Genomic DNA, 57671 nt, shown 5'->3' on the forward strand with positions numbered 1-57671 from the left:
GACGCGGTGGCGCAGCGCAAGGGGCGGCGGTTCGGCACTGCCGTTGCCTGGGCACCGCCAGGCGCCGATGCCGCGTCGTTCAACAATCCCGCCTATGCCGAAGTCGTGGAGCGCGAATGCAGCGTGATCGTCGCCGAGAACGAGATGAAGTGGCAGGCGCTGCGCCCCTCGCCCACCGAATATCGCTTCGAGCGGTTCGACGCGATGGTCGCCTGGGCGCGCAGCAAGAAGCTCGACGTGCGCGGCCACACCTTGCTGTGGGCGCGGCCGAAATGGTTTCCGAACTGGCTCAACGATTACAATTTCGGATCGTCACCCAAGGCAGCGGCGGAGAAGATCCTGACCGACCACATCCAGACGGTGATGCGCCGCTACAAGGACTCGATCTCCAGCTGGGACGTCGTCAACGAGGCGGTCGATCCCGAGACGTCTGGGCTGGTCGAAACCTCGCTGTCGAAGGCGATGGGCGGCGTCGAGCCGGTGCTCGACCTCGCCTTCCACACCGCGCGCGCGGAGATGCCGAACGCCGAGCTGGTCTATAACGACTATATGAGCTGGGAGCCGGGCAACGAGAAGCACCGTGCCGGCGTGCTCAGGCTGCTCGAGGGATTCCGCAAGCGCAACGTGCCGGTCGATGCGCTGGGCATCCAGAGCCATATCGAGATGTTCACGCTCGATCCCGCCACCGGGCTTGGCCCGCGTCAGGAACGCGAATGGCGCAAGTTCATCGATGAGGCGGTGGGCATGGGCTATCGACTCGTCATCACCGAGCTGGACGTCAAGGACAACGCCCTGCCAGGCGATCCGGCGCTGCGCGATGCGGGCGTCGTGGCGTATCTTCGCGCCTATATGGAGCTGATGCTGTCCTACCCGCAGCTACGCGATGTGCTCGCCTGGGGCATGGTCGACAAGTATAGCTGGCTGCAGGGGTTCGCCCCGCGCAAGGACGGGCTGCCGCAGCGCTGTTGTCCCTATGACAGCAGCTTTCGCTCCAAGCCCATGCGACATGAGCTCGAGCGGCTGTTTGGCGAGGCCACTGCAATCGCCTGACGGGCGGCGCGGCTGCGCCGCGCCCATCGGCGAACGACCAGAAAGAGCTGCGCAGCGCGATGCTGCGCAGCTCTTTTTTTGGGTCGGACGCACCTATTTCCAGCAGACAAAAGAATGCCGCCGCCCCGGGGAGAGGCGACGGCGGGGAGGTTGGGAAGATTGACCCTTAGAAGTTGAAGCGGATCATGCCGGTGACACGGCGATCGTTGACATACCAGCCGCGCGGGACGAGCCGGATATCGCCATTCTGATCGGTCACCGCCGCACTCGTTTTGGTGATCGAGTTGGTCAGGTTCACCCCCTGGATGCCGATCTTCAGCTGGTCGCTGACCGAGATCGTGATCGACGCGTCGAGCTGCCCGTAATCCTCCTGGAAGATCGGATCGAACGGCGTGATCACGTCGCGCAGCGTCAGCAGATATTGCGAACGCCAGCTATAGGATGCACGCGCCGACACCGGCCCGATATCGATGAACGGGGTGATGTTGAACTGGTGCTCCGACAGCCCCTGAAGCGGGAAGTTCGAGCCGGTGATCGTCGGCTGACGGCCCGCCGCCACGTCCGGGTCGGTTTCCGACAAGGTGCTCTGCGGCACACCCTCGCTCGCGACGTAGGTGTAGTTGGCCTGAAGGCCGAGACCCTTGAGCGGGCCGGGCAGGAAGTCGAACACCTGTTGATAGGCGATCTCGAAGCCCTTGATCTTGCCAACATCCGGCGAGTTGATCGGAGTGGTCACGACCGCCTCGAACGTCTCGCCATTGTTACTAAAGGTACGACGCACGGTGCTGTTGGTCAGCACATTGCGCAGTTCCTTGTAGAACAGCGACGCCGTCAACTGGCCGACCCGCGAGAAATACCATTCCGCAGTAATGTCGAAGCTGTCGGCTTCGGTCGGCAGCAATTCCGGATTGCCAGCGTTGAACGTCCCCTGGATCTGCACCTGACCCGGAGCAATCACGCCATCGGAACCATAGGATCCGGTGCCTGGCGCGACAGGGGTGATCACGACGGGGATCTGATTGCCGTTCGCATCAACCCGTGGCCGTGCCGTCACACCTACAGGAAAATAGTTGCGGACCAGGCCCAGCGACGGCGGCGCAACGCCCTTCGAATAGGCAGCACGGAACTGCAGACCGCCGCCGACTTCGAGCTTCAGGTTAAGGCTGGGCAGCCAATAGTCATAATCAAGGTCGAAGTTGTTAGCGACGACCGCGCCGTTCAGATAATTGGTGATCTGCGTCAGCTGAGCGGGCGACAGTGCGCACAGCGCGTTGACCGTAGCCCCTGCACCCGAAAGAACGTTATTGATCGATTCCTGACAGGTTGCGTTGGTCGGCAAATCCGTCGGGAACGGGAATTCGACAAAGCCTTCAGACTTGCGGTTGGTTGTGGTGTAGCGCACCCCGACATTGCCACTCAAATTCATGCCGTTGCCGAATTCGTTGCCGAACCGCAGCATGACGTACGCCGCCTTGTTGACCTCCTGCTGCGGGTTGATTTCACCCGGCGTAAACGGAGTACCCGCGATCGCGTTGGGACGATCTGCCAGTGAACGCCAGCCGCCGTTGATTACGCGCCCGCCTGCGCCCGTAGTGGTGGGTTCCCACTCGCGGTTGATGCGGTTCGCATAGTCGATATAGGCCAGATAGCCCGACGGCGTGGTCGTGTTGCTGTTGTAGAAGGGACGACACTGACCGTTCAGCGGATTGCTGACCGAATTGCGGAAGAAATCGCTGAAGCAGAATTGCTGATAGCCCTGAAGCGGCGCACCGCCGTTGCCGCCCTGGACATTATCGACCGGGTCGTCCAGCCACACTGGCCCGCCATTGCCCCACTGTTCGCTCAGACGCCCCCAGTTATAGGTCGAGAAACGCGCGACCTGATCGCGATCGGCATAGCGACCGCCTACACGCACGGACTTGAAGAAGCTGTCCTCCGGGAAAGACAGTTCAGCGTCGAGACGGAACGCATCGGAATTACCCGTGCTTGCCTCAATATGATCCATCGCCGAGCGATAGAAGCTATTGAAGGGCGATGCGAAGCTGTTGTTCGTGCCGGTATAATAGGCCGGATAATCAGCCGAGCCACCCGGCGCACCGGTGCACGGAAGCGTCGGGCAATTTTGCGGCCCACGGAAATCGACAATCGGCAGATTGCTTCCGTTCAGCCGGATTCCGACATCCTGATAGGATGATGTCCACAAGCCATTGTCCATGATGTCGACGAATGAGTCGACATGCTGATAATCCACGCTGACGCTGAAATTATCGGTGGCCTGATAGCGGAAGTTGAACGCGTAATCGTCGGTTACCGCGCGCTCGTCGTGATCGCGGCGGATATTGTTCGACTGCAACCCGAATGCCGGTGTGCGGATATTGCCCGCCGTATTCTGATCATCGCGCCAGCCGGTTGGTCCGGTAATGACGCCACTTTCGAACAGGCCCGAGGAATCGAAGTTGATCGACGTGCCGTCACGGGCGCGCGAGTCGCCGTTCGATTCGACGTTATCGGTCGCGATTTCGATCGTGTGCTCGGTCCACGCCTGACGCGCGTCGGACCGCAAGAACTGGAAGGTTGCCTCGGCACGACGGTCATTGCTGCGCCACTGGGCGGCCGCAGCATAGCCGAAGCGGCGACGTTCGAACTCCTGCGTGCCGATCACTGCGCCGCGCGGGAACAAGCCGCTGCCGCGTTGCGTCGCGGTGCCGAACGGGACCACGTCGGTGCGCGTGCCGTCCGAATAGATCGGGCGGACGCGGAAGCTCGACACCTGGAAACGGTCCGCGCGCGAGAAGAGCTGCGAATAGGACACACTTCCCAACAGGCCGATTTCACCGATGCCGGTATCCCAGGTGTTGCTGACCACCAGCGCGGCGGTCGGCGACGCCTGTTTGACGAAATCCGAATAGTTGAGCTCGAGCGACCCCGCGAGCACGAAGCCCTTCTTGTCGAACGGCAGGCGGGTGCGCAAGTTGACGACACCGGCGATGCCCCCCTCGACCCGATCGGCCGACGGGCTCTTGAATACGTCGACGCCGCCGAGCAGTTCGGACGGCACGTCCGCAAAGCTCAGCGCGCGGCCGTTATTGGCGGTGAACGCTTCGCGCCCGTTGAACTCGGAGCGGACATAAGTCAGGCCGCGCACGACGACGCCCGAACCTTCGACCGAAAAGTGATCGGGATCGACACCAGCCGCGAAGCGGTTGATGGAGATGCCGGGGATGCGCTGAAGCGTTTCGGTGACCGAGCGGTCGGGCAGCGCGCCGATATCCTCGGCCGTGACCGAATCGACGATCGTGTCCGACGTCCGCTTGCGCTGCTGTGCGCTTTGCAGCGATTCACGGAACCCCGTGACCACCACGGTATCCGGATCGGTCGCCTCTTCGGCCGCCGGTGTTTCCTGCGCCCACGCTGCCGTCGGCACTGCCAGCGCTGTCATCAGCGCAGCGGTCGATACTCCGAGACCCCATGCGGCGCGACCTTCGGCGCGCACATGCTTCCGCCAATTCGACATCCATCCCCTCCTCGTTCGAGAGCCTTGGCGGCCCTTCTGCCCTGCCGCGCCCCTTGAGGTAGCGCTAACATTTAATCGTCTTAAGCGAATCCACAGCTTTCGGCAAGAGATGTTGTACGCTACCACAAAGAAAATGACGCGATTGTTGCAGCGATGCTGCACGGCGATTTTCGGGGAGGAAAAGCAGCGTGGCGGAACGAATCCGGTCGATCGTGATCGTGGGCGGCGGCACTGCGGGGTGGATGACCGCTGCAGCGATGGCGCGCATTCTCGGCCCCGATTATGCGACGATCACGCTGGTCGAGTCGGACGCGATCGGCACGGTCGGGGTTGGCGAAGCGACCATCCCCCAGATCGGCACGTTCAACCGACTGCTCGGCATCGACGAGAATGATTTCGTCCGGCGGACCAAGGGCAGTTTCAAGCTGGGCATCGAGTTTGTCGACTGGGGCGGCCTTGGCCGGCGCTATTTCCACCCGTTCGGGAAATATGGGATCGACATGGAGGGCGTGTCCTTTCACGCCTATTGGCAACGCCTAGCGCATGAACCGCAATTCGCCAATGTCGATGCCTTTTCGCTGATGGCGAGCGCGGCGCGCGCCAATCGCTTCATGCCGCCGATCGATGCCGGCAACTCACCGCTGTCCGGCATCGCCTATGCCTATCATTTCGATGCCGGCCTCTATGCGCTCTATCTGCGTGAGCTCGCCGAGAAGATGGGCGTGAAGCGGATCGAGGGCCGGATCGTCGATGTCGAACGCGACGGTAAGAGCGGCCACATCGCCGCCGTCGCGCTCGAATCGGGTGAGCGGGTGGCGGGTGAGCTGTTCATCGACTGCTCGGGCTTTGGCGGACTGCTGATCGGCAAGACGCTCGGCGTCCCCTATGTCGACTGGTCGGCGCAGTTGCCGTGCAACCGCGCGGTTGCGGTGCCGTGCGCGTCGGTCCCGGGCGGGCTGACGCCGTTCACCCGATCGACCGCGCGCAAGGCCGGCTGGCAATGGCGCATCCCGCTGCAGCATCGCACGGGCAACGGCATGGTCTATTGCAGCGACTATATGAGCGATGACGAGGCGGCGGCGACGCTGCTCGGCAATCTCGATGGCGAGGCGCTGGCCGATCCGCGCTTCATCCGCTTCACCACCGGCCATCGCGAACGCTTCTGGGACGCCAATTGCGTGTCGATCGGGCTGTCTGCCGGTTTCATGGAGCCGCTGGAGTCGACCAGCATCTGGATGATCCAGACCGGGATCGCGCGGCTGTTGTCGAACTTCCCGGATGCGACCTTCGCGGAAGCCGAACGCGCGCGCTACAACCGGCTGATGGTCGAGGAGAGCGAGCTGATCCGCGACTTCCTGATCCTCCATTATTGCGCGACCGACCGCACCGATTCGCCATTCTGGGACTATTGCCGGACGATGCCGATTCCCGAACGGCTGGCGGAAAAGATCCGCGTGTTCGAAAGCTCCGGCCGCTGCTTCCGCGAGCATGAGGAGCTGTTCAACGACACCAGCTGGTTCGCGGTGATGGTGGGCCAGGGGATGCGCTGGGGCCGCCACGATCCAGTCGCCGAACTGCTGTCGCTGGCCGAAACGCGCGACCGGCTGGCGCATATCGCCGGCGCGGTCGCCAGATCGGTCGACTATATGCCGGATCATGCGGAGTATATCCGGCAGCATTGCGCGGCGTGAATCCGCAGATTGCGGGCCGCCCTCTCAATCCTCCCCTCCAGTGGGAGGATTGGTGGGGGTCGATGCCGCTTCATCAAAAAGAAGGGGCGGGAGTTGCCTCCCGCCCCTGCCCCCTCTTGATGGTCGGCCCGATCAGCCTTCCATGTCCTCAAGCTCGCGGCCCTTGGTCTCCTTCACGAAACGCTGGACCAGGAAGAAGCTGATCACCGCGCAGACCGCGTAGAAGGTGTAGGCCCCCGCCAGGCTCCATGTCGCCATCGCCGGAAAGGTCTGGGCGATCAGATAGTTGGCGAACCACTGGAAGAAGCCGGCAACCGCGAGCGCCGATCCGCGGATTTGGTTCGGGAACATCTCGCCCAGCATCACCCACATCACCGGGCCCCAGCTGACATTGAAGAAGATGACGTAGAGGTTGGCCGCGACCACCGCGATCATGCCGAGCTGCGTCGACAGCACCAGCTTGCCGCTGGCGTCGAGCGAAGCCTGGCTGAACGCGAAGACCATGACGAACAGCGTCACCGCCATGCCGGCCGAGCCGATCAGCAACAGCGGCTTGCGCCCGATCTTGTCGATCACCGCGATGGTGATGAAGCACGCCGCGATCGAGACGACGCCCGACACGATGTTGATCATCAGCGAGTCCTGCTCGGTAAAGCCGGCCAGCTGCCACAGGGTCGCACCATAATAGAAGATCACGTTGATCCCGACGAGCTGCTGGAACACCGCCAGCATGATGCCCACCCACACGATGCTGCGGATGCCGAGAAACCCGCCCTTGCCCTTCGACAAGATGTCGCTGAGGCGCGGATTATGGTCGGTCGAGAAACTCGCCTTGATCTCGCCCAGTTTCGCCGTGCCGGCGTCGGTGCCGAACAGGCTGGTCAGCACGGTCAGCGCCTCCGCATCGCGGCCCTTGGCGACGAGGTAGCGCGGGCTTTCGGGTATGAAGAACAGCGCGACCAGGAACACCGCAGCGGGGAGTGCCTGCATCAGGTACATCCAGCGCCACGCTTCGATATCCGCCCAGAACAGCGCGAGCGACGAACCCGCCGCCTGGGCGAGGTAGTAGTTCACCACGAACGCGGCGGTCAGGCCGGTGATGATCATCACCTGCTGCACCGTCGTCATGCGCCCGCGAATATTGGCCGGGGCGACTTCGGAGATGTAGGCGGGCGACAGCACGGATGCCGCACCCACGGCCATGCCGCCGACGATCCGCGCGATGACGAAGATCGTCTGGTCATGCGCAAAGCCCTGCACCAGCGCGCCGATGAGGAAGAGGATCGCGGCGAGGCGCATCACGTTGCGGCGCCCCATCTTGTCCGCCAGCGTACCGGCGAAGAAGGCACCAATGAAGCAACCGATCAGCAACGAGCCGACGGTAAAGCCCAGGCTGGTATCGTTGAGGGTGAAGGCCGACTTCAGGCCATCCTGAGTGCCGTTCACGGCGCCGCTGTCATATCCGAATAGCAATCCGCCGATCGTCGCCACTGCGACGATGGCGAAAACCAGGCCGGTATTGGCCTGCGCCCCCGATGTCTGAGTCACCCGACTCTCCTCTCCCCTGGCGCGGTCCATCCGCGCCTATGTTAGCGCTACCTAAGCGGTAAACCATGGACGGCGCAAGAGCGGAGATGCTGCGCGGCATCGGGCAATGGGTCAGCCGTGCCAGTCGAACCATTCGCCATAGGGATGACAGGTCGCGAGCACGCGCCGCGCGCCGTCGGGCCAGCAGGTCAGCGCGAGTTCGACGCGCTCGCGCCCGGGCGTCCATTCCAGGCTCAGCCAGGCGAGCGGCCGTGCAGCATGCGCGCGCGCGCCCGCAGCATGGATCGCGTCGATCACCGAATTGCGCGCGGCAGGGTCAAGATATTGCAGCACCATCGAATGGAACACGACCCGGCACACGCCATCGGCCTGAGGCCGGGCAAGCTGGTCGGGAAGCCACGCGGTCGCGTCGCCGCGCATCAGCGTGGGCGGATGCGCCCGCGCGATCCGCAGGGCGGCCTTGAGCCGCTCGATCCGGCGCGGTTGATCGGCCCAGACGAACGACAACAGGCGCTCACGCGCCGCGCGATCCTGCGCATCAAGCGGATTGAGATCGACGCCGCGGGCCGCGACCACCTCGATCGGTGCCGCCACGGGGTTGATCCCGCGCCACTGCGGCGCGATCCGCACCGGTGAATCAAGGGCGCCCGCAACCAGGTCGCCCAGCGCGTAACGGTAGCGCGCGAGGTTGAGATTGAGGCCGCAGCTCGACCCGATTTCCAGCAATTCCACCGGCATTTCGGTACGCACGCGCAGCGCCATCAGCGCCGCCGCGAAGCCGGCGGCGCGCGCCACCTCGTTGGTCTGGGTCGGGGCGTGCATCCAGCCGACGATGAACCGGTCATGCGTCGCCAGGGCCGTCCCGATCGCACGGTCGAAATCATCATGGTCGCGTTGATAGAGCGCGCTCAGGTCCGCGACATCGCCGCGTCGGGCCAACGCGTGCAGCGCAGCGTTGAATCGCATCGCCAGCGCAGCCGCCGACGGATCTGCGGGCCAGCCGTCGATCAGCGCGGCGGTCCGGGGCGCACGGTGCAACTGGCGATCGCCCGCTTCCAGGACCGAAGCCACAAAATCGGACCCGAGGCCGCGGGTGACCTGAGACTGGCGGCGCAGCTCCCCCTGGGAGCCGACGCGCGTCATCATGTTCATGTCAATTCCCCTGCCCGCGCGAACGCCGGCCTACGCTTCACTGGAACCGGGCGCCTGCCCTGTTCGATTATGCCGCCCACATGTCCGCCGACATCGATCGGGCGACGCGGTTCTGCATCGCATGCACCGGACTGCGCCCGCCATCGACGGTGAACTGCGCCGCCTGATCCGCCAGATGCGTCACCTCGTTCACCAACTCGCGCGCGGCCGTCGAGCTTTGCTCGACCATGGTGCTGGTCTGACGCGTGGACTGGTCCATCGTCCCGATCGCGGAGCTGACCTCTGTGATCGCAAAGGATTGGGCGTTGTTGTCCTGCGCGATCTGGTCGAGCAGCGAATGAACCTCGCTCACGTCGGTGGAGATATCGACCAGGGCGCTGTCGACCTTCTGCACCATTTCGACGGCGGCGACGATGTCGGTCTGGGTCGCGGTCAGCTGGTCGCGCGCGCGCCCGGCCTCTTCCTCGGCGCGCATGGCGAGCGCCGAGACAAGATCCGCGACCACGGCAAAGCCACGGCCTGCTTCGCCCGCACGCCCCGCCTCGACCGCAGCGTTCATCGCGAGGACGCGGGTCTGGAACGCGATCTTGTCGAGCCCTTCGATCACGCTGTCGATGCCCTTGGCACTGTCGGCGACGCGGCCCATCGCGGCGACCGCGCCTTCGGCCACCGATCGGCCATTGGCGACAGTGCCGATCGCGCCGTTCGCGCGCTCGACGGTCTGGCCGGCAGCGGCGGCGGTCGTCTTGAGCCGCTGGTCCATCTGGACGATCGCGGCGGAGGTTTCCTCCAGGCTAGCGGCATTCGCCTCGGTCCGGCGGGCAAGATCTTCCGACGCTTCGGCAATGCGACCCGATCCTGTATGGATCGAGGCAGTCGCCTCCATCACCGACGCGATCAGGCCGCGCAGGCTGGTCACGGCGGCGTTGAAGTTGGATTTCACTGCGGCATAATCGGCGGGGAAATCGGCGTCGATCCGTGCGGTCAGATTGCCGCCGGCCAGTTCGGACAGCTGGGACGAGACGATCTCGACCACCATCTTCTGCTCGGCTTCGGCCTTGGCGGCGGCGGCGTCGGTTGCCTGCTTGGCGATCGCGGCGTCGCGGAAGACCAGCACGGCGCGTGCCATGTCGCCCAGTTCGTCCGAACGATCGGTGCCGTCGACATCGACGTCGTTGCGACCCGACGCCAGCGTGCTCATCGTACCCGTCAGTGCGGAGATCGGCGTGGCAATGGCGCGGCTGAGCAGCCAGGCAAGACCGATGGCCAGGGCGATCAGCCCGATGCCGCCCACGATCAGGACCGTGGTCGCAGTGTCCATCGCCGCCTTTTGGGTGGCCATGCCTTCTTCGATCGCCGCCATTTCGGCATCGCGCACGTCGCGCAGCGGCGTCACGGCCGCGCTGACCAGCACCGCCTTGCCCGCTGCCTGAACTTCGGCCTGCGCGCCGACAAGGTCACCGCCATCGACGCGCTTGATCAGCCGGTCACCCCATTTGGCGCGCCAGTCGAGCGTTTCCTTGCGCGAGACCTGCACCGCCTCACGCAGCTTGGGATCGGTCAGTTCCGCCTCAAGCTCCGCCGAAGCCTTGTCGTAATCGACGCGCCCTTCGTCATAGGATTTCAGATAGGTCTTGTCCCCGGTGACAAGATAACCGCGCATCTGGCTGTTCTGCCGCAGCAATGCGGTTTCGAGCGCCAGCGCCTTGGCATATCGGCTCTGTGCCGCGCTGTTCGCGTCAGTCACCGACCGGATCATGGAGATGTTCGAGAAGAACACCGCCATCATCACCGCGGCAGATGCGCAGATGATCAGGAAAGAGAGGCCAAGCTTGCGCGGGATCTTCAGGGATTTGAGCATAAGTTCGGCTTCCGGCTCAAGTTACTGGTGTCAGGCGGGTGCCGGAACACGGAGGTCCCGGCACCCATATGGTCAGAAGGAGAAACGGACCGACGCTGCGACCGTGCGCCCATTGAGCGCGCGGGCCGTGACGATGCCGCTGGCCGGGATCGCCGGCTGATTGACATCGGTCAGGGCAAGCGTGTCGAACAGGTTAGTCCCGGTCACACCCAGCTCCACCGCATCGGTCAGTCGGAACTGCACGAAGCCATTCACCAATGTGTAGCCAGGCAGGCGCAGCTGGTTGCTGTCCTGAGCATAGCTGCCGGTGGTGCCGACAATGTTGGCACCGACGGTGAAGCGCTTGTCCTCATATTGCGCCGTGGTCTGATAGATCAGGTCGGGCTGGTGGCGCGGCGTGTTGCCGACGACTGCCGCGTTGAACTGATCCCGGGCGATCTCGGCCTTGGTCCAGGTGGCACCGGCAGTGACGCTGAACAGACCATATTGATAACCGCCCTCGAACTCGACGCCATAGGCGTCGTAGGTGCGATAGATGCGCTCGACCTGCGTCACGCCACCGGCGCTGGTGTTGATCTGCGCGGTGCGCTCGTCGGTGCTGGCCCAGAAGCCGGTGAGGTTGAGCGTCAGGTTGGCCTCGCGATACTTCACGCCGCCTTCCGCCTGCTTGACCAGGCCGTAAGCGTCGGCCTGATCGACCAGTGCGCCCGTCACCGGATCGTGCGCCGGGCTGAACAGCGGACCGGTTGCGCCAGCGCGCCCGCCGCGGCTGTACCGCGCGAACAGCGCCAGTTCCTCGGCAACGCGATAGTTGACGCCCGCCGAGTAGCTGATGAAATCATAGTCGAAATCGACCGGGGCCGGGCTGGTCAGCGGCAGGAAGCCCGAACGGCTTTCCGCGGCCGAGATCACCCCGTCGCCGTTGATGTCGAACGGGACGATCACCGGACGACCGCCACCCAGTTCGCCGCCATAGATCGACCCTTCCGCCTTGCCGCTGTTGAAGCGGATGCTGCCGCCGATCGCCACCTTGCCGATATGATAGTTCAGCGAGCCATAGGGTGCGTTGGTGTGGAAATTGACGTCGTAGCGGCGGCGATAGGCCGACGTGGCCGGCAGCGCGCTGTAGGCGAACACGCCATTCTGCGTCTGGGGCACGCCGGTCGCCGTGGTCAGGTTGACCAGCGCAGTCCGCCCTTCGCCATGCACATCGTGGATCACCGACGTGAACAGCCAGTCGGTATCCATCGCCTGACGCGACTTGTAGAAGCCCGCAGTGACCGTCAGCTTGCCGTCGCCGAGGTTCCAGACCCGGCTGGCGCGGATGTCGTTGGTCATGTTGTCCAGGCTGTTGAGCTGGAGGTTCATGAGCAGCGACGTGGCGAGCAGGCCATTGCCGTTGAGCGTCAGCGGATTGATCGCCTGCCCCGCATTCGGGCCGGTGGCAAAGCTGAGCGTCGCACCGGGGCCGGCGAAGGACGGTGCCAGCGCGGCTGCCGGGGCGATGGTCAACGGGAAGGTCTGAAGCATCTGGCCGGAAATGTCGGCGAAGCGGAAGCGTTCGGTCACCGTCCACCCGGCGACGTCGAACTGCGCCTCCAGCCCGACCGACTTGACCACCGGGTTGATGCCGTCGGTCAGGTCGAACGAACGCACCGCATTGTTGCCGTCACGGGTTACCTGAGTCGGGATGTACGGCGACAGCAGCGTATCGCGGGTGATGTCGAAATTCGGGACGTTCTCGTACTTCGGCTTGTCGTTGGTGCCGGTCACGCGCAGCGGCGCGAAATAATAAGTCGGCACCTTATCATCGAGATACTTGCCGTGCAGGCGGATATAGCCGTTCGGCAGTTCCTTGGTGATGTTGGCCTTGATCTGGCCGCCGCGATAGCCGGTATAGCCGGTCGCGCGCGGACCTTCACCCTCGCGATAGAAGCCGCCGACCTGATAGCGCAGCGTGTCGCTCAGGCGACCGCCATAGGTGAAGTCGAGACGGTACAGTTCCTCGCCGATTCCGGTCATCGCCTGGATTGAGCCGCCCTGTTCCTCACCCGACTTGGTGATGAAGTTGATGACGCCGCCCGGTGCGTTGGACGCGAAGGTCGATGCCGATCCGCCGCGGATCGCTTCGACCGCGTTCAGCGTCGCGTCGGCCCGCAGGAACATGTCCGCGCCGGTGAATGAAAAGTCGCCGAACTCAAGGATCGGCAGGCCGTCCTCCTGGAACTGCAGATATTTCGAGCCGATCGACGCGAGCGGGAGGCCGCGGATCGTGTAGCTGTTGTTGGCGACACCCGAAGACGCCTCGACACGCACGCCCGGAATATTGCGCACGATTTCGGCAACCGAGCCGGGCTCGAGCTTGTGCACCTCTTCACCGCGGATCGCACTCGTCGACGTTGCCTGGTCCAGCCGGTCGCGGCCCTTGGCGACGCCGGTTGAGAACACTTCCTTCTTGGGTCCAGCGCCCTGCGCCGCGCTCGGCTCGGACGCATCGGCATCGCGAGCGTGCGCCGGCGCGGCAAGTGCCAGCGGCGCGGCGGCAAGGAGGAGAAAATACTTCGTCATTCTGTCGTGCCCACCTTCAGTCCAGATTGCGGGTCAAAAGGCCCGCTTCACACAAGGTCGTCGGCCGCCATCAAATGACGGGCAGACGTCCAGACTATGATAGGATGGGGGGCGCCATTCGGACGGCGGCGCGCACGAATCTTTCCCGTCGCGCTAACGATGATCATCTTCTGAGCGACGTGCGGAGTTTCGCCAACGTCACACATTTCATCTTGGCCCGAACTGCGACAGGCAGCGGGCTGGGATCCATCATGATGCGCGTTTCATAAGGCGATCGCGCGCGTGTTAATCATCCTCGCCGGGGGAACGGCGGTGCAGGCGTTAGCCGACACCGCCCGATGATCACGCGCCCGGGATCAGGCGGTCGCGCCGACCTCGGCCTCGTTCCAGCGCAGCGCCTTGAGCACCGTTTCGACGATATGCGGCGCGTTCAGGCCGGCCTCGTCATATTGCAGTTCGGGCTTGTCCTGATCCTGGAAGCGATCGGGCAGACGCATCGTGCGCAGCTTCAGCCCGGCATCGATCAGCCCCTCGTCGCTGGCCATCGTCAGCACATGCGCGCCGAGCCCGCCGACGGCATTCTCCTCGATCGTCACCGCCACTTCGTGCGTGGTGAGCAGCCGCCGGATCAGCGCTTCGTCGAGCGGCTTGGCAAAGCGCAGGTCGGCGACGGTGGCCGACAGGCCCTTGGCCTCCAGCATGTCGGCGGCCTTGAGCGCTTCGGCGAGGCGGGTGCCGAGCGACAGGATCGCGATCGTCTTGCCCTCGCGCACGATGCGGCCCTTGCCGATTTCCAGCACCTGCGGTTCGGCCGGCATCTCGACGCCGACGCCATTGCCGCGCGGATAACGCACCGCGATCGGCCCGGCGTCATATTCCGCCGCAGTCCTGGTCATGTGCACCAGCTCCGCCTCATCGGCAGCGGCCATCACCACGAAATTGGGCAGCGACGCGAGATAGGTAACGTCGAAGCTGCCGGCATGGGTCGCACCATCCGCGCCAACCAGACCGGCGCGGTCGATCGCGAAGCGCACGGGCAGATTCTGGATCGCGACGTCGTGGACGACCTGATCATAGGCGCGCTGCAGGAAGGTCGAGTAGATCGCGCAGAACGGACGCATGCCCTGTGCGGCGAGGCCCGCGGCGAAGGTCACTGCATGCTGTTCGGCGATGCCGACATCGAAGCTGCGGTCGGGATGCGCCTTGGCGAACTTGTCCACGCCGGTGCCGCCCGGCATTGCCGCGGTGATCGCGCAGATACGCGGATCGGTCTCGGCCAGCTTGGCCAGCGTCTCGCCGAACACATTCTGGTAAGCTGGCGGTCCGGGAGGCGCCTTGGTCTGGGCGCCGGTGATGACGTCGAATTTCTGGACGCCGTGATATTTGTCGGCCGCCGCCTCGGCCGGGGCATAGCCCTTGCCCTTTTGCGTCACGACGTGGAGCAGCACCGGGCCTTCCTTGGCGTCGCGGATATTTTCCAGCACCGGGATGAGGTGGTCGAGATTGTGACCGTCGATCGGGCCAACATAATAAAAGCCCAGTTCCTCGAACAGCGTGCCCCCAGTCGCCATGCCGCGGGCATATTCCTCGGCCTTCGACGCTGCGCTGGTCAGGCGGCGCGAGATGCGACCGGTGATCTTCTTGGCGAGGTTGCGCAGGCCGAGATATTCGGAGCTGGACACGACGCGGGCCAGATAGGCCGACAGCCCGCCCACCGGCGGCGCGATCGACATGTCGTTATCGTTGAGGATGACGATCAGGCGATTGCCGGCCTGTTCGGCGTTGTTCATCGCCTCATAGGCCATTCCCGCGCTCATCGCGCCGTCGCCGATCACGGCGATGCCCCGCCCCGGCGTGCCCGCCAGCTTGTTGGCGACGGCAAAGCCAAGCGCCGCGGAGATCGAGGTGGAGCTGTGCGCCGCGCCGAACGGGTCATACTCGCTTTCGCTGCGCTTGGTGAAGCCGCTGAGCCCGCCACCCATGCGCAGGGTGCGGATGCGATCGCGGCGTCCGGTCAGGATCTTGTGCGGGTAGCATTGGTGGCCGACGTCCCACACCAGCCGGTCGTCGGGTGTGTTGAATACGTAGTGAATCGCGACCGTCAGCTCGACTACGCCAAGCCCGGAGCCGAGATGGCCGCCAGTGGTACCGACCGCGCTGATCGTTTCGGCGCGCAATTCATCGGCGAGCTGGCGCAACTGCGTCGGCTTGAGCTTGCGCAGGTCGTGGGGCGTGTCGACCGTGTCGAGCAGCGGCGTCGTGGGAAGTTCAGACATTCGACCGCATTTACTCCACTGCAATGAACCTGTCCAACGGCTGACACCGCTGACCGGACCGGGTCATGAGCAAAAGCTGAGGGATGCGTGAATGCGGCGGTGACGCGGCGTCAACCGCGCTCCAGCGCCTCGACCGCGGCGACGGCAGCGGCAAAGCGCGCGTCCCAGTCGCCGCGAATCGCGCGCCAGCGGACGCCAGCCTTGTCGAGCATGTCGCGGCTGAAATCGGCGAACTGCGCCCGGCTGGCATCCGCGCCATAGATCCGCGTCCCGTCATCGATCCAGGCGACATCGGGTTCGAGCAATAGGTACAGGTCCGCGCGGGGATGGTTCAGCAGCGTGTCTGGCACAGCGCCGAGCATCATCCGCGCCCAGGCGGCAGTCATCAGCGCATCGGTATCGACAAACAGAAAGCGGGTGGCCCAGCGTTTCCATGCGGCGATCATCGCGGTCTGCGCATTGCCGATCAGGGTCAGGTCGGCAGCGTCCATCTCGACGCCGTGCACCTCTGCCTGTGCGCGGCCATATTCGGGCACCCAGACGGTGCCGAAATGGCGCGCCAGCCGCTCGGCGAGCACCGACTTGCCGGTACTCTCGACGCCGTGCAGCACGATCGTGCGCGTGTAATGCGCGCGCACCGGGCCGGGGAGGAACGCGGCATGCGCCCAGGGGTCGGCGCGCACCGCGCTGCCCGACAGGCCGCCGATGCCGTCGGGATCGGCCGCCATGATCCGCCCGCCGAGCGGGACGAACAGCCCGCCAACTTCCTCGGCCATCCGCTTTCCATATCCCTCGCCCGCGAAGAGCAGATCGATCGGATCGGGATGCGCGGCGCGAACGATGTCGCGCCAGATCGGCCAGAAATCGGAGCTGTCCTCGGGCGCCTGGGGCACCAGCGCACCATGACCGACCACGTCGCAATCGGGCAGCAGCTCGCGCATCCAGGCCAGCCGCACGTCGCCCGGAATCGGGTCGTCGGGCAGCCAGCACACCAGCACGGTCAGCCGGTCGACCATCGCCCGCGCCGCGCGTGCCAACGTCAAATGTCCCGCATGCGGCGGCATGAACTTGCCGAGCAGGAAACCGCGCTTCACTGCGCGACGTCCAGCTTCGCCCGCCACGCGAACAGCCCCCATACCGCCATGCCGAGGAAGATCGCGTAGAGAATCGCGGTGGGATAGAGGCCCCGGCTCCAGAACAGCCCGACCGCGAGAATGTCGACCGCGATCCACAGCAGCCAGCTTTCGAAGCGGCGCTGCGACTGCAGGATTTGCGCCGCGACACTCATCCCCGCCACCGCCGCATCGGCATAGGGCGCGGCGGCATCGGTGAAGCGCGCCATCGCCGCGCCCCAGGCGATGCTGACCGCCGCCGTGCCGACGATCCATCCGACCCGCGCGGGATAGGCCAGCCGGCCCACCGTGACCCCGTCATCGACCCGGTCGCTACGGCTCCAGTTCCACCAGCCATAGAGCTGGATCACGAGGAAGAAGATCTGCAGCAGCGCGTCGCTGTACAGCTTCGCGTCGGCGAACACGAAGAAGTAGAGCGCAACCATCGCGATGCCGAACGGGTAGTTCCACAGGCTGCGCCGCGCTACCAGCGCGACGTTGATCAGCCCCAGCGCCGCCGCGGCGAGCTCGACCGGGTTCAACGTGGTGGCTTCAGTCGCAGTCGGCGCACTTGCCGCGCACCTCGATCACCGGGCGCACGGGCGAGAAGCCGGCGCCCTGCGCGGCGGAACGGACTGTGCGCGTGATCGTATCGTCGTCCAGATGCGTGGTGTTGCCGCACGAATCGCAGACGAGGAAGATGCAGTCGTGCAGGCAATCGGGATGCGCATTTGCGACATAGGCGTTCGCGCTTTCGACCCGCCGCGCGAGGTTCGACGACACGAACAGGTCGAGGATGCGATAGACGCTGTTCGCCGCGACCCGCCGCCCTTCCCGCTTCGACACCGCCTCGGCGATGTCATAGGCGGAGGCAGGCTTGTCGAATCCGGCGAGCACCTCGAAAATCGATGCGCGCATCGTCGTCCACTGCTCGCCCGCTTTCTCCAGCGTGGCCTGAGCGGCGGCGGTCAGGTCGGACCCGTGATGTTCGTGATGGTCGTGCGCGTGCATGGTTCGAATGTAGGCTGCCACACTGACCGGAGCAAGCGTGCGGTCAGTAGGTCGCCCGGCGATTGAGGTCATGGCCCAGCGCCAGGATCGCGACGCCGATCACCGTCCACACGATCTCCGGCCCGCCATGTTCCAGCGTCAGCGCGCCGGCCATGATACCGAGGCCGAACGCGCCGACCGCAGCCGGCATCATATAGCCATGCTTGAGGATCCCGCGGCCCAGCGCCACGATGCCGAACAGGATCGCCGCGACCAGCCCAACTTCATGGATCAGCGGATGCATCAGCGACCCCGCCGCCGAAGCGAGCGCCAGCAATACCGTTGTCGCCAGGCAATGCGCCAGACACAGGCTGGACAGCCCGATCGCCACGCGGTCGAAGCGCATGTCGACCTGTTCCCAGAATCGGGGGGCGAGCAGCTGTGCCATGCGCGCGATATAGAGCGATGCCGGAAAAGTTACAACATCACATGCGCGACGAAGACTGGCATTTGTGGTTGCCGCCGCATAGATTGAGTTCGTGTCCGAGTTCAGCCATCCCATCCGCCCGCGCGCCATCGCCAACTGGCTGACGGTCGTCGCCACGCTCATCGTCCTCATCGTCGTTGTCGGCGGGATCACCCGCCTGACCGAATCGGGTCTGTCGATCACCGAATGGAAGGTGGTTTCCGGCATCCTGCCCCCGCTCACCGAGGCGGCGTGGCTGTCGGAATTCGAGAAATACAAGCAGATCCCCGAATATCAGCAGATCAATCAGGGGATGAGCCTGGCGGCGTTCAAGTTCATCTATTTCTGGGAATATATCCACCGCCTGCTGGCGCGGGTGATCGGCTTTGCCTTTGCCGCCCCCCTGCTGTGGTTCGCGTGGAAGCGGGCGATCCCGCCGGGCTATGGCCTGCGGCTGGTCGGCCTGCTGGTGCTGGGCGGTCTGCAGGGCGTGATCGGATGGTGGATGGTCAGTTCCGGCCTCGCCGAACGGACCGATGTCAGCCATTTCCGTCTTGCCGCGCATCTGCTGCTGGCGCTGTTCATCCTTGCCGCGCTGACCTGGACGATCCTCGACCTACGCCAGCTCGCGCGCGATCCGGGCTATCGTCCGGCAAAGCTCAACGGTTTCGGCTTTGGCGTGGCCGTGATCCTGTTCATTCAGCTGCTCTACGGCGCGTTCACCGCCGGGTTGAACGCGGGCCTCGTGACCAATGAGTGGCCGCTGATGAACGGCAAGGTCTTCCCGTCCGAAGTGCTGGGGGTGCGCTCCGTCCTCGACGCTGCGATCAACGATCCGGCGATGATCCACTGGATCCACCGCTGGTGGGCATGGGTCGCGGTGGTGGCGCTGATTCTGCTCGCCCGCCGCGCCCGCGCCGCCGGAAGCCGTTCGGCATCGGTCGCGATCCACAGCGCGTTCGGCGTGCAGATCCTGCTCGGCATCGCCACGGTGATGAGCGGCGTCGACATCACGCTGGGCGTGCTGCACCAGTTTGTCGGGGCGTTGCTGGTCATCGCTACCGCATGGGGCGTTCATGTCATTGGACGGCGCGTGCGCGGCTATCGCGGATGAGTGACATCGCGCTGATCCATGCAACATTCGCCGATGCGGCAGAGGCGGAGCGGATCGGGTATGCGATGGTCGAGGCGCGGCTAGCCGCATGCGTCAACCTGCTGGGGCCGTGCCGCTCGATCTATCGCTGGCAGGGCGCGGTGGAGCGCGGTGAGGAGCATCGCGCATTGTTCAAGACCACGCCCGAGCTTGCCCGCGAACTCGTCGATGCCATCGCCGTTCAGCACAGCTATGATCTGCCGGTGATTGAAATCTGGCCGGTGGCGGCGGGCGATGCAGCTGCCGACTGGGTGCGGGTCGAGACGCGGTGATTGCCGGCTTCCTGTTGATGGCGGCGCAAGCGGCGCCTGTGTTTGCACCGCCCGTCGACCGGCCGCTGACGATAACCACTGAAACGGTGCGGAGCGAGGGTGCCGTCACCCGCCGGTTCGTTGCCCGCCGAACGATCCGCTTCGCCGCGGCGCCGGATGGCTATCGCGTGGCGGTGACGCTGGATATGGCAGCTCCCGGCGAGGAGGACAGCGATCCGGCCGGACTGCTGCGCTCCGGATTTGCGCGGCTGGCCGGGCGCACGGTGGTGCTGCACCTTGATCGTGCAGGCGCGGTGACCAGCGTCGACGACCTGCCCGCGACCTGGCGGGCGGTGGTCGATGGCATGGCTGCGCTGGCACCGACCGGATCCGATCCGGAGACCCGGCAACGCGCCGCCCGTGTCCGCGCGATCGTCGCCGCGCTTGCGGCCCAGCCCGAAGCCGCGCAGCGCCGGATGATCGCCTCGCTCGTCACACCGCTGATCGCGCCGGAGCTGGTCGCCGAGGCGGCCACCCCCGCCCCACCACGCGCGGTTCGCGTCCCGGCCACCTCCATCTATGGCAAGGCAGAGCTGGACGGGCTGCGCGCCGTGCGGACGCGTGGCGATGGCATCGAGGTGTCGGTCAGCGCCACCGGCCCAATCGCGGTAACGACGCAGGAAGGCAGCGCCAGCGCGGCGATCACGCTCGAAACGCTACGCCGGATCGAGCCGGGCACCGGGCTGGTCGTCGAGAGCCGCGAGCAGGTCGAGACGCTGGCTCCGGACGGCAGCCTGCAATCCGAACGACTAACCGTGACCCGAATTACGCGATAAGGTATTCAGATACCCGTCAGCAATCCCGCCATTTGCTTGACTTCCGCGTCCCATTTCGTCAATTGGCCGCCGTTCGCGCCGTCCTGCGCCTGTTTGGCAAGGGGCGGCGTCATTCATTTAAACCCAAGAGGTCTGGCCCCATGAAGGCGCTCATGAAGACCACCAAGTCGGTAAAGCCGGCCGAGGTGGAAAAGAAGTGGCATATCGTCGACGCCGAAGGTTTGGTCGTCGGTCGCGCTGCAGTCGTCATCGCCAACGTCCTGCGCGGCAAGCACAAGACGAGCTTCACCCCGCACGTCGATTGCGGTGACAATGTCATCGTCATCAACGCGGACAAGGTTCGTTTCACCGGCAAGAAGCTGGCGGACAAGGTGTACTACAAGCACACCGGCTATGCCGGCGGCATCAAGGAAATCACCGCGCAGAAGGTGCTCGAGGGGCGTTTCCCCGAGCGCGTTCTGGAAAAGGCGGTCGAGCGCATGATCCCGCGCGGCCCGCTGGGCCGTCAGCAGATGCGCAACCTGCGCATCTACAAGGGCGCCGAGCATCCGCACGAAGCGCAGAACCCGCAGGTCCTCGACATCGCCGGCATGAGCCGCAAGAACAAGGTGGGCGCATAATGTCCGACAATCGCCAGTCCCTTTCCGATCTGGGTGCGATCGCTGACGGCGCACCTGTTTCCGAAGCCGCCGAAGCCGGCGTTGCGACCCCCGTGGTTTCGACCGCCCCGCTGCGCCAGCAGGAAATCGACAAGCTCGGCCGCGCCTATGCGACCGGCCGCCGCAAGGACGCCGTCGCCCGCGTGTGGCTTAAGCCGGGTTCGGGCAAGATCACGATCAACGGTCGCGATCAGGAAGTTTATTTCGCGCGTCCGACGCTGCGTCTCGTCATCAACCAGCCGTTCGGCGTTGCCGAGCGTGACGGCCAGTATGACGTCGTCTGCACCGTCAAGGGCGGTGGCCTGTCGGGCCAGGCCGGCGCGGTCAAGCACGGCATCGCCCAGGCGCTGACCAAGTATGAGCCGGTGCTGCGCGCCCCGGTCAAGGCCGCCGGCTTCCTGACCCGCGACCCGCGCGCCGTCGAGCGCAAGAAGTACGGCAAGGCCAAGGCACGCCGCAGCTTCCAGTTCTCGAAGCGCTGATCGGATCTCGGCGCAGTCCGAATTTGCGAAAGGGCGGTCCCGCGGGGCCGCCCTTTTTCGTTGGCGCATGTCCGTCGATACACTGCCCCACCGCACATCTGTTGCATCGATGCATCGCAAACCGATGATATGCCGGGCTTTTGAGGTTCGTCTATTGACGTACCCATAAAGTATCATAGCCTTATCGCATCATCGCCCGGGCATTGGGTCCCGGTCGCAGAAACCGATGGGGGAAACAATGAAACCAGCTCGCACGACCCGCGCATCACTGATGTTGTCCGTGGCAGGTCTTGGCCTTTGCGCGATCACCGCGCCGGCATTCGCCAGCGACGCACCGGCGTCGAACCAGCGCCTGACGCTGCTCGATCAAGCCCAGTCGGAGCGCGAGGCACAGGGCGGTTCCGCCAGTGCAGCCAGCATGGCCAATGACCGTTACGTGTTCCAGCGCGCCGCGCAGACGATCAGCGTCGACACGATCGAACGTGAACCGCAGATCGTGATCGGCGCCCCCGGCACTCCGACCACCGCACTCGACCCGGTCAACGTCAATGGCGTCGGCCAGATGATCATCGACAATAACGACGGCACGATCGGACTGTGCACCGGCACGCTGATCAACCCGCGCACGGTGATCTTCGCGGCGCACTGCGTCAATTCGCGCGCTGCCAGCGACTATGGCGCCAACAGCGGCGGCACCGCGATCGGCTTCGGTTTTGGCAGCAACAACAATGCCACTGGTGCGAGCGCCTTTGGCGGCTGGCTCAATGGCATCGGCGGCGGCGCGGCCTATCAGACCAATCCTGGTCGCTACATGTATAATGCGAACGCGGTCGCCTATCACCCGTTGTCGCTGGAGCCCGAGGCGAACAGCTTCCTCTATGGCGACGTCGCGCTCGCCTCGCTCGACACGCCTGCGGAGGGGATCCCGACCTGGGCATTGCTGTTCTCGCCGCTGCCCCAGACGCCCGGCGGCGCGAACGGCACCGGCTATCATGTCGACATCACCGGCTATGGCCGCAACGGCACCGGAACGACCGGATCGACCGGTAGCGACTTTCGCCGTCGCGCGGCGGAAAACATGCTCGGTGCGCTCGCCTCGATCGACGATTTCGAGGGGTTCATCTTTGGCGGCGGCGGCGGACTGCCGCAGAATCTCTACTGGATCGATTTCGACGACCCCCGGCGCGGCACGGCGGGCGCCGATCCGCGCGATTTCAACGCGTGGCGGGATAATCCCCAACCCAATGAAGGCATCACCGCAAGCGGCGATTCGGGCGGCCCGCTGATCCTCGACAATCAGTATGCGCGTCAGGTGGTGATCGGCGTGCTGTCGGGCGGCTATACCCGTTTCTTCAACGGCGCCCCGGCCAACGGCTATGGCACGGCAAGCTTTTATCAGCCGCTTTATCTGTATTGGGACTGGATCGCGGCGAACAATCCCTATCGCTATGTCACCAACGTCGCGGGCAACCGCAACTGGAACGATTCGGCCAATTGGATCAGCACCGCCGATCCCAGCTATCAGATCATCGGTCCGAATGGCACGCTGGTCACCGGCGTCCCGACGACGCCGGGCGAGGCCAATGCCGGCACCGGCGGCAAGTTCGGTGAAGCGTGCATCGAAGGGCCGGCGAATGGCGGGTTCAGCGACTGCTACAACTTCGCAACTGACACCTATACCGGGACGGTGCGTCCGATCGGAACCGATGGCGGCGCCAACAATGCGGCAGACACCGCCAGCGTCGGCAGCCTGACCAATGGTGCCGCAACGGCATCGGCGAGCGCGCTGGCGCCGCAGGCGGATGCGCCGGCCGCAGTGCTGCCCGCGCCGACCATCGCCAACGGCCTGCCCGGCGCGACCGGCTTCGTGCCCAACAACAGTGATGGCGATCGTGAGAACGGCGTCATGCCGCGCTATTTCGACGTGACCTTGTCCGCTGCGGGCACAACCACGCTGAACACGGCGGTGGTGGTCGATCGCTTCACCCTCAGCGGGGTTCAGGCCGGGCTCAACATCACCTCCACCGGCTCGCTCACCTCGCTGATGGACATGACGCAGGTGATTGGCACGCTGAACGTCGACGGGACGCTGCGGACGCCGAGCGATCTGTTCATTCTGGCCGGCGGCGTGTCGGGCAATGGCCAGATCTATTCCCCGTACACCACCAGCGCGGCGGGCGTGTTCGCGCCCGGCACGGCGACCACGATCGGCACGCTGACCTTCAACGGCAATCTGGTGCTGGCGTCGGGTACGCGCTACATGGTCAATCTGGCCGGGGGGGCGTCGGACCGGATCGTCGTGCGCCGGGTCAATGGCGCGAACGGCGCCGCCGACCTCGGCGGAACGCTGTCGCTCACGTTCGACCAGACGCTTCGCGCAAATCAGAGCTTCACGATCCTGACGGCCGAGGGCGGGATCACCAACAGCTTTGCCAATCCGGCAGCGATCAGCGCGATCCTGACCCCGACGGTGACCTACTCGACCAATTCGGTCGTGCTGAGGATCACGGCCGGAACCTATGCCAGCGTCGTTCCGGCTTCGAACGTCGTCGGGTCCGCCTGGGCACGCCTGCTCGACCAGAACCGCAGCCAGCAGGCGAAGTTCGACGGTCTCTATGGTCCGCTCGACCTGCAGAATGCATCGACGATCATCAGCACGCTCGGCAGCTGGGCGCCGGCCGCGGAGACGACCGCGCAGACGCTCGGCATCGCCACCACCGACGCCAATTCGACCTTCATCCGCAACCGCCTCAATGGCCTCGATCCCGCCAACCTCGGCGGCTCGCTGGCGCATTATGGCCGTCCGGTGCAGGTCGCCGCGCTCAACCTGATGCCGACGATGGGCGCAGCCCCGGTGCGCAGCGATGCCACCGCGCCGGTGGTCCAGGAAGGCGCACTGCCCGAAACGATGAGCGGCTTCATCTCAGGCGGCTATCTCAACGGCGACGGCGCGGCGATGAGCGGGATGACCGGACGTGACAGCTATAACGGCTGGTATGTTGGCGCGGGTCTGGAAGCGTCGCTCGGCGACACCAGCCTGATCGGCTTCGCCTTCACCTACACCGATACCGATGGGACCGCGTCGTTCGGTGGCCAGAGCGCGAAGGGCGAGGCGGTGCAGGGTACGCTGTACGCCAAGAAGAGCTTTGGCAGTGTCACACTCGACGGTCAGGTCACGGCGGGCGCGCTGGGGGTCAAGACCCAGCGGGTGGCCACCTTGGTCGGCACGCCCTACACGCTGCGCGCCAGCGACAGCGCGATGATCGTCGGTGCCGAGCTTGGTCTGGGCTTCGACCTGGGCAATGATGCCGTTGAGATCGCCCCGCGCATTGCCGGGCGCACCACCTGGATCGATTTCGGCAGCGCGCAGGAATCGGGCGGCCCGATGGCGCTCGATATCGATCGCAACGACTATGAAAGCTATCAGGGTCGTGCCGGTCTGACGGTGGCGGGCAAATCTGCCGGCCTGCGTCCGTTCGTCACCGCCACCTATGTCCATGAGTTCGGCGATCGTCCGGCCAGCGTCGCGGCCAATCTGGTCGGCGGTACCGGGGCGAACGTCGCATTCGCGCTCAACGGGCAGGACAAGGACTGGGGCGAAGTGTCGGGCGGTTTGACCTTCCGCACGGGCGCGATCGATCTGTCGGTTTCGGCCGACTCGACCTTCCTGCGCTCGGACCTGTCGGCGCAGACCTATCGCGGGTCGGTCACCTTCCGCTTCTGATGGCGGCAAGGTAGTTCGCGAACATCGAGAGGGTCGCCCCTTTTGGGGGCGGCCCTTTCACATTTCAGGCCGCAAGGCCGGGGGGCATGTGTGCGGATCGGGATCGGGATCACCTTCGTCGCGGCACTGGCGGGGGCATTGCCCGCCGGAGCACAGACCCCAGCTGCCGATCCAACGCTCGAGCAGGCCTTCGAGCGAGAACTCGCCGTACACGACCTGACAGCCGCAGCCGCCAGCCTCGATCGTCTCATCGCCGCGCGGATGCCGTCCGGGGACAAACCCGTCCCCGACCCATATCTCAACCACCGCATCGGGCGCTTCCTGCTTATTTCCGGGCAGCCACGCGCCGCTCTGTCCTGGCTGGAGGCTGCCGGCCCCGCCGCCGACACGGCGAAGACGCGTGCCCAACTGGCGCTCGATCTGGCGCGCGCGCTGTTGCTGATCGGTCAGGCAGAGGCCGCGCTGCCGCTGATCGATGCCGCACTACGCGACCTCCCCGATGCGACCGCACAGGGCGCGACGCACCGCCTGCGGATCGATGCACTGCTGGCCACCGATCCGGCGGCGGCCGTAACAGCGCTGTCGGGCGCGGCCGCCATCCGCGCCGCCGACGCGGGAGCCGAGTGGGACTGGGCGCTACTCGACGCGCGTGCAGCGCTGCTCACCGGGTCTCCCGCCGCCGGGACCAAGGTGCGTCACGCATGGATGAGCGCGACGACCGCCCCCGTTGCCGCATCGGCCCCCGCTCGCGCAGCGGCGCTGATGGCGATGGTCGAGGAACGGGCGGGCAGGCGCTCCGGCGCGCTGGCGATGATCGCCGCCGCTACCCGAACCGAACCCGATGTCAGCGCCATGTCGAAGCAGCTGTCTGCCGCCCTGCCCCCATGCGGCACCGCCGTTACCCCGGCCGATCATGTCACCGTTGCACTTCACCGCGACAGTCTGAGCGGCGCCACCCGCATTTCGGCGATCGCTGCCAGCCGCCCGGGCGTGGTTCCCTATTTTCTGTCCGGGGTGAACGCCGCCGAGGTACTCCCAAGCGGCGAGCTGAACACAGCCGCGACCATTGCACGGCTGCGCTGCCGTTCCGGTCCTGCTCAGGAGGCAATCGCGTCCACCGCTGATCGGGAGCTTGCTGCAGTGTTCATGGCACAGCGCGGCCTGTTCCCGCGCTTCGGATTCAGCGGAACCGGCGAGGAGCGGCTGAATACCGCGTCGCAGGAAGTCGACGCGATGACCGCCCGCTATGGCGCAGACAGTCCATTGCTGCTGGGACCGCTCATGCGCCTCAATACCTTGAGTCAGGCGCGGCTGATGGAAGCGGGCGATATCCCGCCCACCCGCCTGGTCGATCTAAGCAACCGGCTCGACCGCGTGCTTCTGGCTGCTGGCGACACAGCAGCCTTCCTGCCGCGCGATGCGCATTACTTTGCGGCCTTCGCCCGTGCCGTGAACGCGTCTTCGCGCGAGGAATCGGCACGGATCATGGCCGATTCCTTCCGCACCTATATCGCTAAGGTCGATCCCTCCATCGCCTATGCAATCCTGACCAAGACCGCCGATAGCGTCGAGCCGGCACAGCTCGATGCCATGCGCGCGGACCTGATCGCGCGCGCCAGCAAGACCCTTCCCGCCGGCGACCCGCGGATCGCCGCCATGCGCCTGGCTCGCGTCAGCGCAGCCCGCACGGCAGAAGACGGTACGCTCGCAGCCCGCATCCGCGAAACCGGGCTGCCGCGCGACCTGTGCGCGGCCCAGCCCGTCGCGCCACGGCTGCGCAGCATCGAAATATCGGATGATGACTATCCCGCCGAGGGGCTGATCGCTGAGATGACCGGTCGCACCACGCTGGAGTTCGATCTCGATGCGTCGGGCAGTGTGCGCACGCCGCGCGCGATCATCGCGGTCCCGCCGATCCTGTTTGACGACGTCGTGGCCCGCGATATCGACGGGATAAGCTATGTTCCGGCCGAGGCGGCTGGACGCGCGACGCCATGCCGCGCGATGACAATGTCGATCCGCTGGAAAATGCCCGACCGCAGCGAGGGGGTCCCGGACGTCATCCCCCAAAACTGGATTCCGGGAAACTGAGCATGGTCAGCGCGCGTCGCCCATCTCCCTGACCCGGGTTTCCAGCGCGCCGTCGGCCACGTGCAGTTCGTTGAACGAGGGCCGCGTGTCGCGCACGCGTTCCGACAGGGTGCCCGCACCGATCAGCCGCACCGGCCCGGCGGCCGTCGCGTGGACGATGTCGAACGGATCATGGACATGGCCGGTCAGCACGCCATGGGCGCCGGCCTGCGCCAGTGCCTCCAGTGCCGCGCGCCCGCCGCGCGTATGGGACGTGCTGCGCGTGCCCGCCTCGACCAACGGGTGGTGACAGGCGACCAGAACGAGGTGATCGTCCGGTGTTTCGGCAAGCTGGGTCAGGGTACGCCCGATCGCCCGGCTGCTCACATAGCCCTTCGACCAGTTCAGCCGCAGCTGCGCACGCGCAGTCGTCTTGAGCGGGACGATCGATACGCCGCGCAGCTCCAGCGGGCGCTCGATCATGCGCTCCAGCGCCTGATAGCGGCGATAAGGGGTCACGAACCGCGCCCAGGGATTGAAATAGGGCAGATCGTGATTGCCGACTTCGACCGTGATCGGCCGGTCCAGTGCCTCCAGCCATGCCTGCGCGGCGGCAAATTCCTCCCGCCGGGCGCGCATGGTGAGATCGCCAGTGACGATCACCGCGTCGGGCCGCTCGCGCGCGACACGATCGGCAAACCAGTCGAGTGCCACCCGGTCTTCGGCCCCGAAATGAATGTCGCTGACATGAAACAGCCGGGTCATGCCCCCTCCCCCGCGGTGGCTAGAAAGCTGGGCCGGGTCATACCGGCGCGGACCACGGTCCCCGGGGCCAACGTCACCGGCTCCCCGTCGAACAAGGCCAGGACCGGGCGGCTGCTATAGGGTTCGATCTCCGCCGCGTTGCGCTGGGTCACGGCGCGGGCGGCCACCCAGTCGCCGGTCAGCCAGGTCCAGCCCAGCTCTGCAATCGCGCCCCAGTCGCGCGCGTCGATCGCATTGACCTGCAGCGCGCCGTGCGCGGGTGCCACGAAGATCGCCTGATAGCGCCGGTCCATGTCCGCGACCCCGCGAAGGCGTATGCCACGGCCAAACGTCCGCCGCCACGCATTGCGCAACGCGCCCGCCAGCCGCGACAGCCGCCCGGCCCGTGCCGCTTCGCGCGCACGACCCCAATGCGCGGCGGGACCGACGATCAGGCCGACAAAGGCGCGGTGCGGTCCGGCCTCGACAAATGGCATCGCAACGCGCCGCGATGCATGATGCGCCGCATGGACGATCTCCGCCGGGTCGGCATCCCCGTGCAACATCTTTGCGAGCATGTTCATGGTTCCGCCGGGCAGGATCAGGAATGCGCCGTCCCAGCCCGCCAGTGCGCACAGCGCGGCATTGATCGTTCCATCGCCCGCGAACAGGACCACCGTATCGACATGGGCTGCGTCGAGCGCTGCGGCATCGGGGACGGCATCGTCCGGAAAGCGGGTACGTCCGGCGAGGATCAGGCCGCGCTCTTCGAACACAGCTTCCAGCGCCATGCATTTCTCCTGCGTGGCGGAGCCGGAATGGGGGTTGGTGATGAACCACAGGCGTTGCATGCCGCGCCAACGCATGGCGCACGGATTGTTTCGCATCATGCGCAAAAAAGGGGCCGCGTCGGCGGCCCCTTTCGATAGCGGAACATTTGGATCAGCGCTGCTGATCCGTACCGCTATCACCCTCGCCCTCGTCGGCGATCTCGTCCGGCGTCGTCCCGCCCTGCGGATCCTGCTGCTCACGCGGCTGCTGGTTCTGCTGGCGATCGACGTTCTGGTTGCCCTGCTGGTTCTGCTGACCGCCCGGGGTCTGGTCCTGCTGACGCTCGTTCATGGCTCTCTCCTGGTGTTTCCCACTCGTAGGGAAAGAACCTGCGAACAGCGCATTAGGGTGCTCAGTTCATCGCATTGTTCGTCGCAAATGGAGTTAAAAAAGCCCGCCGGTGCAATGCACTAGCAACCGTCGGGACGCTGCGCCGTCGAGGCACGGGGAACACCGCATCCGGACATAATTCGACGGTGGTCACGCCAATCCCGATATGCGCCGGTACAAGCGGATATAGGCGTCTGCCATCCGCTCCACGGAGAAGCGCTCCCGCACGCGCGCGCGCACGGTGGCGCGATCGAAATCGCCGATCCGGGCGATTGCGGCGACGGCATCGTCGACCGTGTCGACCAGAAATCCGGTAACGCCGTGCTCGATCAGTTCGGGCATCGATCCGCGGCGCATGGCGATCACCGGCGTACCGCACGCCATCGCCTCGATCACCGACAGTCCGAAAGGTTCGTCGAAGTTGATGAGATGCAGCAGGGCGCGCGTATTGCCCAGCGCCGCCAGGCGCCGCTCTCCGCCGACGGGGCCGTGATAATGGACCGTCGCGCCATCGACCTGCGGCATCACCATGTCGCGATGATAGCCTTCGTCCTGGACGATGCCGTACATGTGCAGCGGGATGCCGCTGGCATGCGCCGCAGCGATCGCCTCGGCCGCGCCCTTGTCGGGATGGATTCGCCCGAAGAACAACAGGTCGTCGCCGCCCGTCGCGTTCAGCGGAAACGCGTCCATCGGAATGCCGTGATGGATCGTCGCGGCATAGCGCAGGTCTGGGTGGCGGTCGGCGTCGCTGATCGCGACATAGTGCACGCGATCCTGATAGGGCGCGTACATCGGCAGGATGCGATCCGACGAGAAGCCGTGGATCGTGGTGACGATCGGCGTCGACGTCAGGTTGGCAAAGGCGTGCGCGGGGAAATCCGCCTGGTTGTGGATGACGTCGAATGCGTCGGCGCGCTCGAAGACATGCGCCAGGTGCCGGAATTCCCACACCTTGGCGTCGATCGACGGATCCTCATTGTACGACGCCGGCACCACGCCATCGAGTGTCGCAGTCGTGACGCTGTCGCGCGTGGCGAACAGGGTTACGTCGACTCCCCGCGCGACCAGCGCCTCGGTCAGCAGGCTGGTGACCAGCTCCCACGGCCCATAGTGGCGCGGCGGCGTGCGCCAGGCGATCGGCGCGAGCATCGCGATGCGCATCAATTGTCGTCCTGCAAGTCGAAGATTGCGCCTTCATCGGGCTGAAGCATGCCGTCCATCGCGCGCGGTCCGAGCGTCGACAGCAGGCACCGCATCGGGCGGCTGTCATTCGGTCGGGGCAACGGCACCGGTGCGCCGCCAAGATTGAGCGCGATCAGCAGGCGCTCGCTCCCGCAGACACGCTCATAGGCCAGCAGGTCGCCGTCCGTGTCGAGCAACGCGATATCCCCGATCGAAAGCGCCGCATTGGCCCGGCGTAGCGCCAGCAGATCGCGATACAGCCCGAGCATCGACCCCGGCCGGTTCAGTTGCGCCGCGGCGTTGCGCGTTCGCCAGTCGGCATTGAGCGGCAGCCATGGTTCGCCGGTGCTGAAGCCCGCATTGGGGCTGTCGTCCCACGGGAACGGCGTGCGCGATCGGTCCCGCCCGATGTCGAGTTGTGGCTGGCGCAGATGCTGCGGATCGCGGATCCGGTCGGCGGGAATGTCGACCCGACCGATGCCGAGCTCGTCGCCCTGGTACAGCGTCGGTGTGCCACGCAGCGTGAGCAGCAGCATCGCCGCGACGCGCGCCTGCGCTTCGCCGATGCGCCCGGCGATGCGCGGCGCGTCATGGCTGCCGATCACCCAATTGGGCCAGCCATGCGCGGGCAGCGACGCCTCATAGTCCGCGATCAGTGTGCGCAGCTGTCCGGCGTTCCAGCCAGTCTCGATCAGCTGGAAATTGAAGGGCAGCTGTACCTGCGGCCGCTCCGCCGTGCCGTACCAGCGCGCATGCCGGGCATTGGGCAGGAAGATTTCGCCGATCAGCAGCCGCTCGCCATAGTCATCGGCGATCTCGCGCATTTCGGCCGAGATGGCATGCGCCTCGGGCTGGTCGGTCGAATGGCGCTGGAGGACGCGGTCGCGCTCGGTGCGGTCGGGTGTCCAGTCGGGGTTTGGTGGATTATCGGGCAGGTCCGCCGCCTTGACGATGTGCCACAGCACGTCGATGCGGAACCCATCGACCCCACGGTCCAGCCAAAAGCGCAGCACGTCGAACATCGCCTGTTTGAGATCGGGGTTGCGCCAGTTGAGGTCCGGCTGTTCCTTCAGGAACGCGTGCAGATAATATTGCCCAGTCGTCGCGTCCCATTCCCATGCAGATCCGCCGAAGTCGCTGATCCAGTTGTTGGGCGGCGACCCATCGGGTTTCGCATCGCGCCAGATATACCAGTCGCGCTTGGGACTGTCGCGCGACGCGCGGCTTTCGACGAACCAGGGATGCTGGTCGGAGCTGTGATTCGGCACGAAGTCGAGGATGAGGCGCAACCCCCTGTCATGAACCGCCGTCAACAGCCGATCAAAGACCGCAAGGTCACCAAACATCGGCTCGATCGCGCAATAATCCGCCACGTCATAGCCGAAATCCTTCATCGGCGAGGGAAAGACCGGCGACAGCCAGATCGCATCGATGCCGAGCGCGACAAGATAGTCGAGGCGGTGCTCGATCCCCGCGAGATCGCCAATCCCGTCGCCTTCGCTGTCCTGAAACGAGCGCGGATAGATCTGGTAGATGACCGCGCTTTTCCACCACGGACTGTTTGCCATCGCCACCCCCAACGCCCTTGCGCGCACGCACTATAGCGACGGACGCGCCGCGAGGTTCCTCGATTGCCGCCCGCCGCGGTCGGTTTTCGATGGCGGCCCGTCGCGACGTCGACATGGGTGTGCGCAATCCCTGGGTCCATCCGGGGACGGCGTCCGATCCACCGATCTTCCGAAGGCCTGAAAAAGCCCGCCAACTCATTGAGTTGACGGGCTTGATCATGGTGGGCGTGGCAAGGATTGAACTTGCGACCCCTGCGATGTCAACACAGTGCTCTACCACTGAGCTACACGCCCACTCGCCTTGCGGCGAATCTCGGGAAGCGGCGCTTTAGCGGGGGTCGTCCCCCCATGCAAGCGCCCGTTTCAATTGAGGCTGGGGATTTGCCCGGTCTCGAACAATCGGTCCACTTCCAGCACCAGATCGCGCAAATGGAACGGCTTGGACAGCACCCGTGCCTGCGGCACCTGCTTGCCCGCCTTCAGCGTCACTGCGGCAAAGCCGGTGATGAACATGATGCGCATGTCCGGCGCGATCTCGGCGGCCCGCTGCGCCAGTTCGATCCCGTCCATTTCGGGCATCACGATATCGCTGAGCAGCAGATCGAAGCGCTCGGCCTCGATCAGCGGGAGCGCGGCGGTCCCGCGGTCGACGGCGGTGACGGCATAGCCGGACTTCTCCAAAGCGCGCGTGAGGTATTCACGCATCACCTGATCGTCCTCGGCCAACAATATCCTGATCATTCGCCCCTCATCCACGGCCGAAGCCTGCACCTGCCCGTCGCCATGTTATGCGCGAAGCCCTTAAGAAATTCCAGCCATGCGCCTGACCGGCCGCATCGGCCAGCCGGACGTTGCGATACCGGGGATCCCGGCATAGGCTGGGCAGGTGAGCGTGCGACCACCCTTTGACTGCCATGGGCCAGAGCATCCCGCTTCACCGGTCGTGCTGTCCGTGCCGCACGCCGGGCGCGAATATCCGCTGGCGCTCCGCGCGGCACTCCGCGCGCCGCTGCACAGCCTGCTCCCGCTCGAAGATCGCCACGCCGATACGCTCGCGCTGGGCGCGCGTGGGATCGAAACCATGCTGATCGCGACGCGACCGCGTGCGTGGATCGACCTCAACCGCGCCGAACATGAGCGCGACCCCCGCATCGACGAGGGCGCCGTGCCGGTGCCGGAAGCCGCCCAGTCGCTCAAGCTGCGCAGCGGGCTGGGCCTCGTTCCGCGCCGCGTCGGCGGCGTTGAACTCTGGCGCCGCCGTTTCGCTGCCGAGGAGGTGCGCGCGCGGATCGAACAGGATCACCGCCCCTATCACGCCGCCCTGGCCACGACGCTGGCGGCGGCGCGGGCGCGGTTCGGTGTTGCAGTGCTCCTCGACATCCACTCCATGCCCCCGCTTGCACCGGGAGGGGCGCGGCTGGTCATCGGCGACCGGTTCGGCCGCGCGAGCGCCGCACGCTTCGTCGCCCGGATCGAAGGGGTCGCGCATGCCGCGCGGGTGCGCAGCGCGGTCAACACCCCCTATGCCGGCGGCCATGTGCTGGAGCGCCATGCCGACCCGGCGCGCAACATCCACGCGATCCAGCTCGAGTTCGACCGTAGCCTGTATCTGGACCGTCGCCGCGAGCAGCCGGGACCGGGCCTTGAGCCCACGACGCGATTGCTGCGCGCGATCATCGATGCGATTGCCGACGAAGCATTGCCCCTCGCCGCGGCGGCGCAATAAAAAAACCGCCCGGTGTTGCCACCGGGCGGCCTAGGTTCAGGGAGGAGACACGCCCGAGGGCGTGCCGCGCGGGTCCGCGAAAGGGGGGACACGAAACCGCGCTAAACACAGTATAGTTATGCTTGACCGTGGCTTCAAGGCCACAGCTCAAAATGCGACGAACCGAGGGTTCCGACGGGGCTAAATTACCCGTCTGCAAGGCAAATCAGCTGAATTTACCGCCGGAGCCGCCGGTGCGGCTCCGGAGGGATTCGGGATCAGGCTACCGGCGCAACTTGCGGGGCGACTGCGCCCAGCGCCATTTGGCGACCGAAAATCTCGCGGGTCAGGCCGAGCGAGAAGAGGTGCGCATAGATCAGCGGGAGCATGCCGTTTTGCTGGATTTTGCGCAGCTGGTCGCCGCGCATCTCGTTGAGCTTCGCCTCGTCGACCATGCGGAAACCGCGATAGATATAGGGCTGTGCCGCGCCGTCCGGCTGGATCGCGACTTCGCCATCCATCAACAGGCCGAGGTCATTCAGTTCCTTGAGGAACGCGCCGGTCTTCTGACCCGCCATCTCGAACTCCTCGTTGAACTTCAGGATCTGCTGGACCAGCTCGCTCGGCTTGCCGTCCTCGAACAGCGCCTCGCCATCCTCGAACGCACCAATCGTGTCGGTGGTCGGGTCGAAGCACAGCGACAGCTCCTCTGCGTCCGGGCGCAGCCGGGCGAGCAGGAATGGATAGCGGCGGACATAGGCCGGGATATACATCGGCTCGGTCCCGCGCGGCTTGCCATCCTCGTCGAAGAAGACATTGACGCCCTCGTTCAGGCCCATCAGCGCCAGCGGCACCGGTTCGTCCCCCGCGGAGAAAACGATCGGCATATAGCGCTGGACCAGCGGGAACTCCTCGACGGTCAGCGGCACGGCGTGCTGCTTGCCCAGGAACGGCGCGGTGGCGGCCGGACGGATGCGGAAATTGCCATGCATCTCGCTCGAGAGCGGGATAAGGTCGTTGTAGAAAACGGGAAGACCCTGTGCTTGCGGCGCGCTGGCCATGAAATTCTCCTGGATTTAGGTGTGCGCGGTCTATTGATCGGCGCGCGCGGGCGCAAGGGTAACCAGTTTCCCCGGATTGAACAGATTGTCGGGATCCAAGGCGCGCTTGATCGCGGCGAGTGCATGCATGCGTGCGGGCGACGACAACCGCGCCAGCTCGTCGCGCTTCATCTGGCCGATACCATGCTCGGCGGAGATCGAACCACCCGCCGCGACCACCAGGTCATGCACGAACGGGCTGATTCGGCCTGAATTCTCCGCAACCCAGCCGCTATCGGCGCCCGCAGGTGCGCGGACGTGGAAATGGACATTGCCATCGCCCAGATGCCCGAAGGCGCCCGCGCTGGTACCCGGAAACGCGTCCTCGACGGCCGCCGCGCCGTCGATCATGAAATCCGGCATTCCCGCAACCGGGACCGAGATATCGTGCTGAAGTGCGGGTCCGCTTGCGCGCTCCGCCTCCGAAATCGAATCGCGCAGCTTCCACAGCGCCTCGGCCTGCGCCTCGCTCGCGGCAATCGCCGCGTCGCGAATCAGTCCGCGATCGAGCCCCGCCGCGAGCAGGCGCTCCAGCGTCTGGGCAGGCGGTTCGGCCGCGGCATCGCTCGCCACCGACTCGATCAGCACATGCCAGGGGTGCGGCCCCGCCAGCGGATCGCGCGTCCCGGGAATATGCTCCAGCACCAGCGCCAGCGAATGCGCCGGCACGATCTCGAAACTTTCGATCGAATCGCTTGCCGCCTCGAACAGCCGCAACAGGTCCAGCGCGGCGTGCGGCGAGTCGACCCCGACCCAGCCGACCGCGCGCGCCGCCACCGCCGGGACCAGCCTGAGCGTAACCGCGGTGATTACGCCCAGCGTTCCCTCTGCCCCCACCAGGAGCTGGTTAAGGTCGTATCCGCGATTGTCCTTCTTGAGCGGAGCAAGGCCGTCATGAATACTGCCGTCGGGCAACACCGCCTCGACCCCCAGCACCAGAGCGCGCATCGTGCCGAAGCGCAGCACTTGCGTCCCCCCGGCGTTGGTCGACGCAAGGCCTCCGATCGTCGCGCTGCCCTTCGCCCCCAATGTCAGCGGAAAGCGCCGTCCCTGCGCCAGCGCGGCATCGTGCAGGTCGGACAGGATGACCCCTGCCTCCGCCACCGCCAGTCCGGCATCGGCGTCGATCCTGCGGATCGCGTTCATCCGCCGCAGCGACAGGATTGCCGCGCTACCATCAGCAGGCGGCGTCGCCCCGCCGACCATTGAGGTATTTCCCCCCTGTGGCACCAACGGTATGCGATGCGCAGCGGCCAGAGCGACGATCGCAGCCACATCCTGCGTCGAGCGGGGCTGTATCATCAGCGTCGAAGCGCCATGGTAGCGGCCGCGCCAGTCGTTCAGCCAGGGCGCGATCATGTCGGGATCGGTCACCACCGCGCCCGGACCAATGCGCGCGCCCACGGCGGCGGCGAAGGCGCTGAAGGTGGCGGCGGGATCGGGAGCGGTCATGGCTCCGCGCTATCATGGCGGGACACTGCGGTGCAATTCATCCACTGTTCAACCCTGAGGCGTATAGGGCATGACAATATGGTGAAGCCGTTGATCGCGACGATGTGCGCTGCACTTTTGCTGCCCCCCGCTGCGTCGGGACAGGGCAAGCAGCAGCCGTCGCCGTCAGCCGCCTCGCCGGTGCGGCTGGCGCAGGTTCGCATCCAGCAGCATATCGTGATCCGCGTGCCGCGCCCCGAACCGGTGCGCCGCATCGCCGCCCCACCCCCTGCGCCGCTGCCCCCGATCGCCTGGGTCGAGAAACGCGCCGATGATTGCGTCTCGGCGGAATCGCTGTCCGGCGCGGCGATCATCCGGTCCGACAGCGTCGACCTGGTCCTGTCGGGCGGGCGGCGCGTGCGGGCCAAGCTGGGTAATGAATGTCCCGCGCTCGATTTCTATGCCGGCTTCTATGTGAAGCCGAACAAGGACGGAAAGCTGTGCGCCAAACGCGACTCATTTCGTTCGCGCTCGGGCGGAGAATGCCGCATCAAGTCGTTCCGCACGCTGACGCCGGAACGCTGATCCGCGTTTACCTTGACTTTTCGCGCCGTTTCCCGGAGAGCGCCTCAGTTTATTTTGAGGGGCGCGCCCCCATTTTCCGGACATCTGAATGAGCTTTGCCGATCTCGGCCTCTCTGACGAATTGCTGAAGGCCGTCACAGAGGCTGGCTATTCCGAACCCACTCCGATCCAGCGCCAGGCGATCCCTTCGGTGCTGATGATGCGCGACCTGATCGGCATCGCCCAGACCGGAACGGGCAAGACCGCCAGCTTCGTGCTGCCGATGATCGACATTCTGGCGCAGGGGCGCAGCCGTGCGCGCATGCCGCGCAGCCTGATCCTCGAGCCGACCCGTGAGCTGGCAGCCCAGGTCGCCGAGAATTTCGAGAAGTACGGCACGCACCATAAGCTCAGCATGGCGCTGCTGATCGGCGGCGTGCAGATGGGCGATCAGGTCAAGGCGCTGGAAAAGGGCGTCGACGTCCTCATCGCCACCCCCGGCCGCCTGATGGACCTGTTCGAACGCGGTAAGATCCTGCTGACCGGCTGCGACCTGCTGGTGATCGACGAGGCCGACCGGATGCTCGACATGGGGTTCATCCCCGACATCGAAACGATCTGTTCGAAGCTGCCCGCCAACCGCCAGACGCTGTTGTTCTCGGCGACGATGCCGCCGCCGATCAAGAAGCTGGCCGACAAGTTCCTGTCGAACCCCAAGACGATCGAAGTCGCGCGCCCGGCGTCGACCAACACCAACATCACCCAGCGGCTGGTCCCGGCGCCGTCGAGCGGCTTTGCCAAGCGCGACCTGCTCCGCCGCCTGCTGCGCAGCGAGGATGTCCGCACCGCGATCATCTTCTGCAACCGCAAGACGACGGTCCGGGAACTCAACAAGAGCCTGCGCAAGCACGGCTTCCGCTCGGCCGAAATCCACGGCGACATGGACCAGTCGTCGCGCATTGCCGAACTGGACCGGTTCAAGGCGGGTGACGTCAACATCCTCGTCGCATCCGATGTCGCGGCGCGCGGGCTCGACATCAAGGGTGTGAGCCACGTCTTCAATTTCGACGCGCCCTGGCATCCCGATGACTATGTCCATCGCATCGGCCGCACCGGCCGCGCGGGGGCGACCGGCACGGCCTATACGCTGGTGAGCAGCGCCGACGCCGAGGCGATCGAGAATATCGAGAAGCTGCAAGGGCAGAAGATCGAGCGGATCGGCACCCTGCCCGAGGACGCGCCGGAAGAACCGAAAAAGCCGCGCGGCCGCAAGGCCAAGCCAGAGCAGGACCCGGCTCCTCTCGCCGACGCGCCCCGTGAGGAAGCGCGCGCGCCGAAACCGCGGGAAGAGCGCCCGCGCGACGACCGCCCCCGCGGCCGCCGTGACGAGCGCCCGCGCCGCGACCAGCGCTACGAGGCCCGCGACGACGGCCCCGATGCAAAGGATGATGGCGGCTGGAACGGCCCGATTCCGGACTTCCTGAACTTTACGATCCCTGCGTGACGACAGCGATGGACGAGGATGACTTCCTCGCCTTCACCCCGGTCCCGGGGGTTGCCAGCCCGTGCATCGGCCTCTGCCGCCTGGATCACGCCGATGTCTGCAAAGGCTGTCACCGCACGCTCGACGAGATTGCGGAATGGTCCACCGCCAGCGATGATCGCCGCCGCGCGATCCTGGACGCCATCGAGGAACGCCGCTGACGCGTCGCGCGCAGGACGGGGGGATGATGAACGGAAGTCTTTGGCGGTTCACTGCGGTGACCATCGCGCTGACCCTGGCCGGCACGAGCGCCGCACAGGACGCAACCAGCAGCTGGCGCAAAGCCGCCTGGACGATGCAGCCGCTGGAGCCCGCCGCCAGGGAAGTGCGGCGCGTCAAATGGGGCGAGCCGGTGTTCACCCAGCCCGTCGCACTCGCCGAAGCCGCGATCCTCACCGACGATAGCGACGTCGAACTGCCCGGCATGCCGTTGGCCAAGACGCCGGTTACGCTGCGGCTTGCCAAAGGCGCGCGCTTCTATCGCGTCGCCACCGCCGATCCCGGCCACCGCGCCTATTGCGGCGGCGACAGCGGCTACAAGGCGGCCACTGCGATGATCAAACTCGAGTCGCGCCTGTGCCTTGTCGACGAGGGCGGCGATGGCGTGTTCGATCAGCTGATGCTGGGTACGCTGAGCCGCCCGCCGTCCGGGCCGGGCGTGTTTGGCGGAGTCGCCTTCGAGCTGGTCCGCCTGCTGTTCGCTGGCGATGCCGGGTTCCAGCCGATGGTGCTGAGCGCCGATCCGCGCCACCGCATCGCGGTCCGCTTCACGACATCACGCCCCGATACGCGGCTATTCTCGGTCGGCCCGGTACTGATGCGTGAAAAGCAGGCGGTGGCCGCAGGGCTGATGCTGGTCGGTGCAGAGGGCAAGGGCCGGGTCACCACCCTGTTCGACCCCGCAGTCGATGGCCCCGCCACGGACCGCTACCCCAAAATGCTGGCGAAGGAACCGCAGTTCAAGCATCTGCGACCAATCCAGCTCGATCGCCTGCCGGCGACGGTCGACCTTGGCGGCGCATCGTTGATCGTCAAGGCCATCGACGCCGAGGGTGCGCAGATCGAGATCGTGCGGGACTTTGGCGATGCCCCGGTGCCGGTCGCGCTGGCGGGGCTGATCCTGTCGGACGCGCAATAGCCTCAGGCCACCTGGGCCGAGCGCTGCTTTTGCTGCGTCGCGACCCGGACGCAGCGCCCACCCTCTATAGGGCGGATGCGCCTCGCCACGATCACCAACTGGGCATATGGTGCCACGCTCGTCCTGACGCTGACGTCGGGCGTGACGATGCTGCTCGCATCGGACGCCCATGAACATGAGCGCGCCGCGGTCGCACACCGCTATGCGCTGGACCGCGCGACGACCGGGCTCGGCAAGACGATGTTCCTGTCGGCCGATCATGCCCGCCAGTTCGTCGTTACCGGCGACCCGATCTATCGCTTGCTTTATGACAGCGACCGGACGTCGCGCGCCGATGTTGCGGCGCGCATGGCGCCCGTCGCGAAAGCTGGCGCGCTGCCGGAAGAGCATAATCTGCTGCGTGAAGCGATACGGTTGTCGCAAACGATGGACGCGCAGCAGCGCGCGGCGATCCTCGCCTACCAACGGGGCGATGTCACGATCGCGCAGAACCTGTTGTTTGGCGGCGCGCATGAACGCGAACTCGAACGCGCCAAGACAATGATCGAGCGGCTGCAGACACAGATCGAATTGGTGCTCCGCGCCGTCGGCAATGCTCTGGCCGACGGCACGCGCGTGGCGGGTAACGCATTCCGCTATGGCGGTGAAGAGTTCACGGTTCTGCTTCCGCTCTCCGGACAGCATGCCGCCGCGCGCGCCGAGACCAGTCGCGCGCGCATTGCCGACTTGGGCATCCGGCATGATGGAAAGATGCTCCGCCCGGTAACGATCTCGATCGGCTTGGCCACGGCGCCTGAACACGGCTCGGTCGAACAGCTTGTCGCCATGGCCGATTCCGCCTTGTTGCGCGCCAAGCGACAGGGGCGCAACCGGGTGGAGGTCGCCCCACCCGCGCGCCGCCGGGCTGCCTGAGCGCCCGGAAAAGGTCATTTCGAGCAGGAAACAATGACTTGTTGAGCGCCGCGTGTTTCGCCACAACCGCCGTGCATGACCACGACCCTACCTGCCCGGAGCCTGTTGCGCACCGCGACCGCATCCGAGCATGAGCGGGTAGACCGTGCATTCGGTGCATTCGACCTCAGCGATCGCGACGGGTATCGCGCCTTCCTGATGGCTCAGGCCGGTCCGTTCCTGGCGGCGGAGGCGGCAGTCGACGCGTTCGATCCGGTGGCGCTGCTACCCGATTGGCCCCAGCGCCGCCGCGCCGCCCTGATCCGCGCAGATCTCGCCGATCTCGATGCCCCGGTGCCGCAGACCGACTCGCTCGACCTGCGATCCGAGTCCGAGGTGCTGGGCGTGATCTATGTGCTCGAGGGGTCGCGGCTGGGCGGTAAGATGCTTGCCCGTAACGTTCCGATGGACCTTCCCGCCCGGTTCATTCGTTGCGCCCCCGAGCCGAAACGCTGGCAGGGTTTGATCGAGGTTCTGAACCGCCACCTCGTCACACCCGCCCAGCATGAAATGGCAACGGTCGCTGCGTGCGCCGTGTTCGACCTGTTCTGTCGAAGCGCACGTCAGCATGGAAGGATGCCCGTCGTTGAATGATCCGCACCCCGTCGATCTCACCAATTGTGATCGCGAGCCCATCCACATCCTCGGCGCGATTCAGCCGATCGGCTTTCTGATCGCGCTGACCGCCGACTGGATCGTTGCGCGCGGTTCGACCAATCTGCCCGAATATCTGCCATTCTATGCCGAGCAGATCATCGGCCAGCCGCTCGCCGACTTCCTGCCCGCGCCTGTCATTCACGATATGCGCAATCGCACCGCGATGCTGCGCGGACCGGATTCGGTGGAGCGGCTGTTCGACATCGAACTGATTGCCGGCGCGGACCGCTTCGATCTCGCCATCCACATGTCCGGCGGGCAGATCGTGATCGAAGGTCAGCGATCGACGGGTGATGTCGGCGATGTCACCGGCATGGTGCGGTCGATGATCGCACGGCTCGATCAATGCAGTGACATGCTGTCCTTCTATCGCGAAGGTGCGCGCCAGGTGCGCGCGCTCACGGGCTATGACCGCGTCATGGTCTATCGCTTCTCGACCGACGGGTCGGGGGAAGTGGTGGCCGAAGCGTGCAAGCCAGGCATCGGCCGCTTCATGGGCTTGCACTATCCGGCGAGCGACATCCCGGTCCAGGCCCGCGTGCTCTATACCCGCAACTTGCTGCGTGTCATCGCCGACATCAACGCCACCCCGGTCGCGATTGTCCCCGAACTCGACGAAAAGGGTGAGCCGCTCGACCTGTCGCTGTCGCTGCTGCGCTCGGTCTCGCCGATCCATATCGAATATCTGCGCAATATGGGCGTGGACGCATCGATGTCGATCTCGATCATCGTCGACGGGAAATTATGGGGGCTGTTCGCCTGCCACCATTATGCGCCACGCAACCCCAGTTTCGAGCGGCGTTCGACCGCCGAGCTGTTCGCTCAGATGTTCTCGATGCGCCTCGAAAGCCGAGAACGGCAGCAGACTGTGGAGTTCGAGCGGCGCGCACGTGATATTTCCGACCAGCTGCTGGGCGCTGTCGCATCGGACGAGACACTTTTGCGCGACCCCGACTGGCTCGCCGACATCCTGACCAATGCGATTCCTGCCGATGGCGTGGGCGTATGGCTCAACGGCAGCTACGCGTTTTCGGGGATCACCCCACCCACCGATGATTTTCGCCGGATCGTTCGTGCGCTCAACGCCACTGCCGCGGGCAAGGTGTTCGCCACCGACCATATCGGATCGTTGATCGTCGACGCCGAGACCTTTGCGGACAGCGCCGCAGGGCTGCTGGCGATTCCCATATCGCGTTCGCCGCGCGACTATGTCGTGCTGTTCCGGCGCGAAATGGTGCGCTCGATCCGCTGGGGCGGCGACCCCCACAAGCCGGTCGAATATGGCCCCAACGGGGCACGCCTGACCCCGCGCGCGAGTTTCGAGGAATGGAAGGAGCTGGTCCGCGGTCGGTCGCGGCCGTTCACCACATCCGAACTGCGCGTCGCCGAAACGCTGCGTGCGACGCTAATCGAGGTCGTGCTGCGCCTTGCCGATGAGGCATCGGCCGAACGCCAGCGCGCCGGCGCTCGCCAGGAAGTGATGATCGCCGAACTCAACCACCGGGTTCGCAACATCCTCGGTCTCATTCGCGGCTTGATCCGCCAGGCGCAGCCGGAGGAGGAAGCGGTCCGCGAATTCGTAAAAGTGGTCGACGGCCGCATCCATGCGCTGGCGCGCGCGCACAATCAGATTACGGAGGATCATTGGGGTCCGGCTTGGCTTCAGGCACTGATCGACGCCGAATCGGCTGCCTTTGCCGAAGAGGGCGACCGCATCGTGAGCGGAGGCGAGCCGGTGATGCTCAACCCTCAGGCCTATTCCACCATGGCGCTGGTGCTGCACGAACTGGTCACCAATTCGAGCAAATATGGCAGCCTGTCGATTCCGGGCGGCACGGTGAATCTCAGCTGGAAATGCAGTGCGCGGGGCGACCTGCTGCTCTACTGGCGCGATATCGGCGGCCCGCGGGTCAAGCCGCCCTCGCGCAAGGGCTTTGGCACGACGATCATCGAACGGTCGGTGCCATACGACCTGGGTGGCGAGGCTGCGGTCCGTTATGCCGAAGCGGGGTTCGAGGCCGATTTCTGCATCCCCGCGCGCCATGTCTCCAAACCGCGCGAGGGTGGGGCACCGTTGATCCGCTTCCCCCGCGCGCCGCACGAACAGCGTGAGGAGCCGCCAGCCGACCTGCTCGACGGGCAGCGCCTGTTGCTGGTCGAGGACAGCCTGATCATCGCGCTGGATGCCGAGGATATCGTGACCCGGCTCGGCGCCATGGATGTCATGACCGCAGCATCGGTCGATGCCGCGCTGGATCTGATCGCCGCGCAGCCGCCGACGGTCGCCATCCTCGACATCAACCTTGGCAGCACGACCAGCTTCGCCATCGCCGACGCGCTGCTCGAACGGCGGATCCCGTTCATGTTCGCCACCGGCTATGGCGAGCAGGCGCAGTTTCCCGACCAGCACCGCGGTCGCCCCGTGGTGCAGAAACCCTATACGATGGAGAATATCGCCCGCGCGCTGGCGGACATGCTGGGCTAACCGAGCACGCGCCCCGCAACGGCGTCCAGCCGGGCCAACAGCTCCGGATCGCGCACATGCGGCGCGGTGATCAGCGCGGTGTCGAGGCAGGTGTCGATCGGCGACGCCGCCCGCTCTTCCGGCAACGCACGGAGCAGGTTCAGCACCATTGCGCGGGCCTTCTCGGCGTTCGTGGAGAGCTGCGCGATCACCTGCGCGACGTCGACGGCGGCCTCTTCCTCGCGCCAGCAGTCATAGTCGGTGACCATGGCCACCATCGCAAAGGGCAGTTCGGCCTCGCGCGCCAGCTTTGCTTCGGGCATCGCGGTCATGCCGATCACGTCGCAGCCCCAGCTGCGATAGAGCTGGCTTTCGGCGCGGGTCGAAAATTGCGGCCCCTCCATCACGAGGCAGGTGCCGCCGCGATGCACGACCGCCCCTGCCGCCCCCGCCGCATCGCTCGCCAGCGCTGACAGGCGCGGGCAGACCGGATCGGCCATCGAGACATGCGCGACCATCCCGGTGCCGAAAAAGCTCGACGGACGCCCCTTGGTCCGGTCGATGAACTGGTCCACGATCGTGAACGTCCCCGGCGCGCGCGCCTCCTGCAACCCTCCGACCGACGACACCGACAGCACGTCGGTAACGCCCAGCCGCTTGAGGCAGTCGATATTGGCGCGCGCGTTCAGCTCCGACGGGCTGATCCGATGACCGCGTCCGTGGCGCGGCAGGAACGACACGCGCACATGGCCCAGCCGTCCGGTGAAGATCGCGTCCGAAGGCGCGCCCCAGGGCGAATCGACCCCGACCCATCCACCGCCTTCGATCCCCGCGACATCGTACAGTCCCGACCCGCCGATGATCCCGATATGCCAACCACTCATGGCAACCCCTGTTTGCTTACTTTCGGGCGGGCATAGGCGAAGTAGATGACAACCCCGAGCACGTTCCAATAGAGGAAATAGAGCTGGGTCTTAGCCGGCAGGCTGAAGAACAGGTAGGTGCAGCCGAGCACGGCGATCGCCCCGACCAGCCACCAGAGCGGCGTGCGGAACATGCGCGGCATGTCGGGCGCGCGGCGGCGCAGCACCATCATGCAGATCGCCACCGCCGCGAACGCCACCAGCGTCCCGGCATTGGCGAGCGCCGCAATCTCGTCGATCGGCAACAGCCCGGCGATCACGCTGACGATGAGGGCGGTGAAGATCGTGATCCGCACCGGCGCCCCGCGCGACGATACCTTGGCGAGCTGGATCGGCAACATTCCGTCGCGTGCCATGGTGAAGAAGATCCGGCTCTGCCCGAACAGGAAGCCGAGCAGCACCGTCGGCAGGGCGATGATCGCCGATACCGCCAGGAAGGTGGCAAAGCCCGGCCGCCCCAGCTCGCGCAGGATCAACGCCAGCGGCTCGGGGCTGTTGGCGAATTGCGTGTAGGACAGCGCGCCGACCGCCGCGACCGCAACCAGCATGTAGATGGCGACGCACGCCACCATCGACCCGACAATGCCGATGGCGAGGTCGCGGCCCGGATTCTTGGTTTCCTCTGCCGCGGTCGAGATCGCGTCGAAGCCGTAAAAGGCGAAGAAGATGATCGCGGCCGCCGCCATCACGCCGCGCTCGACCCCGTCCGCCGACACGCTCTTGACGAAACCGAACGGCGCAAAGGGTTCGAAATTGGCGCTGTTGAAATAGGGCAGCGCCACCGCGACGAACACCGCGAGCGCGACGATCTTGACGATGACGAGCCCCGCGTTGAGCGTCGCGCTTTCCCGCGTGCCCAGGCACAACAGTCCGGCGACGATCGCGATGATAGCGATCGCGGGGATATTGACGATCCCGCCCGCATGCGGCCCCTGCATCAGATCCATCGGCACGCCCGCCCAGGATTGCAGCAGCGGCGCGGCATAGCCCGACCAGCCGACTGCCACCGCGCTCACCACCAGCGAATATTCCAGGATCAGCGACCAGCCCACGACCCAGGCGATGATCTCCCCCAGCACAGCATAGCTGTAGCTGTAGGCGCTGCCCGATGCCGGCATCATCGTCGACATTTCGGCATAGGCGAGCGCGGCGGCGGCGCAGATCGCGCCGGCAATCACGAAGGACAGGATCACCGCCGGCCCGGCCTTGCCCGCACCGACGCCGATCAGCGTCAGGATGCCGGTGCCCACGATGGCGCCGATGCCCAGCGCGATCAGATGCGGCCAGGACAGGGTCGCGGCCAGCCGGTGTTCAGGGGCGTGATCCTCCACGCCCTTCACGCGTTTCGTGCGGAACAGTCCATTGGCCATGCGATCCCCCTGTCGTTTTCAACGGGGTGCGACGGAGACGCGCGCAGGTCAACGGTTCATGCCGCGGACATGCGACGAGGTGCATCGTTGCGCCAGCACAACGGAGACTCGGCCATGCATCGCCGCCTGTTCCTGACGACGATTGGCGCAACCGCCGCCACGCCCGCATTTGCGCGGCAAACGCCGCCGCGCGACCCCAATCCGCAGATCGACTATCGCGGATTCGAGCGGCTGACCGGCAACGTCCGCCTCTTGCGCGCGGGGCGGCTCCTACCCTTTGCCCGCTTCCGGCAATTGGCCGCTTCCGGCGACACGCTCTTACTCGACGCCCGCTCGGAAACCGCGTTTCGGGAGGGGCATATCCGGGGCGCCACCAATCTGCCGCTGCCCGACTTCAACGCAGAGTCGCTGCACGCCATGATCGGTGCGCCGGAGCGGATGATCCTGATCTACTGCAACAATAATTTCTCGAACCACCAGCGCCCGGTGCCGGTCAAGGCCGCCCCGCTCGCGCTCAATATCCAGACGTTCATCAACCTGGTCGGTTATGGCTACACCAATGTCTGGGAACTGGCGGACGTGGTGGATTTCAACGATCCGAAGGTGGAGTGGGTGGCCGCCTGACACCCCCCCTTCGTCACCCCGGCCTTGTGCCGGGGTCCACCGGAAGGCGAGGCGCGAAGCAAGAGGCTATAGCGCCGGAAGCGCGGCGAAGTGGACCCCGGCACAGGACCGGGGTGACGTTTCGAATTATGATTCCGGCAGGCTACGCAACTACGCCGGACACTTCGCCCCGCTGTCGATCCACGCCTTGGTCAGCGCGCCGAACTCGGCCTGCGTCCCCGGCGCGGGCGTGCGCCCCGGCCCCGGGTTCCAGCCCCAGCCGACCAGCGTATCGCTCGCATTATGCTCATGAATCTGGGCCAGGGTCTTGCCGCCATTGCGCTTGCGATCCTTCAGTTGCTCGCAAATCTCGCGCAGCGACTTGCCCTCCCACGCCATCGACTTGGGGGCGAGGTGCCACAGCGGATGGCCCGGAATGCTGCCCTTGCCATCGGCGAAGGCGACGTTGCGCGGGCCGTGGCAGGTCGAGCATTCCATCCCGGCAATCCCCATGCCCTTCGGCCCGCGCTCGACCGGGGGCATGTGGAAGCGCATGTCGTCGCCCTGCAACGGGCTGTCGGTGCGCGGGTGACAGTTGATGCAGCGCGGGTGGGTCAGCACCTTGCCCATCTCGGTGAAGATCGCCGCCGATCGCACCGCCGGGTCGGAAATGGTCGCGAACGCCGCGACCGGCTTCAGCCCGACCGGCGCCGCCGACTGGCTCGAAGCGACGACCGCGGCGGGCAGCGCGACGGCGGCTAGGCCGAGCGCGATCAGGCCGTAACGTTGCACGCTCATGCATTGTCTCCATGCGCGAAGGGCAGGCGGCGCACCGCCTTGCCGGTCAGCTTGCGCCAGGCGTTGGCGACCGCCGGGGCGATCGGCGGCAGGCCGGGCTCGCCCACCCCGCTCGGCTTTTCGGTCGAGGGGATGATCGCCACCTCGACGTCCGGCATCTCCCCGATCCGCAGCGAGCGATAGCTGTCGAAATTGGTCTGCTGGACCACGCCGCCCTCACCCAGGGTCAGTTCGGCATAGAGTGCGTGACCCAGGCCATAGCCGATGCCACCCTCCATCTGCGCGCGGATGATGTCGGGGTTGATCGCGATGCCGCAATCGACCGCGCACCACACTTTGTGCACCTTGGGCAAACCGTCCGGCCCCTTCGAAACCTCGGCAACCTGCGCCACGAAGCTGTCGAAGCTTTCGTGCACCGCAATGCCCTTGGCCCGGCCCTTCTTCGCCGGCTTGCCGAACGCCGCCATCTCGGCGACCTTGGCCAGTACCGCCTTGGCGCGGTCATGCTTGAGCAGCTCCATCCGCCCCGCGACCAGATCCTTGCCGCCCAGTTCGAGCAGCTCGTCGATCATCGTTTCCTTGACGAACGCGGTGTGGGTGTGGCCGACCGATCGCCACCACAGCACCGGCACGCCGCCCTTCATCAGATGCTGGCCCAGCCGGAAATCGCCGATCTTGTACTGGTTGGTGTCGTTCGCGCCCTCGATCATGTTGCCGTCGATGCCGTCGCGGATGCCCATCGCCTCGAACGGCGTGTCCTTCATTATCGACTTGGCGGCGCACACCTGATCCCAGCCGCTGATCGCGCCGGTCGCGTCGACCCCCGCGCGCACGCGATGCACCGTCATCGGGCGGTAGAAGCCGCCGGTCAGGTCATTCTCGCGGCTCGCCACCACCTTGACCGGCGCGGCAAAGCGATAGGCGCGCGCGCACGCCGCTGCTTCGGTGCCGTCGAACATCACAGGCGTCGCGCGCCGGCCAAAGCTGCCCCCGGCATAATGCTGGACCAGCGCGCTCTTGTCGAACGGCACGCCCGCGACGCCGCACATCGCGCCCATTTCGCCGACCTGGAACTGGCTGCCGGCATGGACCGAGATCCCCTCGCCCTTCTTCTCGATGACATAGTCCATCGTTTCCATCGGCGCATGGGCGAGGAACGGGAAATAATAGGTCGCATCGATCGTCTTGGCCGCACGCGCAAGCGCAGCGGCGGCATCGCCCGCCGCCTCGACCTGCTTGCCCGGCGTGCGCGCGGCGGCGCTATATTCGGCGAGCATCTGGTCCGACGATCGCGTCTCCGCTTTCGCCATATCCCAGTCGACCTCGAGCGCCGCCGCGCCACGCTGCGCGGTCCAGGTGTCGCGGGCATAGACCGCCACCCCGCTCGGGATCGGCTTGACGTCGAGCACGCCGGGGATCGCGCGCGCGGCGGCGTCCTCGACCTTCTTGACCGTCGCGCCGAATGCGGGCGGACGGCGCACGGCAGCGTGCACCATGCCGGGCAGGCGCACGTCCTGCGTGAACATGGCCGATCCGTCGGTCTTGGCCTTGCTGTCGACCTTCGCCACATGCTTGCCGATATAGACATAGCGGTCCGGAGTCTTGGGCACCGGCTTTTGCGGGCCGGGCAGCTTTGCCGCATCCTCCACCAGCTCGCCAAAGCTTGCCTTGCGGTTGCCCGCGCTGACCACGCCCTGCGCGATGCTCACGGCACCCGGTTCAACGCCCCAGCGCTTCGCCGCCGCCTCGACCAGCATCGCGCGCGCCGCTGCGCCCGCCATCCGCATCTGGTCCCAGCTTTCGCGCATCGCGGTCGACCCGCCGACGCCCATCGTACCGAACATGAGATTCTTGTAGAGCGGGTCGTTGGCCGGGGCGAAAACGACGCTGACCTGGTCCCAGGCGGCGTCCAGCTCATCGGCGATGATCGTCGCGACGCCGGTCGCCGGCCCCTGGCCGAACTCGACATGCTTGGCGATGATCACGACCGAACTCGTATCGGCATGAATCCGCACAAACGCGTTGGGCATAAGCAAGGGCGTGGTTGCCGCGCGCGCGCCCTTAAGGGGCAGGTTGAACCCGATGGTAAGTGCGGCACTTCCGGTCAGGAAGGCGCGGCGGTTGGCAACGGCGTTCATGCCTTTGCTCCCTTCACGCCAGCCGCATCCTTGATCGCCTGCCGGATGCGGACATAGGTGGCGCAACGGCAGATATTGCCCGCCATCGCCGCGTCGATATCGGCATCGGTCGGCTTGGGCTTGGCGGTGAGCAGGCCGATCGCCGACATCACCTGCCCCGACTGACAGAAACCGCATTGCGGCACGTCGATCTGGACCCAGGCGGCCTTGACCGCATCGGCGACCTTGCCGCTCGCGCCCTCGATCGTCGTCACGCTCTTGCCCGCGACCATACCGACGGGGGTGACGCACGAGCGCCGGTTCTTGCCGTCGAGATGCACGGTGCACGCGCCGCACTGCGCGACGCCGCAGCCATATTTGGTGCCGGTGAGCCCGAGATGGTCGCGCAGGACCCAGAGCAGCGGCGTTTCCGGATCGCCGTCAAAGGTTTCGGATTTGCCGTTCAATTGGAAGGTGGTGGCCATGCGTGCGCCTCCTGTCTGACGCGCACGCTAAGCCACCACCGGCCATTCGCGAAGTGAAATTATTTCACTTACGCGCCGTTACTTTGCGACGAAGCGGACCGCCGCACCGCCGCCCGGACCCATCCAGATCGACAGATCGTCGCCAGCCTTCACCCGCTTCTTCTCGATCACGATCGCATGGCGCGTGTCGGTGCGGTAATCCGCCCCCGCGCCATCGCGATAGATCTGCGCCTCATAGGTCTTGCCGGGGTCGAGGAAGTCGAGCTTCACGCTCGTCGTCCGCGCCGTGCCGTCGGTGACCGCGCCCAGGAACCACTCGCCTGTCCCCTTGGCCTTGCGCACCACCGTGACATATTCGCCGACCTCACCGTTCAGCACGCGCGTGTCGGTCCAGTCGACCGCAACATCCTTGATGAACTGGAACGCGCCCGGATATTTCGCGTAATTCTCGGGCAGGTCGGCCGCCATCTGGATCGGCGAATAGAGCACGATGTACTGCGCCAGCTGCTTGGCCAGCGTCGACATGAACGGCGTCCCGCCCTTGCCCTCCAGGCTCAGAACGCCCGGCGTGAAGTCGAACGGCCCGGCCAGCATCCGCGTGAAGAACAGGTTCGCCTCATGTTCGGGCGGGTTCTTCGGCTCGCCCCACGCATTGTACTCCTGCCCGCGCGCGCCCTCACGGCTCACCCAGTTGGGATAGGTGCGGCGCAGGCCCGTATCCTTGATCGGCTCGTGCGGGTTGACCGCGACCTTATACTTGGCAGCGGTCTTGACGATGTTGAGATGGTGGCGCGACATATACTGCCCGTCATGCCATTCCTGCGTCATCCGGCCATCGGCCCAGACGCGGTCGATCTGCCCGGCATCGGTGACGTATCCGGTCTTCACCACCTCGATCCCGTTGGCGGCGGCATAGCGATAGGCGTCGTCGGACTGCGCCTCATATTGCCCCGCGCCACCGCCGGTTTCGTGATGGCCGACAATGTGCACGCCCTTCTTCTTTGCATAGGCCGACAGCGCCACCATATCGAACTGCGCCACCGGCTTGTCGAAGTCCCAGCCATCGCCATTGTCGAACCAGTTGCCGTCCCATCCGACATTCCACCCCTCGACCAGCACGCCGCGGAAGCCGTTCTGTGCCGCGAAGTCGATGTACCGCTTCACATTCTCCGTCTTCGCCCCCAGCCGCGCGCCGGTGCCCCAGGTCGCCGCATCGAGGTGCATTTCCCACCACACGCCGACATATTTGCTGGGCTTGAACCAGCTGACATCGCCCAGCTTGTTGGGTTCGTTGAGGTTGAGCTCGAGCTGCGACATGTAAAGCTTTGCCGCGCTGTCGGCGACGCGCAGCGTCCGCCATGGCGTGGTGAACGCGCCCTCACGCACGACCGCCGCGCCCTGTGACGATGGCGACAATTGTGCGCGGAAGCGCGTGCCCTCGACCCGGCGCAGCCACATCGCGGCATAGTCGACCAGTGCCGCCTCATGGAACGCGACATGCGTGCCATCGGCCAGCTTCATCGTCACCGGGGTATGCGCCTGAGTCATGCTGCTGACCGGCGTTTTGTTGTAGGGATACTCGTAGCGATTCCACTCGCCCGCAGGGGTCCACCAGGCCGTGCCGTCGCTCGCCAGCGCAAACTCGGTCAGTTCCTCGATGATCCGGGTCGGCTTGCCATCGCCGGGGGCGGGCAGCTCGTAGCGAAAGCCGAAGCCGTCATCGAAGACGCGGAACACGACATCCATCACCCGGCCGAGCGCGGTCGTTTCCTTCAGCCGCACGCGCAGCTGGGTATGGCGGTCGCGCACGCTCTGCCATTCGCCCCAGGGCTGTTCCCAGGTCGAATCCGCGCTGGATACCGTCTGGCTTTCGATCGCGAAGCCGCGTTCCAGCTTGGGCGCGTCGCCGAGCATGAAGCCCATGCGCGATTGCAGGATCAGCGGCTTACCGTTGCGCGTCACGCTGTAATAGGGGCGGCCGTCGCCATCGGTGGTGACGGTGACGCGGATGCTGCCATCGGGCGAAGCGGCGGTCGCGCCGCCCGCCTTTGCGGCCGTCGCTTGCGCGACATCCTGCGCCAGTGCCGGGCTGGCCAGCGCCAGCAACGGCAACGTCAACGCTGTCAGAGCCAAGGTTCCACGCATCTTACTCTCCTGTCGGCGACGCCCGATCGCGTCAGTCTGTGTGTTCGAGGACCAGTCCCGAATAGGCTGGCAGAGCGCCCGGGGTCGCGCCGTTGACGGCAGCGACCACGCGGAGCCGGTCCGAAGCCTCGGGATGCCACGCGCGCGCGACATTGCCCAGATTGAAAGCACAGGTCAGCCGCTGCCCCGACACTTCACGGGTAAACACCAGCAGCGCATCGTCGGCCTCGACCACCGCCATTGCCCCCTCACGCAGCGCCGGATTGGCCGCGCGCGTCGCGATCAGGCCGCGGGTGAGGTTGAGCAGCGATCCGTTCTCACTCGACTGACGATCGACCGCCAGCGCGGCATGATCGGCACCGACCGGCAACCACGGATCGCCCGCACCGAAACCCAGATTCTCCGCCTCGGCCTGCCACGGCATCGGCGTCCGCACCCCGTCGCGGCTGAGCGTGAGCGGCCAATTGGCGATCGCCTCCGGGTCCTGCAATTTGTCGAACGGGATCTCGACCTGGGTCAGCCCCAGTTCCTCCCCCTGGAACAGGATCGCGTTGCCGCGCAGGCACAGCAGCAACAGCATCTTCATCGCCGCGAACGCAGCTCGATGCTCGGGCTCGACCCAGCGCGACACGGCGCGCGGCGCATCGTGATTCTCGAACGCCCAGCTCGGCCAGCCGGTGCCGGGTTCGTCGGGCCAGGTCTCGACCGCCTTTTTCACAAGCGCCGGAGTCAGCTGCGGCGCATAGAGAAAATCGAAGCCATAGGCGCTGTTGAGCCGCGTGCTGCCGCGGGTAAAGGCGTGCATCTCCGCCTCGGGCGTCGGCCCGCCCACCTCGGCTACGGTGAATGCGCCGCCATGCGCATCGGTCAGCGCGCGGTGCCGCTCAAGGAAGCGGACGATATCCGGATGGCTCTGGTTATAGACATGGCTCTGGAAGTCGAACGGGCGCGTGCGCGGGCGACCGTCATCTGGCGCGGGTGGATTGTCGCGCAGCTGCGGGTCGTGCATCGCAAAGTTGATCGCATCGACGCGGAAGCCATCGACCCCGCGCTCCAGCCAGAATTGCGCCGCCGCCAGCGCCGCATCCTGCACCTGCGGATTATGCAGATTCAGGTCGGGCTGTTCGCTCAGGAAATTGTGCAGATAATATTGCCCGCGCCGCGCGTCCCAGGTCCAGGCCGGGCCACCGAACACCGACTGCCAGTTGGTCGGCGGCGATCCGTCCGCCTTGGCATCCGCCCAGACATACCAGTCGGCGCGCGGATTATCGCGGCTCGCCCGGCTTTCCTTGAACCATTCATGCTGGTCGGAGGTGTGCGAATAGACCTGATCGATAATGACCTTCAGCCCCAGCGCATGCGCGCGGGCGATCAGCGCGTCGAAATCGGCCAGCGTCCCGAAGATCGGATCGACGTCGCAGTAATCCGCAATGTCATAGCCAAAGTCGCGCATCGGCGAGGTGAAGAAGGGCGACAGCCAGATCGCATCGACCCCGAGGCTCGCGATATGATCGAGCCGCGCGGTGATGCCGGGCAGGTCGCCGATGCCGTCGCCGTTCGAATCGGCAAAGCTGCGCGGATAGATCTGGTAGATGACCGCGCCGCGCCACCAGTCCTGCTGCGGTTCCACGGCGATGGCGGGGGCAGCCTGGCTCACTTGGCACCTCCGGTCGCGGCGCAGGCGACATAGCCGAAGGCGGGCAATGTCACCGTGAGGCTGCCGGGCGCGGAGGCACTCGATGCGCAGCTGCCCACGATCGACGTGAACTGCGTCGAACCGACACCGATCTCGATCTGCCGCGTGATCGGCCTGTCGCTGGTGTTGAACGCGACGACGACCTCCGCACCCGTGGTCGGATCGAACCGCGACACCGCGAACAGACCGGGCATCTCGTCATAATTGCGCGTCACCTGCCGCCCACGGCTCAGCGCCGGGGTCGCCTTGCGCGCCGCCGACAGCTTGGCGATCTCGACATAGAGCGGGTGTGCCATGTCGAAATTGGAGTCCGCCGTGGTCCGCGTCGTGCCGATCAGCTTGTTGTCGTTGTACACCGCGACCTGGCTCGGGAACATGTTCTCGCGCGCGTCTTGATCGTTGCCGTCGCCGATGAACCCCTGCTCGTCACCCGAATAGACCGTCGGCACCCCGCGCAACAGCATCAGCATCGCATGGCCCAGCTTCACCCGCGCCAGCAGCTCGGCATCGTCCGCCTTGGGAAACGCCTTGCGCACATCGGTCGAAAAGCGGCCATGATCATGGTTGGAGATGAAGGTCGGCAGCTGCAGCGCGGTCGCCGCCCCGCCTTCGTACAGCGCGTCGCGATCGAACAGGGCGGCGAGCGTGTCGGTCCCCTTGCTTCCCGCCACCGTCGCCTGCACCGCCGCGCGGAATCCGAAATCGAGTACGCTAGGCAGCTGGTGCACGCGCGTGTGCAGTGCGAGGTCACCGGCATCGCCCTCGTTCGCCACTTCGCCGAAGATGTGGAAGTTCGGGATGCCCTTGGCCGCCGCGCGTTCCTGCATCGCCTTGGCGAACACCTGCCAGAATTCGGGGTTCACGTGCCGCGCGGTATCGATGCGGAATCCGTCGATGCCGAACTGGTCGATCCAACCGCCATAGATGTCGATGAAGCCCTGAACCACGCGCGGATTCTCGGTCATGAGATCGTCCAGCCCGACGAAATCGCCCATGGTCGAGCTTTCGTTGCGGAAGGTCGTATTGCCGCGATTATGGTAGAAGATCGGGTCGTTCAGCCAGGCGGGCACCTTCACCGACTTCTCGGCTTCGGGCACGAACGGGGTATAGGCGAAGTTCGGATCGGTCAGCTTGGCGAAATTCTCGGCCGTGCCGATGCCGTCACCGGCAAAGCCCGGATTGATGGCCTTGCCGGTGACGCCCCCTTTGCGCTGGTACGGATAGTCGGCGCGGCTGCGATAGGCGCACGCGCTGACCGGACACTCGCGATACTGGATCACATCCGCCGTGTGGTTCGTGATGATGTCGAGATAGACCTTGATCCCGCGCGCATGCGCCGCGTCGACGAACGCCTTCATCTCCGCATTCGTCCCGAAATGCGGGTCGACCTGGGTGAAGTCGGTGATCCAGTATCCGTGATAGCCGGCGCTTTCCTGCCCCGGACCGCCCTGAACGGGCTTGTTCTTGTAGATCGGCCCCAGCCAGATCGCGGTCGCGCCGAGCCCCTGGATGTAATCGAGCCGCGCGATCAGCCCCTTGAGGTCGCCGCCATGGAAGAACCCCTTGTGCGTGGGATCGAAGCCATGCGTCAGCCGGTCGCCGTTCAGGCCGCCCTTGTCGTTCGCGGCATCCCCGTTCTCGAACCGGTCGGGCAGCATGAAATACAGCACCTCCTGCTCCGCCGTCCGCTCGCGCAGCGATGGCTGCGGCGCAGGCGTCTGGGCCAGGGCGGGGCTGGCAAGCGCGGTGGCGAGGATCAGCGGCAACAGCTTCATGCGTGGGTCACTTCCTGGGGCTGGGTTTGCAAAGTCGCGACGAAGCGCGCGACGAATTCATCATGGGCGGGCATGCGCGCGGCATCGCGGGCAAAGGCGGTGGCGACGGTCGACAGGAACTGGTCGAGCTGCGCGTCGTCGAGCTGATCGGCGAGCGGGTGCCAGCGGTTCGGCACGATTCCCTGCCCCACCATCACCTGCAGCCAGCCGGGCACGTCGAACAATTCGTCATGCTCGCGCACGATCCGGCCGTCGCTGCGGAACATCGCGATGCGGTTCGCCAGCGGCTCGGGCAGTTCCATCGTGCGCAGCGCATCCCAGAACGGCTCGCCAGTCCGGCCATTGGCGGTGTAATGCAGGATCACGAAATCGCGGATACGCTCGATCTCGACATCCGCCATACGGTTGAACGCATCGCGGTCGGCGCTCGCCACCGGACCGCTCGGAAGAAAGTCGAGCAGCCGGTTGATGCCGGTCTGGATGAGGTGGATCGACGTCGACTCCAGCGGCTCGATAAAGCCGGATGACAACCCGATCGCCACGACATTGCGGTTCCAGAAGCGCTTCCGCTTGCCGGTGGTGAAACGCAGCATGCGCGGTTCGGCCAGCGCCTCGCCGTCCAGATTGGCCAGCAGCGTCGCGGTCGCCTCATCCTCGCTGACATGGCGCGAGCAGAAGACATGGCCGTTGCCGGTGCGATGCTGCAGCGGGATGCGCCACTGCCACCCGGCGGTGCGCGCGGTCGAGCGGGTATAGGGCGTCAGCGGGCGCACCCCGGCGCACGGCACCGCGACCGCGCGGTCGCACGGCAGCCAGTGGCTCCAGTCCTCGTACCCAGTCGCCAGCGCGCCCTCCATCAGCAGCCCGCGAAATCCGGTACAGTCGACGAACAATTCGCCGTCGATCCGCTCGCCGCCGTTCAAGGTCAGCGCAGCGACGTCGCCGCTCTCGCCATCGCGCTCGATGCTGCCAATTTTCCCCTCGACCCGCACCACCCCGCGCGCCTCGGCATAGCGGCGCAGGAAGGCGGCATAGAGCCCGGCGTCGAAATGATAGGCATAGGGCATCGGCGGCAGCGCGCTGTCCGGCGCCCGCTGCACATGCGCGAAGCGGTTGCCATAGGCGGCGACCGCGTTGAGCACATAGTCGCCAAGCGGCCCGGCCTTGCCCGCCGCACGACCGCGCAGCCAATAATGGTGAAAGGGCAACAGCCCCAATCCGCGCCCGACCAGCCCGAATGCGTGGATGTAGCGATCGTCCAACCCGCCCCATCCGGCGAATTCGATGCCGAGCTTGTAGGTCCCTTGGGTCTCGCGCAGGAACTGCGCCTCGTCGATCCCCAGCGCCTGATTGAAGTTGCGGATCATCGGGATCGTGGCTTCGCCCACCCCGATGGAGCCGATTTCTTCGGACTCGACCAGCGTGATCCGCCAGCCCTTGCCGCAGAAGCGCGCCAGCGCCGCTGCGGTCATCCAGCCGGCGGTTCCGCCGCCGGCGATGACGATGCTGCGCAACATTTCAGACATCGTATCGCCTTTCCCCCCGGCGGATGCACCGCCGGGGGATACACGGATCAGAACTTGTAGGTGAAGCCCGCCTGGAACCGGCGGCCGAAGCGCTGATAGTTCATCACTTCGAGCGGACGGCCCGGGTTGGTCGCCACGAACGGCTCGTCCGTCAGGTTCGACCCCTGCAGGAACAGCGACAGCCCTTCGAGCGCGCTGCCCGGCTGGAAGTCGTAGCCGATCTGCGCATCGACGATCGTTTCGTCCAGCGCACGGCGGCGAGTGCGCACCGCGCCAAGCCCCGAGAACTCACCCAGGAACGTCGAGCGATAGCGAACGCTGCCGCGGACGTTGAAGCCCCACTTCTCGAAATAGGCTGTGCCGTTGGCCACCCAGTCCGAATAGCCCGGGATGTTCTGGGTCGGCTGACCCGGTTCCGGACGGATTTCCGACTTGGTGTAGGACACGCCGCCCGTCACGCCGAAGCCCGACAGCGCCGAGGTAAAGGTTTCGAACGGGATCGTCCCCGCAAATTCGGCGCCATAGATCTTGCCGCCATCGCCGTTGAACGGCTGGCTGATGCGGCCCTGCGTGCTGACCGGCGGGGTCGGCTGGATCAGCGGGTAGCTCGAATAATCGA

General features: G+C 65.8%; 46 protein-coding genes and 1 tRNA gene (2 of these 47 only partly in view). 18 read left to right on the forward strand and 29 right to left on the reverse strand.

Features of this window, described 5'->3' with window-relative positions:
- Positions 1-1050 carry the 3' portion of an endo-1,4-beta-xylanase gene (locus ACO05N_RS02680; protein WP_422055659.1) on the forward strand. It extends 96 nt beyond the left edge of the window, so only the last 1050 of its 1146 coding nucleotides appear in the window; its start codon lies off the left edge, out of view; it ends in the stop codon at positions 1048-1050.
- A 166-nt stretch (positions 1051-1216) separates the two neighbouring features.
- On the opposite strand, the gene ACO05N_RS02685 is transcribed toward ACO05N_RS02680, so the two are convergent.
- A complete protein-coding gene (locus tag ACO05N_RS02685) occupies positions 1217-4564 on the reverse strand; it encodes a TonB-dependent receptor (RefSeq protein ID WP_422055660.1) in 3348 nt (1115 codons plus the stop codon).
- 188 nt (positions 4565-4752) lie between these two features.
- Here ACO05N_RS02685 and ACO05N_RS02690 point away from each other — a divergent pair, with 188 nt between their 5' ends.
- Positions 4753-6255 carry a tryptophan halogenase family protein gene (locus tag ACO05N_RS02690; protein ID WP_422055661.1) on the forward strand — a complete coding sequence of 501 codons (1503 nt, stop codon included), beginning with the start codon at positions 4753-4755 and terminating at the stop codon, positions 6253-6255.
- Positions 6256-6387: 132 nt separating this feature from the next.
- Here ACO05N_RS02690 and ACO05N_RS02695 read toward each other — a convergent pair whose 3' ends face one another.
- The 9 genes from ACO05N_RS02695 to ACO05N_RS02735 all read right to left on the reverse strand — a co-directional run bounded on the left by ACO05N_RS02695 (position 6388) and on the right by ACO05N_RS02735 (position 18210).
- Entirely contained in the window at positions 6388-7833 is a 1446-nt protein-coding gene (locus ACO05N_RS02695; RefSeq protein ID WP_422055662.1) for a sugar porter family MFS transporter, read from the reverse strand.
- An 81-nt stretch (positions 7834-7914) separates the two neighbouring features.
- A complete protein-coding gene (locus ACO05N_RS02700) occupies positions 7915-8955 on the reverse strand; it encodes a DUF2332 domain-containing protein (RefSeq protein WP_422055663.1) in 1041 nt (346 codons plus the stop codon).
- Between the two features lie 67 nt (positions 8956-9022).
- Positions 9023-10816 (reverse strand): methyl-accepting chemotaxis protein, encoded by a 1794-nt coding sequence (locus tag ACO05N_RS02705; protein ID WP_422055664.1) that lies wholly within the window; start codon positions 10814-10816, stop codon positions 9023-9025.
- Between the two features lie 72 nt (positions 10817-10888).
- Complete coding sequence (locus tag ACO05N_RS02710) at positions 10889-13384, reverse strand: TonB-dependent receptor (protein WP_422055665.1); 2496 nt, start codon at positions 13382-13384, stop codon at positions 10889-10891.
- Positions 13385-13740: 356 nt separating this feature from the next.
- Complete coding sequence (gene dxs, locus ACO05N_RS02715) at positions 13741-15660, reverse strand: 1-deoxy-D-xylulose-5-phosphate synthase (RefSeq protein ID WP_422055666.1); 1920 nt, start codon at positions 15658-15660, stop codon at positions 13741-13743.
- A gap of 110 nt (positions 15661-15770) precedes the next feature.
- Positions 15771-16754 (reverse strand): AAA family ATPase, encoded by a 984-nt coding sequence (locus ACO05N_RS02720; protein ID WP_422055667.1) that lies wholly within the window; start codon positions 16752-16754, stop codon positions 15771-15773.
- The gene (gene pnuC / locus ACO05N_RS02725) at positions 16751-17314 is read right to left on the reverse strand and encodes a nicotinamide riboside transporter PnuC (RefSeq protein WP_422055668.1); all 564 of its coding nucleotides are present in this window, start codon (positions 17312-17314) and stop codon (positions 16751-16753) included. Before pnuC ends, ACO05N_RS02720 begins: the two co-directional genes overlap by 4 nt.
- 10 nt (positions 17315-17324) lie before the next feature.
- Positions 17325-17783, reverse strand: a complete 459-nt coding sequence (locus tag ACO05N_RS02730; RefSeq protein WP_422055669.1) for a Fur family transcriptional regulator — start codon at positions 17781-17783, stop codon at positions 17325-17327.
- Between the two features lie 43 nt (positions 17784-17826).
- Positions 17827-18210 carry a MerC domain-containing protein gene (locus tag ACO05N_RS02735; protein WP_422055670.1) on the reverse strand — a complete coding sequence of 128 codons (384 nt, stop codon included), beginning with the start codon at positions 18208-18210 and terminating at the stop codon, positions 17827-17829.
- A 91-nt stretch (positions 18211-18301) separates the two neighbouring features.
- On the opposite strand from ACO05N_RS02735, the gene ACO05N_RS02740 reads away from it, so the two are divergent.
- The 7 genes from ACO05N_RS02740 to ACO05N_RS02770 all read left to right on the forward strand — a co-directional run bounded on the left by ACO05N_RS02740 (position 18302) and on the right by ACO05N_RS02770 (position 27424).
- A complete protein-coding gene (locus ACO05N_RS02740; protein WP_422055671.1) occupies positions 18302-19342 on the forward strand; it encodes a COX15/CtaA family protein in 1041 nt (346 codons plus the stop codon).
- Complete coding sequence (gene cutA / locus ACO05N_RS02745; protein WP_422055672.1) at positions 19339-19653, forward strand: divalent-cation tolerance protein CutA; 315 nt, start codon at positions 19339-19341, stop codon at positions 19651-19653. Before ACO05N_RS02740 ends, cutA begins: the two co-directional genes overlap by 4 nt.
- A 38-nt stretch (positions 19654-19691) precedes the next feature.
- Positions 19692-20468, forward strand: a complete 777-nt coding sequence (locus ACO05N_RS02750) for a hypothetical protein (RefSeq protein ID WP_422055673.1) — start codon at positions 19692-19694, stop codon at positions 20466-20468.
- 140 nt (positions 20469-20608) lie between these two features.
- Complete coding sequence (gene rplM / locus ACO05N_RS02755; RefSeq protein ID WP_066656288.1) at positions 20609-21088, forward strand: 50S ribosomal protein L13; 480 nt, start codon at positions 20609-20611, stop codon at positions 21086-21088.
- Positions 21088-21609: a 30S ribosomal protein S9 gene (gene rpsI, locus ACO05N_RS02760; RefSeq protein ID WP_422055674.1), complete on the forward strand. Its 522-nt coding sequence runs from the start codon at positions 21088-21090 to the stop codon at positions 21607-21609. Before rplM ends, rpsI begins: the two co-directional genes overlap by 1 nt.
- A 271-nt stretch (positions 21610-21880) precedes the next feature.
- Positions 21881-25333 (forward strand): autotransporter domain-containing protein, encoded by a 3453-nt coding sequence (locus tag ACO05N_RS02765; protein ID WP_422055675.1) that lies wholly within the window; start codon positions 21881-21883, stop codon positions 25331-25333.
- A gap of 90 nt (positions 25334-25423) precedes the next feature.
- On the forward strand, positions 25424-27424 hold the full coding sequence (locus ACO05N_RS02770) for a hypothetical protein (RefSeq protein ID WP_422055676.1): 2001 nt from the start codon (positions 25424-25426) through the stop codon (positions 27422-27424).
- Positions 27425-27430: 6 nt separating this feature from the next.
- On the opposite strand, the gene ACO05N_RS02775 is transcribed toward ACO05N_RS02770, so the two are convergent.
- The 7 genes from ACO05N_RS02775 to cpdR form a co-directional block, all read right to left on the reverse strand.
- Entirely contained in the window at positions 27431-28168 is a 738-nt protein-coding gene (locus tag ACO05N_RS02775) for a metallophosphoesterase family protein (RefSeq protein WP_422055677.1), read from the reverse strand.
- Positions 28165-28998 (reverse strand): diacylglycerol/lipid kinase family protein, encoded by an 834-nt coding sequence (locus ACO05N_RS02780; protein WP_422055678.1) that lies wholly within the window; start codon positions 28996-28998, stop codon positions 28165-28167. The genes ACO05N_RS02775 and ACO05N_RS02780 overlap by 4 nt, the downstream gene beginning before the upstream one ends.
- 91 nt (positions 28999-29089) lie before the next feature.
- Positions 29090-29269 carry a hypothetical protein gene (locus ACO05N_RS02785; RefSeq protein ID WP_422055679.1) on the reverse strand — a complete coding sequence of 60 codons (180 nt, stop codon included), beginning with the start codon at positions 29267-29269 and terminating at the stop codon, positions 29090-29092.
- A 189-nt stretch (positions 29270-29458) separates the two neighbouring features.
- Complete coding sequence (locus ACO05N_RS02790) at positions 29459-30472, reverse strand: glycosyltransferase family 4 protein (protein WP_422055680.1); 1014 nt, start codon at positions 30470-30472, stop codon at positions 29459-29461.
- On the reverse strand, positions 30472-32061 hold the full coding sequence (locus ACO05N_RS02795; protein WP_422055681.1) for an alpha-amylase family glycosyl hydrolase: 1590 nt from the start codon (positions 32059-32061) through the stop codon (positions 30472-30474). The genes ACO05N_RS02790 and ACO05N_RS02795 overlap by 1 nt, the downstream gene beginning before the upstream one ends.
- A gap of 219 nt (positions 32062-32280) precedes the next feature.
- Positions 32281-32355, reverse strand: a tRNA-Val gene (locus ACO05N_RS02800).
- 69 nt (positions 32356-32424) lie between these two features.
- Positions 32425-32802, reverse strand: coding sequence for a cell cycle two-component system response regulator CpdR (cpdR, locus tag ACO05N_RS02805; RefSeq protein WP_422055682.1), 378 nt, complete (start codon positions 32800-32802; stop codon positions 32425-32427).
- Positions 32803-32947: 145 nt separating this feature from the next.
- Here cpdR and ACO05N_RS02810 point away from each other — a divergent pair, with 145 nt between their 5' ends.
- Positions 32948-33787 (forward strand): N-formylglutamate amidohydrolase, encoded by an 840-nt coding sequence (locus ACO05N_RS02810; protein WP_422055683.1) that lies wholly within the window; start codon positions 32948-32950, stop codon positions 33785-33787.
- 257 nt (positions 33788-34044) lie between these two features.
- On the opposite strand, the gene ACO05N_RS02815 is transcribed toward ACO05N_RS02810, so the two are convergent.
- Positions 34045-34827, reverse strand: coding sequence for a SapC family protein (locus ACO05N_RS02815; RefSeq protein ID WP_422055684.1), 783 nt, complete (start codon positions 34825-34827; stop codon positions 34045-34047).
- 30 nt (positions 34828-34857) lie between these two features.
- Positions 34858-36318 (reverse strand): FAD-binding oxidoreductase, encoded by a 1461-nt coding sequence (locus tag ACO05N_RS02820; protein WP_422055685.1) that lies wholly within the window; start codon positions 36316-36318, stop codon positions 34858-34860.
- 81 nt (positions 36319-36399) lie between these two features.
- On the opposite strand from ACO05N_RS02820, the gene ACO05N_RS02825 reads away from it, so the two are divergent.
- The 7 genes from ACO05N_RS02825 to ACO05N_RS02855 all read left to right on the forward strand — a co-directional run bounded on the left by ACO05N_RS02825 (position 36400) and on the right by ACO05N_RS02855 (position 43635).
- On the forward strand, positions 36400-36882 hold the full coding sequence (locus ACO05N_RS02825) for a hypothetical protein (RefSeq protein WP_422055686.1): 483 nt from the start codon (positions 36400-36402) through the stop codon (positions 36880-36882).
- Positions 36883-36970: 88 nt separating this feature from the next.
- Positions 36971-38365 (forward strand): DEAD/DEAH box helicase, encoded by a 1395-nt coding sequence (locus ACO05N_RS02830; protein ID WP_422055687.1) that lies wholly within the window; start codon positions 36971-36973, stop codon positions 38363-38365.
- The gene (locus ACO05N_RS02835; RefSeq protein WP_422055688.1) at positions 38362-38565 is read left to right on the forward strand and encodes a DUF1289 domain-containing protein; all 204 of its coding nucleotides are present in this window, start codon (positions 38362-38364) and stop codon (positions 38563-38565) included. The genes ACO05N_RS02830 and ACO05N_RS02835 overlap by 4 nt, the downstream gene beginning before the upstream one ends.
- Positions 38566-38591: 26 nt before the next feature.
- Positions 38592-39542 carry a hypothetical protein gene (locus tag ACO05N_RS02840; protein WP_422055689.1) on the forward strand — a complete coding sequence of 317 codons (951 nt, stop codon included), beginning with the start codon at positions 38592-38594 and terminating at the stop codon, positions 39540-39542.
- A gap of 75 nt (positions 39543-39617) precedes the next feature.
- Complete coding sequence (locus ACO05N_RS02845; RefSeq protein ID WP_422055690.1) at positions 39618-40454, forward strand: GGDEF domain-containing protein; 837 nt, start codon at positions 39618-39620, stop codon at positions 40452-40454.
- 75 nt (positions 40455-40529) lie between these two features.
- Positions 40530-41087, forward strand: coding sequence for a biliverdin-producing heme oxygenase (locus tag ACO05N_RS02850; RefSeq protein WP_422055691.1), 558 nt, complete (start codon positions 40530-40532; stop codon positions 41085-41087).
- Entirely contained in the window at positions 41062-43635 is a 2574-nt protein-coding gene (locus tag ACO05N_RS02855) for an HWE histidine kinase domain-containing protein (protein WP_422055692.1), read from the forward strand. Before ACO05N_RS02850 ends, ACO05N_RS02855 begins: the two co-directional genes overlap by 26 nt.
- On the opposite strand, the gene ACO05N_RS02860 is transcribed toward ACO05N_RS02855, so the two are convergent.
- Both ACO05N_RS02860 and ACO05N_RS02865 read right to left on the reverse strand, forming a co-directional pair.
- The gene (locus ACO05N_RS02860) at positions 43632-44498 is read right to left on the reverse strand and encodes an S-methyl-5'-thioadenosine phosphorylase (protein ID WP_422055693.1); all 867 of its coding nucleotides are present in this window, start codon (positions 44496-44498) and stop codon (positions 43632-43634) included. The genes ACO05N_RS02855 and ACO05N_RS02860 overlap by 4 nt on opposite strands.
- Entirely contained in the window at positions 44495-45907 is a 1413-nt protein-coding gene (locus ACO05N_RS02865) for an amino acid permease (RefSeq protein ID WP_422055694.1), read from the reverse strand. Before ACO05N_RS02865 ends, ACO05N_RS02860 begins: the two co-directional genes overlap by 4 nt.
- Positions 45908-46021: 114 nt before the next feature.
- Between ACO05N_RS02865 and ACO05N_RS02870 the strand changes: the two genes are divergently transcribed.
- Positions 46022-46531, forward strand: a complete 510-nt coding sequence (locus ACO05N_RS02870) for a rhodanese-like domain-containing protein (RefSeq protein ID WP_422055695.1) — start codon at positions 46022-46024, stop codon at positions 46529-46531.
- Between the two features lie 150 nt (positions 46532-46681).
- On the opposite strand, the gene ACO05N_RS02875 is transcribed toward ACO05N_RS02870, so the two are convergent.
- From ACO05N_RS02875 to ACO05N_RS02910, 8 genes are all read right to left on the reverse strand, one after another.
- Positions 46682-47308: an Isoquinoline 1-oxidoreductase subunit gene (locus tag ACO05N_RS02875; protein WP_300500475.1), complete on the reverse strand. Its 627-nt coding sequence runs from the start codon at positions 47306-47308 to the stop codon at positions 46682-46684.
- Positions 47305-49446, reverse strand: coding sequence for a molybdopterin cofactor-binding domain-containing protein (locus tag ACO05N_RS02880; protein ID WP_422055697.1), 2142 nt, complete (start codon positions 49444-49446; stop codon positions 47305-47307). Before ACO05N_RS02880 ends, ACO05N_RS02875 begins: the two co-directional genes overlap by 4 nt.
- On the reverse strand, positions 49443-49910 hold the full coding sequence (locus ACO05N_RS02885; RefSeq protein WP_422055698.1) for a (2Fe-2S)-binding protein: 468 nt from the start codon (positions 49908-49910) through the stop codon (positions 49443-49445). Before ACO05N_RS02885 ends, ACO05N_RS02880 begins: the two co-directional genes overlap by 4 nt.
- A gap of 78 nt (positions 49911-49988) precedes the next feature.
- Positions 49989-52055, reverse strand: coding sequence for a glycoside hydrolase family 97 protein (locus tag ACO05N_RS02890; protein WP_422055699.1), 2067 nt, complete (start codon positions 52053-52055; stop codon positions 49989-49991).
- A 31-nt stretch (positions 52056-52086) separates the two neighbouring features.
- Positions 52087-53712, reverse strand: a complete 1626-nt coding sequence (locus ACO05N_RS02895; protein WP_422055700.1) for an alpha-amylase family glycosyl hydrolase — start codon at positions 53710-53712, stop codon at positions 52087-52089.
- On the reverse strand, positions 53709-55526 hold the full coding sequence (locus tag ACO05N_RS02900; protein ID WP_422055701.1) for an alpha-amylase family glycosyl hydrolase: 1818 nt from the start codon (positions 55524-55526) through the stop codon (positions 53709-53711). The genes ACO05N_RS02895 and ACO05N_RS02900 overlap by 4 nt, the downstream gene beginning before the upstream one ends.
- Positions 55523-57052, reverse strand: coding sequence for a tryptophan halogenase family protein (locus ACO05N_RS02905; protein ID WP_422055702.1), 1530 nt, complete (start codon positions 57050-57052; stop codon positions 55523-55525). Before ACO05N_RS02905 ends, ACO05N_RS02900 begins: the two co-directional genes overlap by 4 nt.
- A gap of 47 nt (positions 57053-57099) precedes the next feature.
- Positions 57100-57671, reverse strand: the 3' end of a protein-coding gene (locus ACO05N_RS02910) for a TonB-dependent receptor (protein WP_422055703.1). The gene runs 2140 nt beyond the window's last position; the window shows 572 of its 2712 coding nt (coding positions 2141-2712); its start codon lies beyond the right edge, outside the window — the gene reads right to left on this strand; the stop codon is at positions 57100-57102.

Source organism: Sphingomonas sp., from assembly GCF_965227385.1.
GTDB lineage: Bacteria > Pseudomonadota > Alphaproteobacteria > Sphingomonadales > Sphingomonadaceae > Sphingomonas.

What these genes read in the sequence shown, in the direction of transcription:
- ACO05N_RS02695 (WP_422055662.1), bottom strand. Translation starts at nt 7,833, where the DNA reads ATGGACCGCGCCAGGGGAGAGGAGAGTCGGGTGACTCAGACATCGGGG.
- ACO05N_RS02900 (WP_422055701.1), bottom strand. Translation starts at nt 55,526, where the DNA reads ATGAAGCTGTTGCCGCTGATCCTCGCCACCGCGCTTGCCAGCCCCGCC.
- ACO05N_RS02865 (WP_422055694.1), bottom strand. Translation starts at nt 45,907, where the DNA reads ATGGCCAATGGACTGTTCCGCACGAAACGCGTGAAGGGCGTGGAGGAT.
- ACO05N_RS02765 (WP_422055675.1), top strand. Translation starts at nt 21,881, where the DNA reads ATGTTGTCCGTGGCAGGTCTTGGCCTTTGCGCGATCACCGCGCCGGCA.
- ACO05N_RS02850 (WP_422055691.1), top strand. Translation starts at nt 40,530, where the DNA reads ATGACCACGACCCTACCTGCCCGGAGCCTGTTGCGCACCGCGACCGCA.
- ACO05N_RS02705 (WP_422055664.1), bottom strand. Translation starts at nt 10,816, where the DNA reads ATGCTCAAATCCCTGAAGATCCCGCGCAAGCTTGGCCTCTCTTTCCTG.
- ACO05N_RS02840 (WP_422055689.1), top strand. Translation starts at nt 38,592, where the DNA reads ATGAACGGAAGTCTTTGGCGGTTCACTGCGGTGACCATCGCGCTGACC.
- ACO05N_RS02790 (WP_422055680.1), bottom strand. Translation starts at nt 30,472, where the DNA reads ATGCGCATCGCGATGCTCGCGCCGATCGCCTGGCGCACGCCGCCGCGC.
- ACO05N_RS02860 (WP_422055693.1), bottom strand. Translation starts at nt 44,498, where the DNA reads ATGAGTGGTTGGCATATCGGGATCATCGGCGGGTCGGGACTGTACGAT.
- ACO05N_RS02710 (WP_422055665.1), bottom strand. Translation starts at nt 13,384, where the DNA reads ATGACGAAGTATTTTCTCCTCCTTGCCGCCGCGCCGCTGGCACTTGCC.
- ACO05N_RS02880 (WP_422055697.1), bottom strand. Translation starts at nt 49,446, where the DNA reads ATGAACGCCGTTGCCAACCGCCGCGCCTTCCTGACCGGAAGTGCCGCA.
- cpdR (WP_422055682.1), bottom strand. Translation starts at nt 32,802, where the DNA reads ATGATCAGGATATTGTTGGCCGAGGACGATCAGGTGATGCGTGAATAC.
- rplM (WP_066656288.1), top strand. Translation starts at nt 20,609, where the DNA reads ATGAAGGCGCTCATGAAGACCACCAAGTCGGTAAAGCCGGCCGAGGTG.
- ACO05N_RS02795 (WP_422055681.1), bottom strand. Translation starts at nt 32,061, where the DNA reads ATGGCAAACAGTCCGTGGTGGAAAAGCGCGGTCATCTACCAGATCTAT.
- ACO05N_RS02700 (WP_422055663.1), bottom strand. Translation starts at nt 8,955, where the DNA reads ATGAACATGATGACGCGCGTCGGCTCCCAGGGGGAGCTGCGCCGCCAG.
- ACO05N_RS02820 (WP_422055685.1), bottom strand. Translation starts at nt 36,318, where the DNA reads ATGACCGCTCCCGATCCCGCCGCCACCTTCAGCGCCTTCGCCGCCGCC.
- ACO05N_RS02785 (WP_422055679.1), bottom strand. Translation starts at nt 29,269, where the DNA reads ATGAACGAGCGTCAGCAGGACCAGACCCCGGGCGGTCAGCAGAACCAG.
- ACO05N_RS02830 (WP_422055687.1), top strand. Translation starts at nt 36,971, where the DNA reads ATGAGCTTTGCCGATCTCGGCCTCTCTGACGAATTGCTGAAGGCCGTC.
- ACO05N_RS02890 (WP_422055699.1), bottom strand. Translation starts at nt 52,055, where the DNA reads ATGCGTGGAACCTTGGCTCTGACAGCGTTGACGTTGCCGTTGCTGGCG.
- ACO05N_RS02870 (WP_422055695.1), top strand. Translation starts at nt 46,022, where the DNA reads ATGCATCGCCGCCTGTTCCTGACGACGATTGGCGCAACCGCCGCCACG.
- ACO05N_RS02730 (WP_422055669.1), bottom strand. Translation starts at nt 17,783, where the DNA reads ATGCACGCGCACGACCATCACGAACATCACGGGTCCGACCTGACCGCC.
- cutA (WP_422055672.1), top strand. Translation starts at nt 19,339, where the DNA reads ATGAGTGACATCGCGCTGATCCATGCAACATTCGCCGATGCGGCAGAG.
- ACO05N_RS02815 (WP_422055684.1), bottom strand. Translation starts at nt 34,827, where the DNA reads ATGGCCAGCGCGCCGCAAGCACAGGGTCTTCCCGTTTTCTACAACGAC.
- ACO05N_RS02885 (WP_422055698.1), bottom strand. Translation starts at nt 49,910, where the DNA reads ATGGCCACCACCTTCCAATTGAACGGCAAATCCGAAACCTTTGACGGC.
- ACO05N_RS02855 (WP_422055692.1), top strand. Translation starts at nt 41,062, where the DNA reads ATGGAAGGATGCCCGTCGTTGAATGATCCGCACCCCGTCGATCTCACC.
- rpsI (WP_422055674.1), top strand. Translation starts at nt 21,088, where the DNA reads ATGTCCGACAATCGCCAGTCCCTTTCCGATCTGGGTGCGATCGCTGAC.
- ACO05N_RS02780 (WP_422055678.1), bottom strand. Translation starts at nt 28,998, where the DNA reads ATGCAACGCCTGTGGTTCATCACCAACCCCCATTCCGGCTCCGCCACG.
- dxs (WP_422055666.1), bottom strand. Translation starts at nt 15,660, where the DNA reads ATGTCTGAACTTCCCACGACGCCGCTGCTCGACACGGTCGACACGCCC.
- ACO05N_RS02845 (WP_422055690.1), top strand. Translation starts at nt 39,618, where the DNA reads ATGCGCCTCGCCACGATCACCAACTGGGCATATGGTGCCACGCTCGTC.
- ACO05N_RS02905 (WP_422055702.1), bottom strand. Translation starts at nt 57,052, where the DNA reads ATGTCTGAAATGTTGCGCAGCATCGTCATCGCCGGCGGCGGAACCGCC.
- ACO05N_RS02875 (WP_300500475.1), bottom strand. Translation starts at nt 47,308, where the DNA reads ATGAGCGTGCAACGTTACGGCCTGATCGCGCTCGGCCTAGCCGCCGTC.
- ACO05N_RS02685 (WP_422055660.1), bottom strand. Translation starts at nt 4,564, where the DNA reads ATGTCGAATTGGCGGAAGCATGTGCGCGCCGAAGGTCGCGCCGCATGG.
- ACO05N_RS02735 (WP_422055670.1), bottom strand. Translation starts at nt 18,210, where the DNA reads ATGGCACAGCTGCTCGCCCCCCGATTCTGGGAACAGGTCGACATGCGC.
- ACO05N_RS02775 (WP_422055677.1), bottom strand. Translation starts at nt 28,168, where the DNA reads ATGACCCGGCTGTTTCATGTCAGCGACATTCATTTCGGGGCCGAAGAC.